Here is a 53,330-nt window from a genome sequence, read left to right on the forward strand (position 1 = left end):
TCTCGATACATCAAGTGTTACCGATGTGGTGATACAGAACTGTTACCCATGTATCGAGACATCACACCACTGCAGGGAAACTGATCCGATTAAAGTGGTGGAAATGGCGGGGGCAGAGAACCAAGCACTGCATGCGGTGTGCGACTCTTGGTGCATGGCATCAATCCAGACCCTGAGCGATACGCAACGACGCATCCTCGCCCGCTGGGCGCTGGCCTGCGCCGAACGGGTGGTACCCCTGTACGACAGCGATGAGGCCGGCCGCCGCGTCATCCAGGAGGCCGTGGCCCGGACCCGCGCCTTCGGCGAGGGAAAGGCAGACACCGCCGATCAGATCCGCAAGCGCTTCGCGGCGGGGAAAGCCGCGAAGTCCGCTGGCACCGCCGCCGGAGCCTCGGCGGCCAGATCGGTGGCCCAAGCGGCGTCGGTCGCGCATATGGGAGCGCATGCGCTGGGCGCTGCGGCGTACGCGGTGAAGGCCGTGGACTTGGCGTGCGAGGACGAGCCGAAGGCAAGCGCCGCAGAAATCCGGTGGCAGGTGCAGCAGCTGGGTGACCGGCAGCGGATGGCGTTGCGCGAGTTGCCGTTGCTGGGGACTGATTTGTCGGGACCGCTGGGACCGGGCTTGCTCTGCACCGGGATCCTGGGCGCCACCATCCGCGCCATCCAGGCCGAACTCGGCTGATCGAAGTGTGCCGGCCTGCGTTGCGCGGGTCAGTTTTCCCGCCGCATCGGAGGTGCAGATTCCAGCGTTTCCCCAAGCCCGCGCCGGCGAAGTTCCTGCCGGGCCCGTGCCAGCCCGCCATGTTCCAGCGCGGCCAGCGCGGTGCTGCCTTCCCAGACCAGCAGCCCATGGCGGCGCACGGTCACTTTCAGCTCACCGGCCAGATGTTCCAGGTCTCCGGGGACATTGCGGTGCTCGCTGGGCAGCGGCACGGGCAGCACGAACGCCGCATCGAGCGGGGCGGAGGCTTCGATATCGATGCGCCAACCGTAGCCGCGGCCGGACAACCGCCACTGCTCGTCGCCGGTGCGCGTGGCCACCGGGCTGATCAGCGGGTTGCCCAGACGGATGACCCGGGCGTCGGGCAAGCGGACAACCAGTCCGGTGACCTCGGTGCGCAGCGGCCCGGCGGTGACCAGGCCTCCGGCGAACGCGACGCAGGCCAGCGGATCCGCGAAGCCCTGGGCCTGGCCCCACCACCAGGAGTCCGGGAAGCCTTCGCGCCCCCAGTTCTTCTCCGCGTACACCTGCGCATTCTCGAACTCCCACACGGAATCTCCCAGCACCGCGGTGCCGCACGCCCTGCCGCCCAGCAGCCACGGGTGCCAGTACTGGTTCAGGCCCGGCACCATCTGGAATACGCTGGAACCGCCCAGCGCACGGTGTGGCCAGGGCAGCGGATCGCGGATCTCCATGTCGAGTCCGGCTCCGGGGCCCAGCTCGAGGTGCAGGCGCTGACCGGTGGCATCGAAGGCCCGCAGGTCAGCGCCGGCCCGGACGCCCAGCCGGTCCGGATCGGTCCAGGCCCCGTCGACGGCGGCGGTCCGCAGGAATCCGCTGGGCCAGGCCGCCAGGCCCAGGGTGGCCCACGGCCCGTCGGGCCCCTGGTTGGCTCCGCACAGTGCGATGACCACGCGCCCGGTGTCCGGGTCGGTGATGCGCCAGAAATAGCCCTCCATCGCGACGCCGTGGTGCGCCCGGAGGGGATGTCCGAACAGCGGATCGGCTCCCGTGGAGCGGTACCGGCGAAGCAGGCCCATGGCACAGTACAGCACAGCCGCATCACAGCTGTCGACGCAATGCTGTCGCGGCCATGCCGCCGGCGGTCAGCCGAACCTGACGAACGCCCTGATGGGATGTTCCAGGTCGCGGATTTCGCTGAAGCCCATGGACCGGTAGAAGGCCAGCTGGCGCGGTTCGTCGTCGGTGATCAGGACCTTCTGCCGGACCTCGTCGTAGGGAAGGAACGCCAGGCGGAACAGCTCGCTGCCAACCCCGGCGCGCTGGTACTCCGGCGCCACCAGCAGGTCCTGCAGGTAGGCGATGGTCAGTCCGTCGCCGACGATGCGCGCCAGGCCGACCAGGCGGCCCGCGGCGCGCGCAGTGGCCACCGACAGCGATGCGGCGATCGCCGCTTCGAGCCGTTGCGGGTCCTGCGTGTAGGCGGTCCATCCGACCGCGTCGTACAGGCCCAGCAGTTCATCGCGCGCCGGCAGCCGGCCGGAATCGTAGGTGATTGTCATGGTCCCATCCTCGCCGCCCGCCTCCCGTGGCGCCACCGAAGGGCATGCCGTGCGGCGGCAGACAAGGACCGGGGGCGTCGGTAGGCTGGGGGCCATGAGCATGCAGTCGTGGAGATACGCGGCGTCGCGGAATGCCGACGGCGAGGGGAACATCAGCTGGAACGTCCGCGAGCTGTACGAGTCCGACCCCGGCAAGCCTCCGGCGTACACCGCCAACGCCATGGGACCGTTCGGGGAAACCTTGCAGGAACTGCGCCACGACCTGCGGCTGATGTACGCCGACGTGCTGCGGGAGGACCTGCCGATCCTGGACCTGACCGGCGGGGAGCCGGTGCTGGTGGCCGCGGCGCCGCAGGCAGAAGCGCCCGGCGGCGGACGCGGCGGGGCCGGGCAGGATCCCGCGGGGGAGGCGCAGGCGAGCCTGCGGCGGCTGCGGGCCTCCGATGCGGGGGACGTGCTGCGTGCCTTCGCACCGGGCACGGGCATGGAACGGCAGGGGTCCGTGGGCTCGCCCCGGGAAGCTGAGCGCTATGTGGCGGCGCTGCTGGAACCGGGCTCGAACCGGCATCCGTGGGCCGTCGTTCTCCAGGACCGGCTGGTGGGCCTGGTGTGCGTGAACGCCGATGCGGCCAATCGCAGCGGCTGGTTCTGGTACTGGATGGCTTCCGAAACACGCGGCCGCGGGTGGACTAGCCGGGCCGCGGCGGCCGTCGCGAACTGGGCGTTGACCGCCCTGGAGCTTGAACGACTGGAGCTGGGCCATAGGGTGGACAACCCGGCTTCCGGCGGCGTGGCCCGGGCCGCCGGATTCATCCGCGAGGGAACCGAACGGGCCAAGTTCCCCATCGACGGGCAGCGCATCGACGTGGCCACCTACGGCCGATTGGCCACCGACCCCTGGCCGGGCGTTGCCGGACTGGCCTTCAGCGAGGAAGCATGAGCGGCGGTGGCTGGAGGGAGGTCGGCCCCGGGGTCTTCCAGCGGCGCTACGACCCGCTGGATGTCTCGGTGGGAGCGGTCATCGGGCCGCACGGGGCGACGATCATCGATACCCGCAACAACCCCGCCGAGGCGCGGGAAATCATGCACGACGTGGCGCGGCGCTTCGGGCAGCCGGTCGTGGCGGTGGTGAACACCCATGCGCACTACGACCACACCTTCGGCAACCAGGTCTTCGCCCGGGCCGGCGTCCCGATCTACGGCCACTACCTGATCCCGCGGCACTTCGAGCAGTTTGAAGGGCCCCGGCTGGACCTCGTTCGCGAGCGGCCCGACCTCGAGCCGGAGATGTCCTGGAGCCAGGTGGAACTGACCCCGCCCACCGCGCTGCTGGACTCCGCGCAGGTCGTGCGTCCCGGGGGACGAGAACTGGAGCTGCTGCCGCTGGGCCCGGGGCATACCGATACCGACCTTGCCATCCGCATTCCGGATGCCGGGGTGTGGTTCCTGGGGGACGTCATCGAGGAATCCGGGCCGCCGATGTTCGGTTCGGGATCCTATCCCTTGGGCTGGCCGCTGGTGCTGGAATCTCTGGCCGAACGCATCCAGGACACCGAGGTGCTGGTGCCCGGGCACGGGGCGCCCGTGGACCGCGCATTCCTGGTCGACCAGGCCGGAAGATTCAGCGCATTGGCGGCGGTGTTGTCGCAGGCGCACGCCGCGGGTGCGACGCTGCAGGAGATCGAGTTCGGCCAAGCCCTGCGCGGCTACTGGCCGGAGGAATTCCTGAAGGAAGCCGCCGCCGACGCGTATCGGCAGCTGTCGGGTTCCTAGCCGGGGCCGGTGGCGGCGCGGCCGTCAGCCTTCCGGCTTGGTGGCGATGCCGTCCAGCCAGAGCGTCTCGGAGTCGTCGCGGTGCACCGAATCCGAGCCGACGTGTTTGGCGCTGATCGTCGGGCCGTTCTGGATGACGTAGACCAGCGCCATCCCGTGGCCCCGTCCCAGCTGGTAATCGTCCTTGAGCCACGCCAGGATCTCGCCGGCCTTCACGCCCGGCTGGTCCAGGCCCTTGGCCGCGGCGAGCTCGACGAGCTGCCGGGGAGTGAACCCGGTCTTTTTCTCGATGGTGTCCAAATAGGCCTGGAACGACATGCGCTGATCCTTTGAACGAAGTGGCTGATGGTCACATTTTGCGCGCGGGTCGGGCCCTTCGGCAAGCGGCCGCGGCAGCTCCCTCCGGCAGCTCCCTCCAGCTGGCCCAAGGCCGGAGGCTGGACGGCGGCCGAAGAACGGCGGACGGCCGTTGTCCACGGCGGCCGGCGGGCGCACCATGGGCCAATGGATATTCCCACGCGAACCACCGTGGTGCACTACGCCGAACACGGATCCGGGGTGCCGGTGCTCGTTCTCCACGGCGGCGGCGTCGACCACCGCGAGCCGCAGGCCTGCTTCGAGCCGGCCTTCGACGGCGTGCCGGGGTATCGGCGCATCTATCCTGACCTGCCCGGGATGGGGCGAACCGCATCCGGGCCGGAAATCGGGGGCGCCGAGGATGTGCTGGAGGTCCTGCTCGACTTCGCGGACCGGGCCAGCGGCAGGGCGCCCTACTTGCTGGCCGGCCATTCCGCCGGGGCCTACTACGCGCGGGCGATGGCGTTGGCCGCGCCGCAGCGGGTCGCTGGATTGGCGCTGGTCTGCCCGTTGCTGCCGGGCGATGCCGAGGTTCCCGAGCACCGGGTCCTGGTGCCCGGGGTCCAGAGCGAAGACCGGGGTTTCACGCAGTATTTCGTCCTCCACACCCGCGGCATGCTGGAACGCTATGAGCGTTTCGTGGCGCCCGGAACGCAACTGGCCGATGCGCAGGCCATGGAACGGATCGGCCGGCATTGGGAGCTGCCCGCTGCGGCGCCTTCCACCTACGAGCCGCCGACGTTGCTGGTGGTCGGGCGGCAGGATTCGACCGTCGGGTTCGCCGGCACGATGCGCGCCGCCGCGGATTTTCCGAACTCCACGCTGGCGGTTCTCGATGGGGCCGGGCACGCCCTGCCCCATGAACAGCCGCTGCTGCTGCGGGCGCTGCTGGTTGACTGGCTTGCCAGGACACGGCGCGGCGCAGGCTGATCCGGGACCCGTGCGACGCGGCATGGCCCGCCGGCGTTCAGCCGGCCCGCCGGGCGACGTCCCGCGCCAGCAGCTGCGGCCAGTCCGCCACCTGTTGCGGTGTCGCGGCCACCTGCAGCTCGGCCTGGGGCAGGATGCCCGCCAGCGCCTGCGCGGTGGACAGCGGATGCCCGGGGTCGCCGGTCCAGGCCAGGATCGTGGTCGGGACCGCGACCCGCGCCAGCTGCGCGGCCGGTGGCAGGTCGCTCAGGGCGGCGCCGCGGTAGATCGAGGGCAGCAGCTCCTCGGCCACGTGGGGGAGCACCTGCGGGTTGTCCGCCGCGGCCGGCGGCCGCGGGGATTCCGGGCCGCGCGCAAAATACTCCTGCAGCCCCAGCGCCTCGATGCCGTCGGCCGTGCGCCGGTAGGATTCGGCCTGCGCGGGACGGGTCTGCCAGGCCGTGGGCGGGAGCATCAGCGTGAATCCGCTGAAGCGCTCCGGTTGGCGCACCGCCGCATGCAGCAGGGTGCCGGCACCCATGGAGGGGCCGACCCCGTGGACCTGTTCGCCGGGAAACCAATAGTCCAGCAGGCGCAGCAGGTCATCGGCCAGCGCCGGCCACAGGTAGTCCTCCGGCACCGGGCGCCCGGTGGAATGGCCGTGGCCGCGGGCGTCGTAGCGCAGCAGCCGCGTGCCGGACAGGGCCCGGCCCAAATCCAGGTTCAGCAGCCGGTCATGGGAGCGGCTGGAGGTCAGGCCGTGCAGCTGCACCACGGGGTGGCCGGCCTCGTCGCTGAACGCCCAGGCGATCCGCGCATTCGGCACGTGGAATTCATGCATCCGCGGCTCCGCTCTGTTCCGGTGGCTTTGCGAATATGATACGTGGTATGCGACTGACCCACATCCAGTATCTGCGCCTGCCGTTCGGCCCGCTGCTCAGCTACGACCTGGACGTGGGCGCGGTGGGGGACCGGCTGCCGGTGTCTTTCGACCAGGCCCGGCACGTGGGGGAAGGCGACCGGCCCGGCTCGTGGATGGCGCTGTCCTTCCGGCTGCCCGGACCCGTGCCGCGCGGCGGGCTCGCGGCCGCCTGGGAGCATGTCGTAGCCCGGCACGGGACGCTGCGCACGGTCTTCACCGCCGGGCCCGGCGGACACGCCGATCCCGCCGGCGCGCAGCTGCACCAGGTGCGGTTCGGGCCCGGCGCGTGGATCGAGCACCGGGTGGAGCCCGGCGAAACCATGCATGCAGCGGTGCAGCGGGTGCTGGATGCCAGCTGCGCGCCCTTCGAACGGCCCGCGCACCGGTTGTGCCTGATCGAGACCGCGGACGGACCGGCGCTGGTGATCGGATCGGACCACTCCCACGTGGACATGTGGTCCATGCTCGTGCTCGCACGGGACCTGGTCGCCGCGCTGGAAGCCTTCGGCGCGGGGGCGGAGCCCGGGGTGGAACCGGCCCCGGATTTCACCGACCACACCCGGTCCCTGGCGCGGCAGGCCCCCGCCCCGGACGGGGTGCGCCGGCGCTGGGCGCAGCTGATAGAGGCCGGCGGCGGGGCCATGCCGCGCTTCGGGCTGTCGCTGGGGGATCCGAGTCCGCAGCCCGAACGCGTGGAGGTGCGCGACGTGCTCGGCACCGCGGCCCTGGCCGACTTCTCCGCGCAGGCCAAGGCGGCCGGGGTGTCAACGCTGGCGCTCAGCGTGGCGATGATGACCGAGACCACCGCCGCGCTGGCCGGGGAACCGCTGCGCGCGGTGTTCCCGGTGCACAGCCGCACCGAGCCGCGCTGGTTCGATGCGGTGGGCTGGTTCATCACCAACTCGGTGCTTGAATCCGCGGACCCGGACCCGCGCGCCTGCGCCGCGGCGGTGAAGGAGGCCATCGCGCTGGGATCCTGGCCGCTGGCGCCGCTGATGGAACCCTTCGGCGGGATGCCGCAGGCGCCGGGCATGTTCGCGGTGTCCTGGCTGGACCTGCGCAGGCTGCCGGTGCAGCTGCCGGCCACCGTGCTGGAGCCGCAGTATGTCAGCGCCGCGATCCGCACCGACTCGGTGATGCTCTGGTTCATCCTGGACGAGGCCGGGGTGCACCTGCGCTGCCGCTACCCGGATACCGGCCAGGCCCGGAGGAACGTGGGCGCCTGGCTGGACGACCTGGTCGAGCGCATGCGCCGCCGGGCCGCAATGCCGGGCGCAGCACCGCCAATCATCAACGATTGAGGATGCGCCCGGGCGCCCGGCGGGGCAGACTGGGGGCAATGATGCCGGACCGCGGGTCCGGCGCGCCGCCTGAAAGGACCGCTCCCATGAGCCCACGCCGTGAGGAACTGCTCGCTTCCTACCTTTACGCCTTCCCGCTGGTCTTCAACCTGGAGCAGGTGGCCCGCTATGTGGCCACCGGCGTCGGCAAGAATCCCGCCGCGCCGTGGAACACCTTCAGCCACGCCCGGTCGCTGGCCGGTCCCGAGGACACCTTCGTGACCATCAACAACGACACGATCTACTCCATGGCGCAGCTGGACCTGGGCGTCGGACCGATCCTGCTTGAGGTGCCGGAGGCCGCCGGCCGCTACTACGTGCTGCAGTTCGTCAGCGCCTGGACTGACAACTTCGCGTATGTCGGGCACCGCGCCACAGGAACCGGCGCCGGGCGCTACCTGCTGGTGCCCCTGGATGGGAGGGCCAGGCCCCGGACGACGCGGTGGTGGTGCGGGTGCCCACGCGCGTCGCCAGCATCGTCGGACGCTGGGCGGTGGACAACGAGGCGGATCTTCCCGCAGCGCATGCGCTGCAGGATGCCACGACGCTTACGCCGCTGGATGCCGCCGCGGTGCCGGCCGGGCTGCCACCGGTCCCCGAGACCGGTGCGCCGGCGCTGGACTTCTGGGCGAAGTTCCGCGCGTGGAGCCGGGAGTTCGCCCCGGCGCCGCGCGATGGGCAGCTGCAGCGCGGCGCCCTGCAGCTGGCCGAGGCCGGGGAGGAGCAGCTGGAGCAGGCCTTCGCCGCCGGCCGGGCCGCCCTGGATGAGCTGCTGGCCTCCGGGGGCGGAAACGCGGTGGTCAACGGCTGGAACCTGGCCTACCATTCCTTCGACTACAACCTTGACTACTTCGAAGTCGGTTCGCTGGACGAAGACCGCTACAAGATCGCCGATCCGCAGCGCCGCATCGCCCAGCGCGCGGGAGCCGCGTTGGGCGGGCTGTGGGGCAACCAGGCCTTCGAGGCCGCCTACACGGCCACCTACGTGGACCAGGACGACCAGCCGCTCACCGGTGCGCACAGCTACCGGCTGCACCTGGACCCGACCCCGCCGGTGGGCGCCTTCTGGTCGCTGACCATGTACGACGTGCCCAACTACTTCCTGGTGGAAAACCCCATCGACCGCTACTCGCTGGGCGACCGCACCGAAGGGCTGCAATTCGAGCCGGACGGGTCGCTGGTCATCCACCTCTCCCACCGGGAGCCGGCCGATGCGAGGGATCGCGCCAACTGGCTGCCGACGCCGGCCGGCGCCTTCCGACCGGTGCTGCGCATGTACGAGCCGGATCCGCGGATCCTGGACCAGGACTACGTGTTCCCGGCGATCACCCGGATCGGCTAGGAGCGCATCCAGGATGCCCGCCGGGGGCTCGCCTCCACGGCGCCCCCGGCTTAAACTGGCACCCATGAACGAGAATGCACGCCCTGCGGGGGACGCGCAGCCCGGCAACGGCGACCGGTGCCGGGTCGCGGCCGGAACCCACAAGGGAAAAAGCGGAACCGTGGAGGACCTGAACACCAGCAAGACCGGTGCGCTCACCCTCACGGTGCGCCAGGAGGACGGCACGCGCTTCAAGACGCTGGCCCGGAATGTCGTTGTCGAAAGGCGGAACCCTGCCGACGGTTGAGGAACGCGCCGCCGGCCTCGCCCGGCAGCACGCATCCGGGCGGCTGGCGGAGCTCTCCGCCGCGCCGCTGCGGCACCGGCGCTAGCGGGCTCGAAAAGGCTCTGTTGTGCGGGGCGTGCGCGTCGTAGGCTGGGCTCATGAGCTCCGACGCAGCGGCGGAATCGACCAGGCACCGGCCCCGGACCCCGGGTGCGGGCGGCGCACTGGAGCACCTCGCCCCGGGATACTTCGCGCTGGTCATGGGCACCGGCATCGTCTCGATCGGCCTGCACGAGGTCGGGGCCCGGGTGCCGTCGCTGGTGCTGCTGGTGATCGCCGCGGCATCCTACGCGGTGCTCTGGGTGCTGTACATCTGGCGGGCGGTGGCCTGCCGCACGGCCATGCTGCACGATCTGCGCAGCCCCGAAGCGGCCTTCGCCTACTTCACCGTCGTGGCGGGCACCGACGTGCTGGCGGTGCGGCTGGCCGCCGAGGGGCTGCTGCGGGTCGCCGCTCCGCTGGTGCTCTTCGCCGCGGCGCTGTGGTTCGTGTTCGGCTACGTGCTGCCCTGGCAGGTGCTGATGACCCGCGACGGCGAGCCGATCCTGGCGCGCACCAACGGCACCTGGTTCATCTGGGCGGTGGCCAGCCAGTCGCTGGCGCTCGGCCTGAGCGTGGTCGAACCGGCCGCCGGGTTGCCCGGGGACGTCGTCGGGCTGCTGGCGGTGCTGTCCTGGTCGGTGGGCGTGGCGCTGTACGCGGGGATCGCGGTGCTGGTGCTGCTGCGCATCGTGCACTTCGGCATCACCGCCCGGCAGTTCGAGCCGCCCTACTGGGTGGCCATGGGCGCCATGGCCATCGCGGTGGTGGCCGGCACCAAGATCGTGCAGATGGACTCCACCCCGATGATCGACGCGACCCGGGTGCTCATCGCCTCCACGGTGGCGGTATTCTGGAGCTTCTGCCTATGGCTGATCCCGATGCTCATCGGCGCCGGGGTCTGGCGCCACCTGGTGCACCGGGTGCCGCTGGGCTACACCCCGGCGCTGTGGTCCATCGTGTTCCCGGTGGGCATGTTCGCGGTGGCCTCGCTGAACCTGGGCCGGGTGGACAAGCTGCCGGTGGTGGAGGCGATCGGGCACGGGGCGCTGGCGGTGGCGGTGCTCGTCTGGGCGCTGGTGTTCGGCGCGATGCTCCGCCACCTGCTGCTGGGCTGGATCCGCGGGCGCCGGCAGCCGGCCTGATGCCGGGTCCGCGCGCGGCCCGGTGCCGGCTGCCGTTCGGCCGCGGCTACTCTCCGCCCGCGGTGACCGCCCCGGCCGCGTAGGCCGCCTGCCCGACGTGGGCGATGGCGTCGTCCAGGATGGACACCATCCGCACCCCGCGGGTGACCTCCGGGGTCCAGCGGCGGTCCACGATCTCGTCGAGCTCCTCCGCTCCCAGGTGCGCCGCGTAGTCGCCCAGCGCGGTCAACGACGCATCCACGTACTCCAGCAGCAGCTGCTGGTCCTCCACCCGGATGGCCTGCGCCTGGGCCGGGGTGTGCCCGTAGCCCATCCCGTCCCCGGCCTCGCCGAGGTCGAAGCGGTCGCGGTAGCGGTGCCACAGCTGTTCGCGGCCGGACAGCGCCGCCAGCTGGATGTCGACTTCCCGCCCGGTGTGCCACAGCAGCCAGGCCACCGAGTTCGGGTGGCCGCCGGGGTGGGCGTTGAGCTGCTCGGCGGTGAGCGCCGGCAGGTTGCGGGCCGCGTCGATGGGGCGGTGGGCCATGCCGCTGAGGATTTCGTTGATGTTCATGGTCGCCATTGTGCTTGATGGACCCGCCGCCTGTCAGCCCCGGGCGGCCGGGGCAGGGGTGCGGGCCGTGCGCGGCGACTGCTAGCGTAGTGCCATGATTGCGCGCAGGTACAGTGAAGTGGACGTCTTTTCGCCGACCCCGTACCGGGGCAACCCGTTGGCGGTGGTGCACGGGGCCGAGGGGTTGAGCGAGGAGCAGATGCAGCGCTTCGCGAAATGGACCAACCTGGCCGAGACCACGTTCCTGCTCGAACCCTCGGACCCGGAGGCCGACTACCGGGTGCGGATTTTCTGCGCGACCCACGAGCTGCCGTTTGCCGGGCACCCCACCCTGGGGTCGGCCTACGCCTGGCGGCAGGCCGGCGGACAGCCCAAGAACCCGGGGCACCTGCTCCAGGAGTGCGGCGCCGGCCTGGTGAAAGTCCGCACGGACGGCGAACTGCTGGCCTTCCAGGCGCCGCCGCTGACCCGCTACGAACCGCTCGATGCGCCGCTGCGGGCGCGGGTCGCCGAGGTGCTGGGCCTGGACCCCGAACAGCTGCTGGACAGCACCTGGATCGTGAACGGGCCGCAGTGGATCGGAGTGCGGCTGGCCAGCGCGCAGCAGGTGCTCGCGCTGGACCCGGACCCGGCGGACCTGGGCCCGCTGTGCATCGGAGTGATCGGCCCGCACCCGCAGGGGCGGGAAACACAGTTCGAGGTCCGCGCCTTCGTGGGCGATGACCCGGTCTGGGAAGATCCGGTCACCGGTAGCCTGAACGCGGGGCTGGGGCGCTGGATGCTGGATACCGGCATCGTCGAGGCGGACTACGTCGCCGCGCAGGGAACCGCGATCGGCTACGAGGGCCGGGTGCACGTGGGCATCGAGGGCGGGGACATCTGGATCGGCGGACAGGTCGCGGCCTGCGTCAACGGCGAGGTCCGCCTTTAGCTGTCCTGTCCGGGGCCGCGGGCCCCTGCCCGTGGGGCCTCACCACAGGATGTCGGCCGTGGATCCCAGCGGGGAGCGCGCTCCGGCCCGGGCGAGGACCAGGTCGTCGGCTGCGTGGACCGCGGCCGGGAAATCGAGCCCCGTGCGTTCCTCCAGTTCGGCCACGCTGATCTGGTAGACGCGGAATTCGTCCAGCGCCATGAACACCTGCATCCGGTCGAGGTCCTGGGTGAGCATGAAGGCCCTGGCCTTCAGCCGCCCCTCATGTTCGAAGAGGATCAGCTTCCAGTACTCCGTGGGGATCCGGTAGCCCCGGTACACCTGGGCGTTGGCGGCGAACACGGGTCCGCCGAAGATGCTGCAGCGCAGCTGGTCGAGCTCGACGTCCTCGTAGAGGGCGTTCTCCAGCCGGCCCCAGATCCCCGCCTGTCCGGACTGGTTGAAATCGTCCATCTGCGGGGTGATGTTCGTGAAATAGAACGAGTCCTTGTTGGCCTGTTTCGCTTCGGTCTCCGAACCCCAGGTGAGATCCGCGCGGCGGGCCAGGTGCCCGCGGTCCAAGCGGTTGTTCGCATACAGGTCGTTGCCGGCCTGGTATTCCTCGGGGATGCGGGGGTCTTTGGTGAAGTTCAGTCCGGTGCGGGAGAGCAGCTTGATCTCGGTGCCGTCGATGTTCCAGGCCACCCAGCGGGCGAGTTTCTGCGTGGTGCTCAGCGTCAGCGAGAAGTGGGTGTAGTTGATCACCGGCGAGCCGTCCACCTCCACGGAATCCGCAGGCACGTCCGGTCCGGCGGTGGGAAAATCGATGCGCGTGGCCAGGAACGTGGTGCTGAAACCCGTGCGCGAGGCATCCGCGCGGGCGGTGGTCTGGGTGCTGTTCATGGGGTCCTCCTGCACGGCTCCCGGGCGTGCGATAGTTCTGCTAGCTACAGGGTAGACCCCTGTCGAAAGCTCCGCCAGAGGCCAATATCAGTGCCATCTGACCTGCCCCTTTCCATGCTTCCAAGGGCGCAGGACAGCACCTAGAATGGGAGGCGGCATCATCGGGGAGGTCTTGTCCATGGACGATAAATTCGATATCGAGGAACGCTGGCCGGAACTGTTCGGCCGGCTCGACGCGGTGGAGCGCAACGCCGTGCGGCAGTCGCTGGCCTCCGCCTGGCACGAGGGCTGGATTCCGAACCGCGAGGACGTGGAAAACCTGGCCGACGTAGCCTGCGGGGCCATCGGCATGGAAGAGTTCCTGCGTCGTGCGATGGCCATGGCCCGGCGGGGGAGCGGGGCGCAGGGCTGATCTCCGGCTGCGACAGTTGGACGTCTAGTTCCCTCCGGCCCTGACCAGGCGGGGTCGAGCAGCGAGCTGGGTGAACGCGGCCTGGCCGTGCTGGAGCGGCTGCTGTTCGCGGACGCGTACCGCTGGGCCTGGTGCATCGCCATCGCGCGCCGAGGCCCCCGGAGACGGGAAACCCCGCCGCGGCCGGTGGGCCGCAGCGGGGTTTCGGGGAGCGCTTCCGGGTCGGAGCCTACAGGGAAACGGTGGCTTCCCAGGCCGAGTGGATGGCGCCGTGGATGTAGTTCACGGCACCGGCATCGCCGACCACGTCGACGCTGAATCCCGCGGTGCGCAGCTCGTCCGCGACCGGTGCGGCGGCGGTGGTGCCGTCCGCATAGACCACCATGTCGGCCGGGGCGCTCATGGCCTCGCCGTTGACGGTGAATTCCACGGTCTTCTGGGTGATGCGGTCCACGGTGACGTTGCGGTGGATCTGCACGCCGTGCTCCAGGTTGTCCTTGACCGCGGTCCAGCGGCGCGGCATGGCCAGCGGCAGGCCCAGCTGCTGCTTCTCATGCACCAAGGTGACCTTGCGGCCGCGCTCGGCGAGGAACTCGGCGAGCTCCAGGCCCACCAGCGAACCGCCGATGACCACGACGTTCTTGCCCATCGGCAGCCAGTACTTGGTGAACTGGCGGACGAACTCCGGCGACTTGGTCAATCCGGACAGGCGGCCCATCTTGCCCATGGTGCTCAGCACCAGGCCGGCCTCCTCGGCGGTGGCGGTGCCCAGCATCATGGCGCGCAGGGTGTCGCCGGTCTGCACGTTCGGCAGGTCGCCGCCGGGCATGTCCGGCTTCGGGCGCACCGCGCCGGTGGCCACGATCACGTGGTCCGGGTTCAGCGCGCGAATGGTATCGACGGTGGCCGGGGTGTTCAGCTTGACGGCCACGCGCAGGCGCTTGAGCTCGGACTTCAGCCAGCGCAGCAGGCGCTCGTTGTCCGGGGTGGTCATGGTGGAGAACCACATGGTGCCGCCCAGGCGGTCGGCCTTGTCGATCAGGGTCACGCGGTGGCCGCGTTCGGTGAGCACACGCGCGGATTCCATGCCCGAGGGGCCCGAACCGATCACGACAATGTGCTTGGAAGCGCTGGCCGGCTTGAGCGGCAGCAGCTTCTCGTTGCCCAGCGCAGGGTTCACGGCGCAGAACGGGGTGTCGTCGAAGAAGTTCTCTCCCACGCACAGGTAGCAGTTGATGCACGGGCGGACCTGGTCGAACTTGCCTTCGCGCAGCTTGTTCGGCAGTTCCGGGTCGGCTAGCAGCTGGCGGCCCATGGCGGCGAAGTCCACCTTGTTCTCCGCGATGGCCTTCTCGGAGATCTCCGGGAGCATGCGGCCCACGGCGATGACCGGGATGGAGACGTGCTTCTTGATCTCGGCGGCGTTTTCCAGGTAGGCGCCGACCTTGTTGGGCAGCGGGCCGTCGGTGAAGTTGTCGAACGGGTTGCGGCCCCAGCCGGTGACGTGGATGGCGTCCGCGCCGGCGGCCTCGAACATCTTGGAAGCTTCGATGGACTCGGGAAGGCTCAGTGCGCCTTCCTGTCCGTATTCCTCGCCGGAGACGCGCACCAGCAACGCGAGCTTGTCGCCCACGCGCTCCTTGACCGCGGCGATGACCTCGCAGGCCAGGCGGGCGCGGTTTTCCAGCGATCCGCCGTATTCGTCGGTGCGCAGGTTGTCGCGCTGGTTCAGGAAGACACCCAGGATGTAGCCGTGGGCCACGTGGATCTCGAGGGCGTCGGCGCCGCCCTTGGCGACGCGCTCGGCGGCATCGGCCCAGGAAGTGATCAGCCAGTCGATGTCTTCCTTGGTCATCTCGTGGTAGCTGATCTTCTTGCCTGCGGTGGCCGCGCCCATCTTGGCCAGCTCTTCGGGGGTGCAGTCGGCCAGCGCACCCATGGAGTAGCTGTAGTCCGGCTGGTTCGGGGCGAAGACCGGACGGTCGTTGGCGGTGTCGACGCGGGCGACCTTGCCATGGTGGGTCGACTGGATGCACAGCTTGGAGCCTGCGGCGTGGATGGCGTCGGCCAGCGCCTTGATGCCCGGGATGAACTTGTCATCCGACAGGCCCGGTTCCTTCATCGACGCGGCGCCGTAGGGGAAGGCGATGGCGCAGGCGCCGGTGATGATCAGGCCGGCACCGCCAGCGGCGCGGGATGCGTAGTGGTCGATTTCGGACTGCTCGATCTCGCCGCCTTCGGACACGTTCATGTCCATGGCTGGCAAAACAATCCTGTTCGGGGTGGTCATCGGACCGATGCGGCCCTCCGACATCAGGTGTGGAAATGTCTTGGTGCTCATGCAAATATCGTACGACTGAATTAATCATGAAAAAGCATGTCAGAACCTGAAATTTGCTTCCGGAAACACGGAATAGATTCGTTGTCCATTGCGTGGAGCCAAGTCAGCCAACGGTTCGCGGAGTTCCCGGAAATCGAGCCCGGTGCATTTCGACCCGCAGAACTCCCGGTTTACCTTTGACTAAGTCAACGATCTTTTGGGGCTTTTATTCATTTTCCATTGACTAAGGCCACATTCTTCCGGTTTTCCGGTCTGTGGCCCAAGCAACCAAGGGCGGCGCAGGCCTCCCGCAGCAGGACCCGCCGGCCGCCTGGAAACTTCCCGCGCGGGACGCCCGCAGCACACCCAAGGCCGGTAGGGTGTACCCATGTTTTTGGAGAACATCGTTTTCGATGCGGCCGAACCGCGGGCCGCCGGCCGGTACTGGCAGGACATGCTGGGCTGCGAGCAGCTCAGCGATAGCGCTGAGGGTTTCGAGACCCGCCTGGGAATTCCCGGCGGACCGGTGCTCGACCTGTGCTTCCCGCAGGTCGAGCCGGGCAGGCGTTCGCGGCAGCGGTTGGTCCCGGGCCTTGTCGCCGGTGCTGGAGCGGAGTCCGGCCCAGCGGCGGACGTCGACCTGCGACGCGACCCGGCGGGTCACCGGTTCACCGTGGCCAGCGGGTGCGCAGGGCAGGCGCCGGAGGGACCGCTGCGGCTGGCAGCGCTCCGGCTGGAATCAAGCGGGCCGCAGCGCGATGCGCACTTCTGGGCGGAGCTGTCGGGGTGGCGGATCGACCAGACTGGCGGACCGGCGGCGCTGCGCCATCCCAGCGGCCGGGGACCGCTTCTGGAATTCGTCCCGGAAGCCGAGGCCAAGCGCGAGACGGAGAAGAACCCCGTGCACCTTGATCTTCGGCTGGACGCCGACGATGATCCGCAGACTGTCGCAGAGCGGATCGCCGCGGCCGGCGGCCGCGAACTGCACCCGGGATGGGGCCAGCTGCCATGGCGCATCTACCAAGACCCTTCGGGAAACGAGTTCTGCGTGCTCCCGGCAACGGGCACGGTCCATGGCGGCGGCCAATGAGGGGCCCTGAACGCGGCACGGACCGATGCCTTGCCCCGGTCGGCCGCACTGGCTAGGGTCGTCCCAAGGCCGGTGCCGCGCCGGGCCGGCAAGGTCATGAGGGGGAACGATGGGCAGCGAAGGGGTTCGCCTGGAACGCGTCGGGGGCACGGACAGCAGGCCGCTGGCCCGGGTGTTCCTGGCGCTTCTGCTGGTGGTCAGCCTGGTCCACTTGGCGTCGCAGCTTGTCGCTCCGGGGAGGATGCTCGGCGAGGCGACGCAGGTTCTGCTGATGCCCATGCTCGGCGGATTCATCCTTGCGTCCACCGCTGCGCCGCGGAGCCGTACCGTCACGCTGGCGCTGGCCGCGGTGTTCTTCTCCTGGCTCGGAGATTCCCTGCCGCGGGTGATCGACGGCGATCCCGGGTTTTTGACGATGGTCGGCTGTTTCATGGTGGCGCAGGTTTTCTACATCCTGCTCCTGCGCCGGTGGTGGCGCGGCTCGGTGCTCCGCCGGCCCCTGGGGCTGGTCCCGTATCTGCTCGTGCTCGCTGCCCTGGTGGTGCTGTGCGGGCCCTCGGCCGGTGCGCTGCTGGTGCCGGTGGTCCTCTACGGCCTCGCATTGGTGGCGATGGCTGTGCTGTCGACCGGAACCGGGTTGCGGGGCGGGCTGGGCGGAGCGGTGTTCTTATTCTCCGATGCGCTGATTGCACTGCGCTCGTTCACGGACATCCATATCCCGGCCCAGGACTTCTGGATCATGCTCACCTACATTCTTGGACAGTTTCTGCTGGTGAGCGCTATTTTGGACAAGGACAACGCGGCGCCAACGGTCGCGAGGCCGCAAGCCGCCGGGCCGTGATCGGTGCGGGGCCCGTGCCGATCTGACGCCCGAGCCTCGAAGGAATGACCCACTGAGCATGAACCAGCACCACATCGACGGCGTGCAAAAAGTTGCCGGCCAGGGTATCCCCCTGGTGCTGATTCACGGGCACGGGGTGGACCACAGGATCCTCCTGGCGCTGGATGAAGTGCTGGCCGCCACCGGAATTTTCCAGCGCATCTATGTGGATCTTCCCGGAATGGGCCAAACCGCTGGCCTGAAGGGCGCCGGGGGCCTTCCCGAAATCGCCGACTGGCTCGAAGCGCTGATCCGCAGGCAATGCGGACAACGTCCCTTCGCGATGGTCGGCAACTCGTTGGGCTCGCTGCTGGCACAGGAGATGGGGGACCGGTTCGGCGAGCAGGTAGCCGGCATCGCCATGCTGGCGCCGCTGGTCTTCCCGCTGCATGCCCAGCGGACCGTGCCGCCGCGGGAAATTCTGCACAGCGACCCGGGCCTGCTGGCAGGGCTTCCGCTGCAGGACGCGGATCATTACGAGAAGATGTCGGTGCTCCAGACCGTGGAGAACTGGCAACGCTTCAGCATCCATGTGCTGCCGGGGATCCGCTCGGTGAACCTGCGCTCGATGGTGAAGCTGTCCAAGCGCTATTTCCTCGATGAACTGCCTGTCGAGCGGGCCGGCACGCTGGACTGTCCGGTGCTGATGCTGTGCGGCCAGCAGGACCATGTCACCGGCTTCGCGGATCCCCGCAAGCTCGCTGCACGGTATCCCTCGGCAGAAATCACGGTCGTTCCCTCGGCCGGGCACAACGTGCACCTTGACCAACCCGATATCGTTGCAGGGGAAATGACTCGCTGGAGCAGGGCGGTTCTGGCCTACTCCGGGAAGTGAGTTGTGACAGTCCACCACCCCCGTGCGCGGTTTCAGGGCGCAGATGAGTGGCTACTTGTTACCAATCCGTGCTTCTCGGTGGCATCTCACAAGGAGAAAATTACAAGACAACATGCGGTGTATTCCGCGGCTGGAGAGGAGTTGCAATGACTGAGATGCTCGTTCTTCGCGATTGGACAAGCGTGGAGGAAGTTCCCGAACTCCTGGACGTCTGGCGCAACTCGGCGGAGGGAGGCCGCGACTTCCTCTCGGCGGCAGACGTGGATGCCGTCGCCAACGCGCTCGAAGCGGTGTATTCGCAGCGGGTCTCGGTGCGGATCGCCCAGCTGGGCAAGGACATCGTCGGCTTTGCCGCGTGGAGCGAAACGCGGATCGAACTGCTGTGGGTGCGCCATCACGACCGGCACCAGGGGGTGGGCAGCGCGCTGCTCAAGGACATCCTGACGCTGTGCCCTGCCACCACCATCCAGATCAACGGCCAGAATGCGAACACCCTCACGTTCTTCCTTGACCATGGCTTCGAGATTGAGAAGGCGGCGGAGCAGGCCGATCCGCTGGCCCGGATCCGGCTTCGCCATGTCCACATTTCCGCGTCGGACGTGTCACGATAGATCCATGAGCGAAAACACCCGTGATCTGCGTGAAGTCAAAGTCGAGCGAGTCGAGTCCAAGAAGTACCGGGCAACCAGCGGCGAAACCGGTGCCAGCCTGGAATTCGGCCAGGGCGAAGGGCTGCTGACCCCGGTGGAGCTGCTGCTGGCGGCCATCGCCGGGTGCTCGGCCATCGACGTCGACGTGGCCACCACGCGCCGCAGCGAGCCGGAGAAGTTCGAGGTGGCCGCCAGCGGCTACAAGCTGAGCGAGGAGGGCGCCGGACGCATGGAGGACATCAAGATGTCCTTCGACCTGAAGTTCCCGGACACCGACGAGGGCCGCAAGGCCGCCGGCATGGTCGAGCGCATCGTGAAGCTCTCCCACGACAAGTACTGCACGGTCTCGCGCACCGTCGAGCTGGGGGCCAAGGTCACCAGCGAGATCGCCGACTAGCGAACCTCCCGCCGCGGCGGGAAACCGGCCAGGCGCCGGAGCATAAGAACATAGTCAACACGCCACTGCCCGGTGCAGCGGCTCGTGGCACGGATCCGGGTGGACCGAACCGGACGAGCGCCGCCCGGGCAGTGGCGCGTTCGCGGCCGGGCCGCCGGAGCTCGTGCCCCGGGGCGCGGCGGAAGCCTAACGCTGGGCCAGGACCTGGAAGGTGATGGTGCCTTCGGCATCCACGTTGGCGTCGAGCACCTTGTCGTCCAGGGCGTCGGTGACCAGCTCGTCGAGGAAGACGGGGCTGCCCTCGCCCTGGATCACCTGGTCCGCCGGCTGCGGGCCGTCAACCACGCGCACGGCAAAACGCGCGGTGGGCTGGCCCTCGGCCGCGTCGGCGGGCTGGATGCGAAGCCCCGCCTCGTTCTCCTCCGTCTGGTTGGTGACCAGCGAGGTCACGATCGCATCGGCCTGATCGGTCAGTGTCAGCACTGTGTTCTCCTTCCGGTTGCGGTGCCGCCCGGTTCCGGGCGCCTTCACGTCACACTTCCGCACCCTTCGGGCCCGGGGCAAACAAACTGATGGATCTTTGAGGATTTACCCACCCGGCGCCGTGGAAAGCCCCGTGCATTGCGCGGATCAGGGACCATCGCGCGCGAAGATGACGCGCAAGGACGCGCCGGGCTGGCTTTTGCGCCGCGGGTCGTGCCTATAATCGCTTCAACTCCGCGGGAGCCTGAACCGACCAGGCTGAGAGGGCACCGAGCCGACCGCCACACCTGATGCGGGTCATGCCGCCGTAGGAAGGAAGTGCCGTCGTTGCACGTCGCCATCATCGGGGCCGGAATCATCGGCCTGTCCACCGCCTTCGAACTGCTCTCGCGCGGTTGCGAGGTCACCGTCATCGACCCGGATCCCGGGCAGGGCGCCAGCCGCGCCGCCGCCGGGATGCTCGCCCCGGCCGCCGAAACCACCTGGGGCCAGGGGATCCTGCACGAACTGCTCGGCGCCTCCAACCAGCGCTACCCGCAGTTCGTGGAACGCATCGAACAGGCCACCGGCCTGCGCCCGGACTACCTGCGGAACGCGACCCTCGTGGTGGCCTCCGAACCGGCCGACCGCGATGCCCTGCACGAGCTGGTGCAGCTGCAGACCAATCTGGGATTCAGCGCCGAAGTGCTGCTGCCCAGCGCCGCCCGCCGGTTGGAACCGGCGCTGGCCAGCAACATCGCCGGCGCGGTGCGCTGCGCCGGCGACCACCAGATCGACCCGCGCTCGGTGGTTCGGATCCTGGCCGGGCACCTGGACGCGCACCTGGACGCGCACCTGGTCCGCGAACCCGCCGTCGAGCTGCTGCAGCGCGCCGGGGCCACCCGCGCGGTGCGCACCGGTAGCGGCCGGATCATCGAGGCGGACCAGGTGGTGCTCGCCGCGGGCCTGGGCACCGTTGCCGGGGCGCCGCGGCTGCCGCTGCGCCCGGTGTACGGGGACATCTTCCGGCTGCAGGGCCCGTCCGGCCCGCCGCTGCTGCAGCACACGGTGCGCGGGATCGTGCACCGCGACCCGGTGTATCTGGTGCCGCGCGCCGACGGTTCGCTGGTGCTGGGCGCCAGCAGCCGCGAGGACGGCAACGAGGCGGTCAACATCGGGCAGATGCACCGGCTGCTGGACAACGCCCGCCGGCTGGTTCCCGGGATCGTGGACTGCTCGCTGAACGAGGTCATCGCCCGCGCCAGGCCCGGCACCCCCGACGACCGGCCGCTGGTCGGGCGGCTGGACGACGGGCTGGTGCTTTCCACCGGCTACTCCCGCCACGGGGTGCTGCTCACCCCGTTCGGGTCCGCGCTGGCCGCCGACCTGGTCCAGGGGCTGCCGCCGAACGCGGAACACGCCCGGGCCGTGGACCCCGCCCGTTTCACCGACCCCGCACGTTTCACCGACCCACGCCGTGCCGGCGGCCACGCCGCACCGACCCGAATGGAGATGCACCGATGACCATCGACATCACGCTGAATTCAACCCCCGCCACCATCGCGGACGGCTCCACGCTGCGCGAGCTGATCGCCGCGCACCTGGGCCGCGAACTGGACGAGCGCGGCCAGGCCGCGGACGGCGCCAAGCTGGGGCTGGCCGCCGCAGTGAACGGTGCCGTGGTCCCGCGCAGCGCCTGGTCGACACGCGAACTGGCCGCCGGGAACACCGTCGAACTCGTCACCGCCGCCCAGGGAGGCTGAACCATGGACCACGCCACCGCAACCAACGCCGCCGCGGGCCTCACCGAGCTCAGCGCCGCCAACGACGCCTTCGAAGTGGCCGGACGCAGCTTCGGCTCCCGGCTGATCCTGGGCACCGGCGGGGCCACCTCGCTGAGCACCCTGGAGCAGGCGCTCGCCGTCTCCGGCACGGAGCTGACCACGGTCTCCATCCGGCACTACTCCTCCGGCGGCTCGGCCAGCGTGTACGAGCTGCTGCAGCGCCACGGCATTGCCGCGCTGCCGAACACCGCGGGCTGCTTCACCGCCCGCGACGCGATCCTCACCGCCCACCTGGCCCGCGAGGCGCTGGAAACCAACTGGGTGAAGCTGGAGGTCATCGCCGACGAGCACACCCTGCTGCCGGACCCGCTGGAGCTGTTCGCCGCTGCGGAGCAGCTGGTGGCCGACGGCTTCGAGGTCTTCGCCTACACCAACGACGACCCGGCGCTGGCCTCCCGGCTGCAGGACGCCGGGGTGGCGGCGGTCATGCCGGCCGGCGCGCCCATCGGCTCCGGGCTGGGCATCCTGAACCCGCACAACATCGCCGCCATCGTCTCCCGCGCCACCGTCCCGGTGATCCTGGACGCGGGCGTGGGCACCGCCTCGGACGCGGCCAAGGCCATGGAGCTGGGCTGCGACGCGGTGCTGCTGGCCAGCGCCGTGACCCGCGCCCACAACGCCCCGCTGATGGCCGCCGCGATGCGCGACGCCGTGCGCGCCGGACGGGCCGCACGGCTGGCCGGGCGCATCCCGGTGCGCGACACCGCGCTGGCCTCCTCCCCGGGCGAGGGCATGATGCAGGCGCTGATCGGCGACTTCTCGTGAGCCGGCGCGCACCGCTGGTTGCACCGCGCACCGCGCTGGACCCGGCGCAGCTGGCGCGCTACTCCCGGCACCTGACCCTGCCCGGCATCGGCGAGGAAGGCCAGCGCCGCATCGCCGCCGCGCGCGTGCTGGTCATCGGCGCCGGGGGACTGGGCAGCCCGATCAGCAACTACCTGATCGCCGCCGGCGTGGGCACGCTGGCGGTCATGGACGACGACACGGTGGAGCTGTCCAACCTGCAGCGCCAGATCATGCACCGCCAACAGGATGTCGGGGCGCGCAAGGTCGACTCGGTGCCCCGGCTGGCGGCCCAGCTGAACGACCAGGTCGCCGTCGTGCCGCTGGCCGAACGGCTGACCGCGCACAATGCCGAACAGCTCTTCGCCGCCTACGACCTGGTGATCGACGGCAGCGACAACTTCGCCACCCGCTACCTGTCCAACGACGCCGCCGAGCTGACCGGAACCCCGCTGGTGTGGGGCACGCTGTTCCAGTTCTCCGGCCAGGTCTCGGTGTTCGACCCGCGCACCGGGCCGATGCTGCGCGACCTGTTCCCGGAGATCCCGGATGCCGACTCGGTGCCCAGCTGCGCGGAAGGCGGCGTGTTCGGCGCCCTGTGCGGGGTGGTCGGCTCGATCATGGCCGTGGAGGCGCTGAAGCTGATCACCGGGGCGGGCGAAACCCTCTCCGGCAAGCTCTGGCTCTACGACGCGCTGACCGCCGGGGTGCGCACCCTGGCCTTCGAGCGCGACCCGCAGCGCGCACCGGTGCGGGAGCTGGGGGACTATGCGCAGGAATCCTGCGCCGCCGCCCCGGCCGTCGCGCAGCTGGACCCGGCCGCGCTGGAAGCCCTGCGCCAGGCGGCGGCGCAGCGTGTGCTGGTCGTCGACGTGCGCGAAGACTGGGAACGCCAGATCGCCGCGATCACCGGCAGCGTGCACGTGCCGCTGGATCAGATCCTCTCCCTGGGCTGGGAGGCGATCGACGCGAAGGACGCCACCCACGTGGTGCTGGCCTGCAAGAGCGGGGCCCGGTCGCTGCGCGCCGCCCAGGCCCTGGGCCCGCAGCCGGCCGGGGCGCGGCCAACGGAAGCGCAGGTGCTGAACCTGGCCGGCGGCACCCTGGACTGGTACAGGCAAGTGCGCGGGGAGGTGCTGGCCTACTGACCTGCGGCCCGCGGCCACGAGGGATACTGGAGCCATGGACGAATTGGGCAAACTGTTGTTTCGCGAACTCACCGACGCCGACGAGCAGCAGGCCGTCGACGCGCACCAGACGCTGCTGGCAGAGGACTTCGAGTTCCTCCCTGCCTGGACGGGCGGGGAAAACTGGGCCGACTACGTCTACCGGATGAACGCCGGACGGCGCGGTGAGCACATCCCCGAGGGGTGGGTCCGCTCGGCCCTGTTCATCGCGGTGGACCGGGACGGCTGGCTGCTGGGGCGGGTGTCGGTACGCTACGAACTGAACGCCTCGCTGGAGCACCTGGGCGGCCATATCGGCTACGGCGTGCTGCCCGAGGCCCGTCGGCAGGGAGTCGCCGCGGCGCTGTGCAGATTCGGGCTGGACGAGCTGCGCGCCGCCGGGGTCGACCGGGCGCTGGTCACCTGCGCTGCCGGCAATTCCGGATCCCGCGCCACCATCCTGGGCTGCGGGGCAGTTCCCGACACGACGCACCCGGAAGTCGTGGACGGGGATGGAACCACCCACCTGCGTTTCTGGGTGCCGACCGCCTGAATTCGCCGGTTCATCCGGATGTTGCGTGCTTTTTTCTGTATGTTTTGACACAGATCCCCGGTTGGCTTGCCATGAGAGCGTAGAATGAATAGCTGGGTCGACCTTGGCCCCGACTCCATTGACCCTTAACTCGAGCAGAAGTGAGCCTTCACGCATGTCAGATAACATCACGAGCCGCGAAGAACTGCGCAACGTAGCAATCGTTGCGCACGTTGACCACGGCAAGACCACCATGGTCAACGCAATGCTTCAGCAGACCGGCGCTTTCGACAGCCACGGTGAAACCGAAGACCGCGTGATGGACTCGGGCGAGCTGGAACGCGAGAAGGGCATCACCATCCTCGCCAAGAACACCACCGTGTTCTACAGCGGCCCGGCCGCCCAGGGCAAGCAGATGACCATGAACATCATCGACACCCCCGGCCACGCCGACTTCGGCGGAGAGGTCGAGCGCGGCCTGTCCATGGTCGACGGCGTGGTGCTGTTGGTGGACGCTTCCGAGGGCCCGCTGCCGCAGACCCGCTTCGTGCTGCGCAAGGCGCTGGCCGCGAACCTGCCGGTGATCATCGTGGTCAACAAGACCGACCGCCCGGATGCCCGCATCGACGGCGTCATCTCCGACTCCATGGACCTGCTGCTGGGCCTGGCCTCCGACCTGGCCGACGAAGCACCGGACCTGGACCTGGACGCCATCTTGAACGTCCCAGTCGTCTTCGCCTCGGGCAAGGCCGGCTACGCCTCGATGAACCAGCCAGCCGATGGCTCGCTGCCGGACAACGAGGACCTCGAGCCGCTGTTCGAGACCATCATCAAGCACGTCCCCGCCCCGACCTACACCGAGGGCGAAGTCCTGCAGGCCCACGTGACCAACCTGGACGCGTCGCCGTTCCTCGGCCGCCTGGCACTGCTGCGCATCTTCAACGGCACCCTGCGCAAGGGCCAGCAGGTTGCCTGGGCCCGCCAGGACGGCACCCAGAAGCAGGTCAAGATCACCGAGCTGCTGGCCACCAAGGGCCTGACCCGCGTTCCAGCCGAAGAAGCCGGCCCGGGCGAGATCGTCGCCGTCGCCGGCATCGAGGACATCATGATCGGCGAGACCCTCACCGACCTGGAAAACCCGAAGCCGCTGCCGCTGATCACCGTTGACCCGCCGGCAATCTCCATGACCATCGGCATCAACACCTCGCCGCTGGCCGGCAAGGTCAAGGGCGCCAAGGTCACCGCGCGCCAGGTCAAGGACCGCCTGGACAAGGAACTGATCGGCAACGTTTCGCTGAACATCCTCCCGACCGAGCGTCCGGACGCCTGGGAAGTCCAGGGCCGTGGCGAACTCGCCCTGGCCATCCTGGTGGAGCAGATGCGCCGCGAAGGCTTCGAGCTGACCGTGGGCAAGCCGCAGGTTGTCACCAAGATGATCGACGGCAAGGTCCACGAGCCGATGGAGCACATGACCATCGACGTGCCTGAGGAGTACCTGGGCGCCATCACCCAGCTCATGGCTTCGCGCAAGGGCCGCATGACCAACATGGCCAACCACGGCACCGGCTGGGTCCGCATGGAATTCATGGTTCCGGCCCGCGGCCTGATCGGCTTCCGCACCCGCTTCATGACCGAAACCCGCGGTTCGGGCATCGCCGCCTCGCTGGCCGAAGGCTACGAGCCATGGGCCGGCCCGATCGAGTACCGCATCAATGGCTCGATCATCGCCGACCGTGCCGGCGTGGTGACTCCGTTCGCCATGATCAACCTGCAGGAGCGCATGAGCTTCTTCGTGAAGCCGACCGAAGAGGTCTACGAGGGCATGATCGTTGGTGAGAACTCGCGCGCCGATGACATGGACGTGAACATCACCAAGGAAAAGAAGCTCACCAACATGCGTGCCGCTTCCTCGGACACCTTCGAGAACCTGACCCCGCCGCAGACCCTGACCCTGGAGGAATCGCTCGAATTCGCCCGCGAAGACGAGTGCGTCGAGGTGACCCCCGAGGCCATCCGCATCCGCAAGGTGCTGCTGAACGCGAACGATCGCGCCAAGGCAACCCGTGCCCGCGCCCGCGTCTAATAAACGCCCTGCCAGCGGCGGCAACCTCGGCGCCCTGTGGCGCGCGGTGGTTGCCGCCCTCGCGGCCGGCCTGTTCGGCACCGGCATCCACGCGTCGCTGTTCTACGCGGGCGACACTCCGATCATCTGGGGTGTCGCCGTGGCCTGGCTGCTGCTGGGGCTCCTGGTCTATTGGGCCACGGTGGCCTCCGGCAAGCTATGGTCCGGCGCTGTGGCCTTCATCGGCTGCTACGTGACCGTGGGCGTGTTCTCCTACGTCGGCAACGACCAGCTGTTGCTCAGCGCGGGATACTTCAAGTTCCTGCCGGGCCCGACGCTCGCGTCGCTGCTGTGGATGTACGGCATGGTCATCCCGGCGGTCATCGCCCTGATGAGCGCGCTGCGGGTGCTGCGCAAGACCAACCGCACGGCCAACAGCACGGCATAAAAAAAGGTGTTCCTCCTTCGGGGGGAACACCTTTTTCTTTGGGCGGCAATGCCTGCCTAGTCTTCTGAGCGGCTGTTGCCTGTCAGGTCGAGGTGGTGGGCCAGAAACAGCGAGGTCGGCACGCCGTCTTCTTCCGGCTCGCGCATCGCGTAGTCCTCGATGACCGCGCGCAGCCGGGCCATCATTTCCTTCTGGGAGTCTTCGCCGAGCTTCAGTCCCACACGGACGACCTGCATCTCCTGGGGCGAGAGCCCATTGATTTCCTGCAGAAACGTGTCCACCAGCAAAGGTGCGGCATCCGGGATCCGGGTGCCCCAGGACAGCTTGGTGCTGCGGTAGGGGACTTCCTTGGCCCCGCGGTTGCCTTTGCGCGGCTCTTCGGCTTCCAGGAAGCCGTTGCTGACCAGCGTGCGCACATGGTGCAGCGAGGTTGCGGGGTTCAGTTCGAGGATGTCCGCGATTTCCTTGTTGGTCCGCGACTCATGCAGGCACAAGCGCAGGATTCGCAGCCTCAGCGGGGAGCTGAGGGCACGGGCACGGGCCTGGACAAGTTCATCGGTTGGCATGATGCCAGCATACGCGAAAATCGTTCAGTGATTGGCAGTTTCAAATCACATGTCGCGCATCGTGTGCTGCCGGCGCGCCGCGCCGCGAGGGCGGTGGTTATTCGTCGCCCCGCCGTCTGGAAAGGGGGCCGCTCAGCCGTGCAGCATGCGCCTTGCCGCTGCGCGGGGCGCCCGCGGCAGCACTGAGCGTAGGAATCAGGCCTCCGGATTCCGGGGTGCGCGGCCGCGGCGAACGGGGGCCGGCGGGACGCGTTTGGCATGGGTAATGGCGGACCGCTGCACCGTCACCGGCCCGGTGCGGGTCTGCAGCACGACCGCGGAATCAGTGACCTGCTGCACGGTGCCCAAGACGTCGGTCAGGAACTGTCCGGCGCCGGTCTGGGCATCGAGCCGGTAGCGCAGCACAATACGGTCTTCGGTGGTCAACTCGGCGAAATTCAGCATTTTGAGGTCACTGTCCGTAAAAATAATTCATCTACCGCGATGCTAGCCGAAATGTGAATCGTCGGTTACGTCACAGGTGAACGAGGGGGTCTTGGTTGTCTTGGCAACAGGACTAGAATGTAGTTTGAGCTTGTCTGGGAATCAATCAGCATTTTGTGATCCAGAAGGCTCATGTTGAAACCACTTTGCGCAAGGAAAGGTCGCAGCTCCCGTGACTTACATCATCGCTCAGCCGTGCGTCGACGTTAAAGACAAGGCGTGCGTCGAAGAATGCCCGGTTGATTGCATTTACGAAGGCGACCGTTCGCTTTACATCCACCCGGACGAGTGCGTCGACTGCGGTGCTTGCGAACCGGTGTGCCCGGTGGAAGCCATCTACTACGAAGACGACGTGCCGGACGAGTGGGCCGACTATTACAAGGCCAATGTCGAATTTTTCGACGAGCTTGGCTCGCCGGGCGGCGCCGCTAAGATTGGAAATACGGGCACCGACCACCCGCTGATCGGCGCACTGCCACCACAGAACCAAGGCTAGGTTTTTCTTCATGCTTCAGCTCCCCGATTACCCCTGGAACCAGCTCGCACCGTACCGCGAACTGGCGGCACAACACCCAGGCGGGGTCGTGGACCTGTCCATCGGTACGCCGATTGACGACACTCCGCAGAACATCCAGGACGCGCTGGCTGCCGCCTCGAATTCCCACGGCTATCCGACGACCCACGGAACCACCGAGGTCCGCCAGGCCATCGTCGATTGGTTCGCCCGTCGCCGCAATGTGACTGGGCTCGGCGTGGACGACGTCATGCCGACCGTGGGTTCCAAGGAAATGGTGGCCTGGCTGCCGTTGTTCCTCGGCCTCGGCGCCGGTGACATCGTGGTGCGCCCGCAGATCGCCTACCCGACCTATGACATCGGAGCTCAGCTGGTGGGCGCCACGCCTATCGCGGCCGACGAGCTGTCGCAGCTCACCGATGAGCAGCGAGCCAAGGTCAAGCTCATTTGGGTGAACTCCCCGGGCAATCCGACCGGCAAGGTCCGAGACGTGCAGTTCCTGGCGGAAATCGTCCGGCAGGCCCGCGAGCTGGGCGCCGTGGTCGCCTCGGACGAGTGCTACGCCGAACTGGGGTGGGGCGAGGTCAGGGACCAGGTGCCGAGCATCCTGGACCCGCGCGTTAACGGCGGCAACCTCGACGATTTGTTCGCCCTGTATTCGCTGTCCAAACAGTCGAATCTCGCCGGCTACCGCGCTGCCTTCATCGCCGGTGCGCCGAACCTCATGCCTGCGCTGGTCAATGGCCGCAAGCATGCCGGGATGATCGTCCCGGGACCGATCCAGCACGCCATGGTCGTGGCCCTAAACGATGAAGAGCATGTCAGGGTGCAATACGACGTCTATCGGGCGCGCCGCGAAGCACTGGCCCCGGCACTGCGGAACTTCGGGCTGCAGATCGAGGATTCGGTGGCAGGTTTGTACCTGTGGTGCACCGAGGGCCGCCCGAGCTTCGAGACCATTAATCGCCTTGCAGAGCTGGGAATTGTCGCCGGCCCCGGGGTTTTCTACGGCACGGCCGGCGAGAAGCACGTGCGCGTTGCCTTGACGGCCAGCGACGAGAGGATCGCCGCAGCCGTTGAGCGCTTGAATTCTTCCGTCAACCGCTGAAGATGACACTCTGATTAGCGCCATGGGGACATATCACGGTATGTTCTAGGATGACGACTGACCTTTCGGAACTACACGCTTTCCGGTTAGGAGATGCAATGACAGACACGACGTCTGCACAGCTACAATTCAACGGATCCAACCTCGAACTGCCGGTTATCCCGGCATCCGAGGGAAACAACGGTTTCAACGTAGCACCACTTTTGAAGACCACTGGTAACGTCACTTACGATCCTGGCTTCATGAACACCGCGGCTACCAAGTCGGCAATTACTTACATCGACGGCGATGCCGGCATCCTGCGCTACCGCGGATACCCGATCGAGCAGCTGGCCGAGCACTCAAGCTTCACCGAGGTCTCCTACCTGCTGATCAACGGCGAACTGCCGACCCCTGAGCAGCTGGCCAAGTTCGACGGCAGCCTGCGCCGCCACACCTTGCTGCACGAGGAGCTCAAGGGCTTCTTCGGCGGCTTCCCGCGCGATGCACACCCGATGCCGGTGCTGTCCTCCGCCGTTTCGGCCCTGTCGACCTGGTACCAGGACTCGCTGGATCCGTCGGACAACGAGCAGGTTGAGCGTTCGACCCTGCGCCTGCTGGCCAAGCTGCCGGTGCTGGCGGCTTACGCCCACAAGAAGTCCATCGGACAGGCACTGCTGTACCCGGACAACTCGATGAACATGGTCGAGAACTTCCTGCGCCTGTGCTTCGGCACCGCCGCCGAGCCCTACGAGCTGGATCCGGAAATGGTCAAGGCACTTGACCTGCTGCTGATCCTGCACGCAGACCACGAGCAGAACTGCTCGACCTCCACCGTTCGCCTGGTCGGCTCCTCGGACGCCAACCTGTTCGCTTCGGTCTCCGCAGGCATCCACGCCCTGTCCGGCCCTGCCCACGGCGGCGCCAACGAGGCAGTGCTGCGCATGCTGCGCGACATCAAGGCCCAGGGCATCGCTCCTGAGACCTTCATGGAGAAGGTCAAGAACAAGGAAGACGGCGTCCGCCTGATGGGCTTTGGCCACCGCGTATACAAGAACTACGATCCGCGCGCCAAGATCATCAAGAAGACCGCTCACGACCTGCTGGCCAAGCAGGGCAACAACGAGCTGCTGGACATCGCGATGAGCCTTGAAGAGAAGGCGTTGAACGACGACTACTTCATCTCGCGCAAGCTCTACCCGAACGTGGACTTCTACACGGGTCTGATCTACACCGCGATGGGCTTCCCTGAGAAGATGTTCACCGTGCTGTTCGCCATCGGCCGCCTGCCGGGCTGGATTGCCCAGTGGCGCGAAATGATCAACGATCCAGAAACCAAGATCGGGCGCCCGCGCCAGCTGTACATGGGCGAGACCGCCCGCAACTACCCGGGCGTCTAAGATCGCCAGGTAGCTTGTACCCAGCCCTTGGGCCGGGACTCCGCAGATTGCGGAGTCCCGGCCCAACGCTGTTTTAACCCCGAGTTCAGGCGTATTGTGGGGTGAAGGGGATGCTTTCAACACGTCGGCATGTCAGGTGGTTTGGATGTATTTTCGTCGCGGAAACAATTGGTCGCTGACCATATATACGGATCCCCATCTGCTGATGGCGCTGTATCTGCGGGAGCTGGCAGGCGTGAATCCCGCGGAAGTCGGCCCGAATTGCCGGCTCGAACCGGATGTCAAGGAACGCACCGGCCCGCATTCAGTGCACGGGCAGATCAAGCAGGAATGGGGTTCGTGGTGGGACTCGCTGACCACCCATGACACGGCGCCGGAAGTTGCGGTCCCGGTTCCCGCAAACCTTTTGGAGTGGCTTGAGGACAACGGATATCCCGAATTAGCCCGGCTGGCTCGGCCGCATTACGGACAGGCAACGCTTTTCGCCCACCAGCATACCGAGGACTTCGAACGGAGAAGCCGGGATTACATCCCGGACCGCATGGACGAGATTGAGCAGCTGCTGATCGAACGCGGAATAGAGCACGCGGCGGATGCGATGGAAAAACAGATCAGCGTGATCGAGGTGCCATTGAAGGAACCGCGGGCCTGGCTGACCGGCGGATCCACGATCCTGGCAAGTTCGGTGCTCCTGCGCGACTCCAAGGCCTTCCGGGGGTTCATCCAGCCCATGCTCACCATCATCTTTCCGATCTAGCGGAGTGCGCTGCAGGGGAAAAGAGGCCGGAGAACCCATAGGGGTTCTCCGGCCTCGACATTTGGTGCCGCTTCGGCCTAGTTGGCGTGCAGCGCGTCGTTCAGTTCCACCGTCTGGCCTGCGCGCGGCAATGCCTCGACGGCGCCGGAAATCGAGTTGCGGCGGAAGAGCAGGTTCGGCACACCGGACAGTTCCAAGGCCTTGACGGTCTTTTCGCCCAGTGCGACACGGGTGCCTGCGGTGACGTACAGGCCGGCTTCCACCACCGAGTCGTCGCCGATCGAAATGCCCACGCCCGCGTTGGCGCCCAGCAGGACCCGTTCGCCGATCACGATGCGTTCCTTGCCTCCGCCGGAGAGGGTGCCCATGATCGAAGCGCCGCCGCCCACGTCCGAGCCGTCGCCGACCACCACTGACGCGGAAATGCGGCCCTCGACCATGGAAGCGCCCAGGGTGCCGGCGTTGAAGTTCACGAAGCCCTCGTGCATCACGGTGGTGCCGGCGGCCAGATGGGCGCCGAGGCGGACGCGGTCAGCGTCGGCGATGCGCACCCCGGAAGGCATGACGTAGTCGACCATGCGCGGGAACTTGTCCACGCCGTAGACATCGACGTTGCTGCGGCTGCGCAGCTTCAGCCGGGTCATCTCGAAGTTCTCGACCTGGCACGGGCCGAAGTTGGTCCACACGACGTTGGCCAGATGGCCGAAGATGCCGTCCAGGTTGATGGTGTTCGGCTGTACCAGACGGTGCGAAAGCAGGTGCAGGCGCAGCCACACATCGGCGGTGTCCGCCGGGGCGACGTCGAGGTTGATGGTCAGGGACACGACTTCCTGGGTGGTGCCGCGGGCGGAGTCGTCGGCCGCGGCGGCGGCCAGTTCGCCGGCCAGCTGTTCTGCTGCTGCGAGTTCACCGAGCGTAGGCGCCGGGTACCACACGTCCAGGACGGTGCCGTCGGCGGCGATGGTGGCAAGGCCGTGGCCGGATGCCAATCGTACGGAAGATTCGCTGGATGAGGTCACAGGTTCTGAAGTCATACACTGATCGTAACGCTGATGCTAAAGGTAACGTTGTTAGATGACAAGCTAGTGAAGCGATGATTGTAGGACCATGAATACCGTGAACGACCTAGACCTGCGGCAGGACGTCGCAGTGCTGACCGAAGAGCTCATGAACATCAATTCGGTCTCAGGCAACGAGCAAGAACTGGCCGACAAGGTGCACGCCGCCCTGCTGGAACTCGACCACCTCCAGGTGCATCGCGACGGGGACTCAATCGTCGCCCGTACCGCCCTGGGCCGCGACCGCCGGGTCGTGCTGGCCGGGCACCTGGACACCGTTCCGTTGCCCCGCACCGCGGGTGCCAAGGGCACCGTCCCCGCCCAGGTCATCGACGGGGTGCTCTACGGTCGCGGCGCCACCGACATGAAGGGCGGAGTCGCCGTGCAGCTCGCCCTGGCCGCCGAGCTCACCGATCCGAAGCACGATGTCACCTACATCTTCTACGACCACGAGGAAGTCGCCGCATCCAAGTCCGGTCTGGGACGGTTGGCCCGCAACAGCCCTGAGCTGCTGGCCGCCGACTTCGCGATCCTGCTCGAACCCACCAACGGCACCGTGGAGGGCGGCTGCAACGGCACCAGCCGCTTCGTGATCCGCACCCACGGCACCGCCGCGCATTCGGCCCGCGCCTGGATGGGCCACAACGCGATCCACGACGCCTCCGAAGTGCTGCGCCGCTTGGCCGAGTACCAGCCGCAGACCATTAACGTGGAAGGCCTGGAATTCCGCGAAGGCATGAATGCGGTGCGCATCAGCGGGGGAGTGGCAGGCAATGTCATCCCTGATTACTGCGAGGTCGAGGTGAACTACCGCTTCGCCCCGGACAAGACCCTGGAGCAGGCCGAAGCCGTGGTGCTCGAGCTGTTCGAGGGCTTCGACATCGAACGCACCGACGGTTCCAACGGAGCCCGCCCGGGGCTTGACCAGGAGATCGCCGCCGAGCTGATTTCGATCCTGGGACAGGAGCCCAAGCCGAAGTACGGATGGACCGATGTGGCCCGCTTCTCGGCGCTCGGCATCCCGGCCGTGAACTTCGGCCCCGGCGATGCACTGCTGGCGCACTCGGATGACGAGCACGTCCCGCAGCAGGCGATCCGCGACTGCCTGGCTTCGCTGCGCTCCTGGCTCAGCTAGTCCCTGCACAGCGCCAAAAGACCTCGGGTCCCGTTCCACGATGGAACGGGACCCGAGGTCTTTTGGTTGCTGCCTGCTAGATCTGGCCGCGCGAGCTGAGCCGCGAGGAGACCACCGAGGCGAGCTTGGACAGGGCGAAGTTCAGGATGATGAAGATCGCCGCAACGATGACCAGCGACTGGAACATGTTCGAGTTGCCGGTACCCACCAGCTTGCCGTTGAACAGCAGCTCGTTGAAGTTGATGATGTAGCCCAGTGCGGAGTCCTTCAGGATCACGATGAACTGGCTGATCAAGGCCGGCAGCATCGCGGTCAACGCCTGCGGGATCTCGATCAGCCGCAGGCTCTGGCCGCGGGTCAGGCCGATGGCGATGCCGGCCTCGCGCTGGCCGCGGGGCAGGCCGTGCACACCCGAGCGGATCAGCTCGGCGATGACCGAGCCGTTGTACAGGGTCAGGCCGATGACCACCGCGTAGAACGGTGAATCCTGCGGTTGCACCCAGCCGGAGCGGGCGAGCATGATCCACAGGAACAGCATCATGAGTAGCACCGGAACCGCACGGAAGAACTCGACGATGATCGTGCTGACCCAGTCGATCACCTTGTTATGGGACAGTCGCCCCATGCCGAAGATGAAGCCGAAGAGCAACGAGGTCACGATGGAGATCGCGGCCGCCTGCAGGGTCTTGAGCAGACCCGGCAGGATGAAGTTGCTCCAGACGCCGCCCTTGAGGAAGACATTCCACTTCTCCGGTGCCAGCTGGCCTGCGGAGTTCAGGCCAATGGCCAAGTAAGCGAGCAGGCCCAGGAGGGCGAGCACACCGAGGATGTTGAGCAGCAGGATGCGGCGCTTGGCCTTGGGCCCCGGGGCGTCGAAGAGGACTGACTGCTTTGGCGCGCTCATCGTGCCACCGCCAGCTTCTTGGACAGCCAGGTGACCAGCATGCCGATCGGCACCACGATGACCACGAACATGAGGGCGACGGTCAGGAAGATCAGCACTCCCAGATCGGCCCGGTACTCGATCATGGTCTTCATGAGGCCCGAGATCTCGGCTACGGAGCCGGCCAAGGCCACCGTGGTGTTCTTGATCAGCGCGATAAGCACGTTGCCCATGGGGACGATGGCCCCGCGGAATGCCTGCGGGAGGATGACCAGCCGCGCTGCCGGCAGGAAGCCCAAGCCGATGGCTCGGGCGGCTTCGGCCTGGCCCAGCGGGACGGTGTTCACTCCGGAGCGGATAGCTTCGCAGAAGAACGCAGCGTGGTAGATGGTCAGGCCGATGATGGCGATCTGGAAGAAGTTGAAATTGAAATCACTGGACAGCTGGAGCTGGAAAACGCCGAACAGAACCAGGACGCCGAAGGTCATGATGATGGTCAGCGGGGTATTTCGGAAGATGTTTACGTAGGCGGTGCCGAATGCTCTCAGGCTGGGGATTGGCGAAATTCGCATGATCGCGAGAATCGTGCCCAGGATTGCGCAGGCTATAAACGCCCAGAAGGTGAGCTGCAGGTTGGTCCAGAAGGACTCCATGATGCGCGCACCGTATTCATCCCAAAGACTTAAATAGCCTTGCACGGCTTGTTCTCCTTGGTAGATGGATGAGCTGGTAACTGGCGGTGCCGCACGCGAACGTCTAGGTCCAGGTGCAGCACCGCCAGTCGTGGAACGAGCTAGGTGCTAGCTGCAGGCTTCGAACTTGGTCGGAGGATTCAGCGCCGATGGCTTGTAGCCGGTGCCTTCGGTGTTCTTATCCAGGGCCTTCTGCCATTCACCGGAATCGATCATCTTCTTGATTGCGGTGTTGATCTTTTCGCACTTGTCGTTGGTCTTGTTCAGACCCACGCCGTAGGGCTCTTCTGAGAATGGCTTGCCAACAACCTTGAACTTGCCCTTGTTGGCCGAGGTCGCGGCCAAGCCGGCGAGGATGATGTCATCGGTGGTGATGGCGTCGATGCTGCCGGTCTCCAGCAGGCCCAGGCAGTCGGCATAGCCCTGCTGTTCAACCAAGCTCACCCCGGGAACGTCCTTCTTGACGTTTTCGGCCGAGGTCGAGCCGGTGACCGAGCACAGCTTCTTGCCGTCCAGGGAGTCCTTGCCGGTGATCGAGCTGTCGTCGGCGCGGACCAGCAGGTCCTGTCCGGCGATGAAGTACGGGCCGGCGAACCCGACGCGTTCCTTGCGCTTGTCGTTGATGGTGTAGGTCGCGAAGATCATGTCGACCTGGTTGGTCTCAAGCAGGGTTTCGCGGTTGGCCGACGGAGCCGAGACGAATTCGATCTTGTCCTCGGTGTAGCCCAGTTCGTTGGCCACGTACTTGGCGACATCGACGTCGAAGCCGGTGTAGGTGCTGCCGTCCTGGAAGCCGAGGCCCGGCTGGTCGAACTTGATGCCGATGCGAACCTTGTCGCCTTCTCCGTCGCCGGCGTTGTCAGAGCCGCCGCAGGCGGTCAGGGTCAGAGCCGCGACAGCCGCCATTGCAGCAATTGCGCCAAAACGATTTTTCCGCATTGTTCCTCCTGGTGAGTGGGTGATGAGAGCTAGTGATTCGTGATGAGCTTGCCGAGGAAATCCTTGGCCCGCGCACTCTTGGGATTGGTGAAGAATTCCTCCGGGGGGGCCTGCTCGACAATCTGCCCGTCGGCCATGAAGATCACGCGGTCCGCGGCCTTGCGGGCGAAGCCCATCTCGTGGGTCACCACGAGCATGGTCATTCCTTCGCGGGCCAGCGAGATCATGGTGTCCAGGACCTCGTTGATCATTTCCGGGTCCAGTGCACTGGTCGGTTCGTCGAACAGCATCACCTTGGGCCGCATGGCCAAGGCGCGCGCGATGGCTACACGCTGCTGCTGGCCGCCGGAGAGCTGCGCGGGCAGCTTGGCTGCCTGGTTGGCGACGCCGACGCGCTCGAGCAGCTGCATGGCCAGCTTGTCCGCTTCGGACTTCTTCATGCCCTTGACCTTGATGGGCCCGAGGGTCACGTTCTCAAGAATGGTCTTATGCGCGAAGAGGTTGAAGGACTGGAACACCATGCCGACATCGGCCCGGAGTCGGGCCAGCGCCTTGCCTTCTTCGGGGAGTTTCTTCCCGTCGATGGCGATGGTGCCGTCGTCGATCGTCTCCAGACGATTGATGGCGCGGCACAGGGTCGACTTGCCGGAGCCCGAGGGACCCAGGATCACAACGACCTCGCCCTTGACGACATCCAAATTGATGTCATTCAAGACGTGCAGTGCACCGTAGTGCTTGTTGACCCCAGCCAGACGGACAATGGGGCCATCAGAAGAAGCTTGAGCCTGATGATCGCTTTTCATGATCTTGACATTACTCGATGTGACGCGCGCTACGCGACTCTTCGGTCAGGTCACACCAAGTTGTTATCAAACTGTTCTTAAAGACCGTCCCCAAGGTTGACGCGGAGCGCGACGTGCAGCGGATAGAGTGAAGGCATGGTCCATAAGCGTAAGAGTGAAGAAAGTGCTCGTGCTGGCGGACGGATGCATGTCGAGGCGAGCTGGCCCGGAAAGAAGTCCGAGGAGCAGCTTGACCGCTACCTGCTGGAGAGTCCGCAGCCGGATGTAACGCATACCGACGTTTGGCGTGTGCTGCGCATCCAATCCGAGTTCGTCAGCGGTTTCGGCACCCTGTCCAGCACCGGCCCCGCCGTGGCAGTGTTCGGTTCGGCGCGCACCGATCCAGACAGCCCGTACTACAAACAGGCCTATCGTGTTGGGGAACTGCTCGCCAAGGCCGGCGTTACCACCATTACCGGCGGCGGGCCCGGAACCATGGAAGCCGCGAATATGGGCTCGGCCCACGCTGAAGGCATTTCGGTCGGACTGGGAATCGAGCTTCCATTCGAGACCGGGCTGAACGCCTGGGTCAACAAGGGCATCAACTTCCGTTACTTCTTCGTACGCAAAACCATGTTCGTCAAGTACTCGCAGGGTTTCATCGTCCTGCCCGGAGGGTTCGGCACCCTGGACGAATTGTTCGAGGCGCTCACGCTGGTCCAGACCCAGAAAATCACCAGTTTCCCGATCGTCCTTCTGGGCACGGAGTACTGGGGCGGGCTGGTGCAGTGGCTGAAGGACACGGTGGCCAAGGAGCGCTGCATCGCGGAGAGCGACCTTGATTTGTTCACCGTGACCGATGACCCGGACGAGGCGGTGCAAATCGTGTTGAACGCACGGCGCTCCGCCTCCGGCCGCGCACCGATGGGCAGGAGCTAGCTGATGCCGTTTGCCTTGGTTTTCCTGGCGCTGCTGGTTATCGGCGGGACCGCGTTGCTGCTGTCCGGGCGCCGCCGCGCGGCCGATGCGGGGCGGCATTTCGAGTCGGTTCCCGAGCCCATCGTCGGTTTGGCGGAGCCTCTTGCCTCGTTGCCTCCGGTACTGCTCCCGGAGCATCCGCGAGCCGGCGACATTGACAAAGTGCGTTTCTCTCTGGGTTTTCGCGGCTACCGATGCGACCAGGTCGACGACACCCTGGATGTCCTCGCGGCGGAAATCACTCGGCTAGAAAATGTGATTCGTGACTTCGAGTCTCGGCGTGTGATTAGCGACACGGCAGAAAATTCGCAATAATAAGAGATAAGTGGCCCCTAATCAGCGATGAATTACACCTGAGGATGGGCCAGGTATGCGGTTGCGCGGGCGGCGAAGGAACTCGCCGCGCCGTACCAGCCACGGACGAAGGGAATTGCTTACATGGCTGCGATGAAGCCACGCACCGGTGACGGTCCGATGGAAGTCACCAAGGAGGGGCGAAGCCTGATCCTGCGGTTGCCTATCGACGGCGGTGGACGCCTCGTTGTCGAGCTGAATAAGGATGAAGCAACCGAGCTGCGCAACTGCCTGGTTGAAGTCACCGAATAGCTAGGCAGCCGGCTCGCGGGCCGGCCGCAACAAGTAAGGACCGACATCATGTCGGTCCTTTTTGTGGTTGCAGAAGATTCCTAGCGCATCCGTGTCGCCGGGAGCACCGAGGCGACGAACAGCCCCTGCTCGCTGGGCATCAGGTGGGTCTGCATCTTCGGATCCTCGCGCAGCAGACGCAGCGCATCGCGGGTGGCCACCGTGGACGTGCGGCGCACCGCCGGCTTGGACAGGCGGTGCTCGTCGAAGGCATTGTTGATGATGATGACCCCGCGCGGGCCGACCAGGCGTTTGGCCTCGGCCACGTATTCCAGCAGCAGTTCCGCGCCGGCATCAATCAGCACCAGGTCATAGGCGTGGTCCGCCAAGCGGGAGAGCACGTTCTCGGCCCGTTCGTTGATAATGCGGGCGTGGGCCGAAGGCACCCCCGCCTCGCGCAGCGACTGGCGCATCGCATTGGCGTGCTCAAGATTGGACTCGATCGCCGTCAGGGTACTCTCCGGTCCGAGGACCCCGAGCATCGCCAGCGACGCCACGCCGACACCGGGGCCGATTTCCACGAGGTTGCGCGGCTGGCGCAGGGAACAGATCACCTGCAGCATGGATCGGCCTGCGGGATCGATGCAGCGTACCCCCAGATCGGCGGAGCGCTCGCGAACCTGCGCCACGTGCTCCTTCTCGTGGACCTGGGTCTGGGCATAGCTCCAGCTCGCAAGAAGTTCTGGATTCATGGAAGGCATCGGAGACAAGTCCTAGGGATCGAGCGAATCGGGACATCACCAATGTTACCCACACAACCGGCACCGCTTCGGTGAACTTGATACCCTCCGCGCAGGCGATTCTTAGCTGTAGCTCAGCTTCGGCGCACATACTTTAAGTGTGAATGATGCACAAAATGACTCAACAGCCACCCTGGCAGTCCCCGAGACTGTGGTTCCGTCGTGGGATCAGATGGTTCACGAGCATGGTGAGCGCGTCTTCCGGCTGGCCTACCGGCTCACCGGAAACCGCCAGGATGCCGAGGACCTTTCGCAGGAGGCATTCGTCCGTGCGTTCAAGGCCCTGGACAAGTACACCCCGGGCACCATGGGCGGCTGGCTTCACCGCATTACCACCAACCTGTTCCTCGACCAGGCGCGCCGGAAGAGCAAGATTCGCTTTGACCGGTTTGCCGAAGGGTCCGAGGATCGGCTTCCAGGAGAGGTGATCTCCCCGGAGCGCTACTTTGAATTCCACAATCTCGATGTGGATGTTCAAGCGGCGCTGAAGGCCTTGAGCCCGGAATTCAGGGCAGCAATCGTCCTGTGTGACATGGAAGGGTTCTCGTACGAAGAGGTATCCCAGGTCCTGGACGTGAAACTGGGAACCGTGCGTTCGCGCATCCACCGTGGACGAGCAATGCTGCGTGATGCCCTGGCGCACCGCAACCCGTCCAACAAACCGGCAAAGACCATGTCGCTGCCGTTGATCCCGCTGGGCCGCCGCACCGCGGTCCAGGGATAGGGCGCAAGCTGGCCGCAACGCCGGTGGCTTAGTTAGTTCGAGTCGGACAGGGTAATCTTGGTGTTGTGGATTTTCTAGGTATCAATGGCGGCGAGTTCATTATTCTTGCCATTATCGCGGTCGTCGTGCTCGGCCCCGAGAAGCTTCCTGATTATGCCAAAAAACTGGCAAACCTCGTCAAGGAAATTCGCCGCATGGCCAACGGGGCCAAGGAGCAGCTGCGCGAAGAGGTTGGCGACGAGGTCGCCGACATGGATTGGCGCAAGCTGGATCCGCGCCAATACGACCCGCGGCGCATCATCAAGGAAGCGCTCATCGACGAATTCGACGACGCGGTCAATGTGGCCAAGGGCAAACCGTCCTCAGCCGAGGCGGCTCCGGTTCGCACCTCCGTGGCCACCCACACCGCCACCCAGGCTCCGCTGGGCCTGAACGAGGGCGCCCCGTTCGACGACGAAGCCACCTAGGCAGCAAAGCCACCGAAGACAGCAGTAGATCCCCGGCCCGCAGTTCCAGAGAACTGCAGGGCCGGGGATCTTTTTTGCGCCAGCCGGGGCCGCGGAGTGGCCGGGCCGGACGGTGCGGGGACGGCGCCCCGCTGCTATTGGAGGGACATGGGCAGGTTGCGTCCGGCCAAACCGCGGGGGCGCTGGCCCAGCGAATCGGCCAGTGCGCTCAACTCGATGGCAGCCCGGGAGCCCGGGGCGGAGAGCACCACCGGGATTCCCCTGTCCGAGCCCTCACGTAGTGCTTCCTCCAGCGGCAACTGCGCCATCAGCGGTACCGGGTAGCCCAGCTGCGTGCCCAGCGAGTGGCTGAGCTTGGCGCCGCCGCCGGAGCCGAAGATCTCCATCTTGCTGCCGTCGGGCATCTGCAGGTGGCTCATGTTCTCCACCACGCCGATGACCTTCTGCTTGGTCTGCAGCGCAATCGTTCCGGCGCGCTCGGCCACCTCGGTGGCGGTGGACTGCGGGGTGGTGATGACCAGCAGTTCGCTGTTGGGCAGCAGCTGGGACACGGAGATCGCGATGTCCCCGGTGCCGGGCGGCAAATCCAGGAACAGGAAGTCCAAGTCCCCGAAGTACACGTCGGACAGGAACTGCTCCAACGCGCGGTGCAGCATGGGCCCGCGCCAGATCACCGGCTGGTTGGAATCCAGGAACATGCCGATGGAGATGACCTTCACGCCGTGCGCCACCGGCGGCAGGATCATGTCGTCCACGCGCGTGGGGTTCTGCTTGATTCCCATCAGCGAGGGGATGGAAAAGCCGTGCACGTCCGCGTCGATCAACCCCACCTTGAAGCCGCGGGCGGCCAGCGCGACGGACAGGTTGGCGGTGATGGAGGACTTGCCCACCCCGCCCTTGCCGCTGGCCACCGCGATGACGCGGGTCAGCGAGGCCGGGTCGGAGAACGGGGTGCGTCGGCTGGCCAGCTGTTCGCGCAGGGCCGCACGCTGCTGCGGATCCATCACGTCCAGGGCCACCTCGACCTGTTCCACCCCGTGCAGCGTCAGCAAAGCCGCGCGCACGTCCGCTTCGATGGTGGAGCGCAGCGGGCACCCGTCGATGGTCAGCAGGATAGTGACCTCGGCACGGGTGCCGTCGAGCCTGGCGTCGCCGACCATGCCCAGCTCGGTGATGGGACGGCGCAGCTCCGGGTCGATGACCGAGTCCAGCGCCCTAAGCAGTGCTTCGTTCGAACTCACGACTAGTTGTTCTTTCGGTTGGAATTCTGGCCCGGCTGCACCGTCTCGATGAGCCCGGTTTGCGGGTTACCGCCCTTGGACTTGCGCTTGGCGCGCAGGTTCAGCTCTTCGCCGTCGGTGGTCTCCAGCAACTCCTCCAGCACGTTGCGCAGCTCCGAGCGCACATAGTCGCGCGTGGCGACGTCGCGCAGCGCCAGGCGCAGGCTGGCCAGCTCGCGGGTGAGGTATTCGGTGTCGTAGAGGTTGCGTTCGGCGCGGGCGCGGTCCTCGGACAGCGACACGCGGTCGCGGTCGTCCTGGCGGTTCTGCGCCAGCAGCAGCAGCGGCGCGGCGTAGGAGGCCTGCAGCGAGAGCATCAGGGTCAGCGCGGTGAAGCCGATGGAGGCGTCGTCGAAGCGCCAGGCCACCGGGGCGATGGAATTCCAGATCAGCCAGAACGCGCAGAAGATCGTCATGTAGACCAGGAACTGCGGGGTGCCCATGAAACGGGCGAACTTCTCGGTGGTGGAACCGAACGCGTCCGGGTCGGGGGAGAACTTAGGCCAGAAGCGTTGGCGTGCTGCAAGGGGAGTATCCAGGCCACTGGTCTTGCGCTGTTCAGCCATGGTGGCGAACTCCTTTGCTACTGATCGATGCGGTGCGGCCCGGGCTGCGCCGGGGCCGGGCGAACCGGCGGACCGGTTCCAAAGTTCTTAGTCCTGCGAACGCCAATCGTCGGGGAGGATGTGGTCGAGCACGTCGTCCACGGTGATGGCCCCGACCAGGCGGCCTTCCTTGTTGGTCACCCCGACGCTGGTCAGGTTGTAGGTGGCCAGGTGGCGCACGACCTCGGAAATGTTCGCAAGGTCGGACATGGGCTCCAGCTCGGTGTCCAGGATGTCGCCCAGCGGCTCGGGCGGCGCGGCGCGCAGCAGCGCCTGGATATGCACCTGGCCCAGGTAGCGCCCGGTGGGGGTCTCCAGCGGCGGGCGCACCACGTAGACGGTGGAGGCCAGGGCGGGGGAGAGCTCCTCCATGCGCACCGAGGCCAGCGCCTCCGCGACGGTGGATTCGGGGGTGAGGATCACCGGGACCGGGGTCATCACCGAGCCGGCGGTGCCCTCCGGGTAGGCCAGCAGGCGGCGCACGTCCTTGGCCTCCTCTTCGTTCATGAGCTCCAGCAGCTGGTGCTTGGTTTCCTCGGAGACCTCGGAAAGCAGGTCGGCGGCGTCGTCCGGGTCCATTTCCTCCAGCACGTCGGCGGCGCGCTCCAGGCCCAGGGCGGAGAGGATCTCCACCTGTTCGCGGTCCGGCAGCTCCTGCAGCACGTCGGCCAGGCGCTCGTCCTGCAGATGCGCTGCGATTTCCAGGCGGCGCTTCTCATTCATCTCGTGCAACGCGTCGGCGAAGTCGGCGGCCTTCATGTCGTCGTGCGTAGCCACGAAGTTGTCCGCGGACTGCGGTTCGCTCTGGTTGCCGTGGCTGACGTCCTCCCAGGAAACCAGCACCTTGTCGCGCTTGCGGCTGCGCAACCCGAGCAACCCCGGGGTGGCGACCCCGCGCTGCACGTAGTACTGGTTGATCTCCCAGTCGCCACGGCGGGTCTGGGCCAGGCCGACATCCTCGATGACGCCGCGGCCGGAGCCGTCGGTGAAGGTGATGGTGCGGTCGAAGAGCTCGGCCACGACCAGCAGCTCCTGGCCGCGCTGCTGGAAGCGGCGCATGTTGACCAGACCCGAGCAGATGATCTGCGTGGATTCCATGGACTGGATGCGGGTCATGGGCACGAAGACGCGGCGCTTTCCGGGGACCTCGACCACGACGCCGACGCAGGCCGGCGGCTTCTTGGGCCCGCGGGAGACCACGACGACGTCTCGCAAGCGTCCCAGACGGTCGCCCAAGGGGTCGAAGACGTCCAGCCCGAGCAGCCGGGCGACGAAGATTTTAGACACTTGTGAGTTCACCCTTCTAGGTTATCGTGCCCGGTGCGTTCGCGCGGTGCGCGGTGACACATCCGGGGATGGATTCTTTCGCCCTCAGTGATCCGGGCTTCACAACTGGGTACAAACACAGCATGACCGTGCACAATATAGATATGACCTCGCCACAAGGAGTAAATTCGATCAGCACCAACGGCTTGCCGCGCGGCGAGCTGCTGGGGCGCTACACCAGCTACCTCGACGCCCAGAAGCTCGTGGACTACCTGGCCGACAACAACTTCCCGGTGGCCTCCGTGACCATCGTGGGCAACGACGTGCGCACCGTGGAACGCGTGACCGCCAAGCTGTCCTACCCGAAGGTCGCATTGGCCGGGGCCGCGCAGGGCGCCATGATGGGCCTGTTCGTCGGTTTGCTGCTCTCGCTGTTCGGCGGCGGCAACGGCGTCTACCAGATCCTCTCCGCCATCGGCCTGGGCATGGCCATCTGGATGATCGCCGGCGTGATTAGCTACTCGACCCGTCGCGGAAAGCGCGACTTCGCTTCCTCCAGCCAGTTCGTGGCCACCAGCTTCGACGTGGTGGTTGACTTCGAGAATGCGCAGGCCGCCCGCCAGCTCGCGTCCAAGCTGCCGATGCGTCCGCACGCCTCGGCACCGAATGTCCCGATGCAGCAGCCTCCGGCCTCCGTCCCGACCCAGCCTGCGGCCCCGGCACAGGCTCCGGGGGCCCCGCAGCAGCCAGCCCCGGCGTCGACCGAGGCCCCGAGCAGCCAGTTCACGGACCTTCCGGACGGACGCCCGCGCTACGGCGTGCGCGTGCAGGCCGCCCCGGCGGCGGCCGAACAGCCAGCCGCCCCGGCCCAGAACCTGTCCGAGGTCGAGCCGACGGTTGAGATCGGCCGCGGCGAGAACCCGGACCAGGCTTCCGAGCAGGGCGCCGCGGATGAGCCGGCGCAGCAGCCTGTTGCGGACGCGCCGGAGGAAACCCGCCAGGACAAGAACTCCTAGCCGCAAGCAGCAACACTAAAAACCGCTGGCCTTCATCCGCCCCCTCGGGGCGGATGAAGGCCAGCGGTTTTTAAGCGGTCCCAGCAACAGCTAAGGAGCATAGCAAAAAGAAGGTGGTTGCCTGAGCAAGCAGGCAACCACCATCTTTGTAGAGTGAGCGCCTCAAGAACGGTTAAACCGCGATGAGCGTAATAACTCACCACTTGATCGGCAAACGACTACCGATGCTCACAAAGAACTTCTAAATATGTCCATCGCCAAGGGGAAAAAGAAGAGTGCTAATCCAAGCCACACGCACCCCTCAATGAACCAATAGATGAACTTGCCATCAACTGTTTTCTTTAGCCACGTTCCTTCGAGAGGCTCTTCACCTGAGAATAGCCCCATCGGGTCGAACCGAGAAAACACAATTAGTGCAAAGTTCAGCGCAAATGGCATATCGAAAAATGGGTCATATGAATCACCCATTCGCAACGTCCATCCCAACGAACCAACGGGGCCAAGCAAGACAAAACCTACTAGGAGCCACAACCCTGGAATAAACTTCTTGAATTCACTTCGACGCTGAAACAACGTCTTAAGTGATAGAAGAACAATTACAGCGACAGTAACCAACCAGGGATACAAAGTAATATTCATTTAGTTCTTAACTATCTAATCTGATTCCGATAAGCCCTACGTCTCAGCGGTCTCCTTTGTTGCGGGTAATTCGGTTGGCTCGCGTAGCGCGACACGACATTTACTTTTGCATGGAACAAATAGTTTATCGGACGGACGCTTCTATTAACCCGTAGGAAGTTGGGGCGTAGCTTGCGAAGCGATATCGGCTTTCGGTATTTGAACGACTTCTTTATGCCCATCGACACTCCGCGTCCGAAAGCCAACCCAATTGCAGTTGATCGTACTTGTCCCCAGCCTTTTGCACTTTAGGCGGTGTAGAAATACGAGGCCGCTGTCAAAAAACACCTCGGCTATGGGGTTCAGGGACCTCGCGAATTACATCGCGAGGTCCCTGATGGAGTCTGGTGGGTGTAGACGGGCATTACACCCCTAATTGCGAAGAGCCCTTTGAACCGGTGCGGCTAGCTGCGCAGCTTGGCCATCCAGGCTTCGACGTCGTCGGCGGTGCGCGGCAGCGCCGCGCTCAGCGACTCGCCGCCGGTGGCGGTGACCAGGATGTCGTCCTCGATGCGCACGCCGATGCCGCGGTATTCCTGGGGGATCGCCAGGTCCTCGTTCTTGAAGTACAGGCCCGGCTCGATGGTGAAGACCATGCCCTCTTCCAGCTCGGCGTCCAGATACAGCTCGGCGCGGGCCTGGGCGCAGTCGTGCACGTCCAAGCCCAGATGGTGGCTGGTGCCGTGCGGCATCCAGCGCCGGTGCTGCTGTCCCTCGGGGCTCATGGCCTCCTCGACGGAGACCGGCAGGATGCCCCACTCGGACAGGCGTTCGGCCAGCACGCGGGTGGCGATCTGGTGCAGGTCGCGGAACTTCAGGCCCGGCTTGACCGCGGCGAAGGCGGCGTCGGCGGCGTCCAGCACGGCCTCGTAGACGCGGCGCTGCACCTCGGTGTACTTCCCGGACACCGGCAGGGAGCGGGTGATGTCCGCGGTGTACAGCGAGTCGGCTTCCACGCCGGCGTCCAGCAGCAGCACTTCGCCCTCGTTCACGGCCCCGTTGTTGCGGATCCAGTGCAGGATGGTGGCGTTGTTGCCGCAGGCCGCGATGGTGTCGTAGCCCAGATCGTTGCCTTCCAGGCGGGCGCGGGCGAAGAACGAGCCTTCGACGATGCGTTCGCCGCGGTCGTGGGCGATGGCCGCATCCAGGCTGCGCACCACGTCTTCGAAGCCGTTGATGGTGGCGGCCACGGACTTGCGCAGCTCGGCGATCTCGTACTCGTCCTTGACCAGGCGCAGCTCGGAGAGGAACTCGGCCAGCTCGTTGTCCAGCGCGTCGGAGGCCTCCAGATCCTGGGAGGTGTTGATGCGGCTGGTGTCCACCAGCGCCTCGACGTTCAGGTCCACCTGGCGCACCAGACGGATGCGGATGCCGCCCATGGCCTGCGGGCCGGAGTTCTTGGTGATCGCCAGTTCCAGCTGCTCCAGCGAGTCGGTGGGCATGCCGGTGCGGGCGGACATGGTGCTCAGCGTCGGGCGCGGGCCCACCCAGAACTCGCCGGAGCGCGAATCCAGATAGAAGTCCGAGGAATCGCGGCCGGCCATCGGGGCGAAGTACAAGGTGGCCGCGTGGTTGCTGCCGTTGTCTCCGGCGCCGTCGTCGGTCGGCTCCATGATCAGCACGGCATCCGGCTCATGGTCGACGCCCAGGCCGGTGAGGTGGGCGAAGGCCGAGTGCGGGCGGAAGCGGTAGTCGGTGTCATTCGAGCGGACCTTCAGCGGGCCCGCGGGGATGACCAGCCGCTCGCCCGGGTAGGCTGCGGAGAGCTTGGCGCGGCGGGCGGCGGCGTAGCCGGCGGACGGATCGGCGTCCGGCAGCTGCGAGGTGTCGGCGGCCCAGTTCGCGGCCATGAACTGCTTGAATGATTCGGAAGTCGGACGCTGCGAACGGTTGTTCACGCGGTCTTCCAATGGCTGGTCGCTGCCCGAAGGCGATGAAACTTGATTGGTCATACATTCCAGTGTGTCACCATCAGCTCTGCGCCGCCAAAGAACGTGCGCACTTCGATATTCTAGAGAGTATGCGAATCGACCTGCACACCCATTCCAACGTTTCCGACGGCACGGAAACTCCGGCCGAGCTCATCGCCGCGGCGGCCGCAGCGCGGCTGGATGTGGTGGCGCTGACCGACCACGACCAGACCACCGGCTGGGCCGCGGCGTGCGCCAAGGCCGCGGAACTGGGGATCGGCTTCGTTCCCGGCATGGAGATCACCTGCCAGGATTCGCACGGCATCAGCGTGCACCTGCTGTCCTATCTGCACGACCCGGCCTATCAGCCGCTGCTCGACGAGCTGGCGGTGGCGCTGAATTCGCGGATCGTGCGCGCCCAGCGCATCGTGGAGCGGCTGGCGGAGGACTACCCGATCAGCTGGGAGCTGGTCGCCGAGCACTGCCAGCCGGGTTCCACGGTGGGCCGCCCGCATATCGCGGACGCGCTGGTGGCAGCCGGGGTGGTGGCGCACCGCAACGAGGCGTTCGCCAACATCCTGTCCTCGCGCTCGCGCTACTACGTGTCACATCCTGCCATCAACCCCGCCGCGGCGGTGCGCCTGGTGCGCGAGGCCGGCGGCGTGCCGGTGTTCGCCCACCCGAAGGCCTCGCTGCGCGGCCGGGTGGTGCCCGATTCCACGATCCACGAGATGATCGAGGCAGGGCTGGCCGGGGTGGAGGTCTACCACCGCGACAACTCCGCGCAGGGCAAGGAGCAGCTGCTGGCGCTGGCCAAGGAGCACGACCTGATCGTCACCGGGTCCTCGGACTACCACGGCACCGGAAAACTGAACCGGCTCGGCGAGAATCTCACCGAGCCGGACATGTTGGAGCGCATCCTGGCGCAGGGCACCGGGATCAGCGCCCAGCTGCTGCGCTAGCCGCCGGTCCGCGGCTCCGGGGCGGGCGAGCCGTCCAGTGTGGCGAACGCCGTGCCCTCGGGCAGCCTGGCGTGCATGACCTCGATGGCCTGCGTGTTCTGGTCGATCAGCACGAAGCGCCGCTCCATCTTGGCGGCCACCGCGCCGGTGGTGCCGGAGCCCGCGAAGAAATCCAGCACCCAGTCGCCGGGGCGCGAGGAGGCCGCGACGATGCGCCGCAGGATGCCCTCGGGCTTCTGCGTGGGGTAGCCGGTTTTCTCCTTGCCGGTGGGGGAGACGATGGTATGCCACCACACGTCGGTGGGCAGCTTGCCCTTCTCCCGCTTTTCCGGGGTCACCAGGCCGGGGGCCATATAGGGCTCGCGGTCGACTTCCGTCGAATCGAAGTGGTACTTCTTCGGGTTCTTCACGTAGACCAGGATGGTGTCGTGCTTGGCCGGCCAGCGGCTCTTGGCCCGCGCCCCGTAGTCGTAGGCCCAGATCAGTTCGTTCAGGAAGCACTCGCGGCCGAAGATCGAATCCAGCAGCACCTTGACGTAGTGCACTTCCCGGTAGTCCAGGTGGACGTAGAGGGTGCCGTCCTCAGCCAGCAGCCGGTAGGCCTGCAGCAGGCGCGGCTCGATGAAGCTCAGGTAGTCGTCGAAGCTGTCGTGGTAGGAGCGCGACTGGCCGATCTCCGCCGTATAGCTGCGGCCCTTGAACCCCACGTGGGTGCCTTCGCCCTCTTCGGCGCGGACCATGGTGCGTTCGGCACGGGTCTGCTTGCGTCCGGTGTTGAACGGCGGATCCACGTAGATCAGGGTGAAGCTTTCGTCGGGCAGGGTTGCAAGCACCGTCATGTTGTCGCCGTGGAACACGGTGTTGCCCGCGGCCGGGGCGCTCACCGGGGAACCGGAGGGCGCCGCGGCCGCGGACAGGGTTGAATCTTCAGGTTGTGCGAGCACCTGGGTACTGAATCCTTTCGGAGTGCTGAGGGCTGCGGATCACGGGACTAGTCCTGCGAGTCGGCCTCGCCGCTTCCACCGGTGCGGCGGCGCGGACGGCGCCGGCGCGGCTTGGAGGTGTCCTGCGCTGCACCGTCCTCGCCGGAGACACGGGATTCGCGGTGGCGCTCGGCCTCGCGGGACGGCCGGTCCTGGCGGCCCTTGGAATGCCCGTGGCGCGCCCCGGCCTGCTCCTCGGCTCCGGAGTCCTGCTGCCCGCCGCGCTCCTGGCTCTGGCCGTTCACGGTGCGGGTGCGGGTGCGCGACCCGCTGCGGCGGCGTGGGGTGCGTTCTCGGTTCTCACGCGGTTCCCGGGAGGAGGACTCGCGCGGCGAGCCGTCGCCCTCGGCGGCCGCGGACTTCTTGGCGCGCGGCAGGCGGCCCTTGGTGCCCTTGGGGATGTCCAGATCGGTGAAGAAGTGCGGCGAGGAAGAGTAGGTTTCCACCGGTTCCGGCACGCTCAGGCCCAGGGCCTTGTTGATCAGCGACCAGCGCGGCACCGAATCCCAGTCCACGAAGGTCACCGCGGTGCCGTTGTTGCCGGCGCGGCCGGTGCGGCCCACGCGGTGCAGGTAGGTGTTCTCGTCGTCCGGGCACTGCAGGTTCACCACGTGGGTGACGTCGTCCACGTCGATGCCGCGGGCGGCCACGTCGGTGGCGACCAGGATTTCCACCTTGCCGGAGCGGAACGCCTTCAGCGCCTGTTCGCGGGCGCCCTGGCCCAGGTCGCCGTGCAGCGAGCCGGCGTTGAAGCCGCGGTCGATCAGTTCGTCGGCCATCTTGGCCGCCGAGCGCTTGGTCTGGGTGAAGATGATGGTCTTGCCGCGGCCTTCGGCCTGCAGCAGGCGGGCCACCATCTCATCCTTGTCCAGGTTGTGCGCGCGGTAGACCAGCTGGCGGATGTTGCGCTTGGTCAGCGAGCCGTCGTCGTCCGGATCCTGGGCGCGGATGTGGGTCGGGCGGGACATGTAGCGGCGCGCCATGGTGATCACGGCGCCGGGCATGGTGGCGGAGAAGAGCATGGCCTGGCGGACCGGGGGCAGGGCCGCGAGGATGCGCTCCACGTCGGGCAGGAAGCCCAGGTCCAGCATTTCGTCGGCCTCGTCCAGCACCACGGTCTTGATCTGCTTGAGGTTCAGCACGCGCTGGCGGTTCAGGTCGATCAGGCGGCCCGGGGTGCCGACGATGACGTCGGTGCCGGCCTTCAGCGCGGCGATCTGCTCCTCGTAGGGGCGGCCGCCGTAGATGGTGGTGATCGAGATGTTCGAATGCTTGGAGGCCTGCGCCAGGTCGGCGCCGACCTGGATGGCCAGTTCGCGGGTCGGGGCCACGATCAGCGCCTGCGGGGCGCCGGGGAATTCGAGGTCCTCGTAGCCGGCGTCGCCCTCGCGGATGACGCGCTGCAGTGCCGGGATGCCGAAGCCAAGGGTCTTGCCGGTGCCGGTCTTGGCCTGGCCGATGATGTCATTGCCGCCCAGGGCCACCGGAAGGGTCAGCGCCTGGATGGGGAAGGGGAATTCGATGCCCGCCTCGAGCAGCGAGGCGACGATGTCCTCGCGTACCTTCAGTTCCGCGAAGCTCTGTTTCGGGGCTTCGACGGGGGTGTTCTCTTCCGGGGTGTCGGCAGCTGGTGCCGTTAGCGTCGTGTCGCTCACGATGTCTCTTGTCTCATTTCATGTTGGCTTCCCGGCGGGGTCGACCTGCCCTGCAAATCCAGGGGGTGCGCCCGAAGGGAGGCGGGTCCAGCGGAGCCGATCGCTCGATGCACGCGGGAAGCCCACGGCGGGGTCCTGCGGAATGATGACCGCTGGGAAGTCATCAGGTAACTGGTCGTACTTTCAGCGCTGTGCGATCGGGCATCCTCAGTAGTAATACTGACCAGCATAACTTGTTTGGCCGGAATCCAGCGGTTCGTCAGCCGCGGGAGACTATTTCGAAGTGGATTCGGCGGGTGCGCGGGTCGGCTTCCACGAGCTCGGCGGTCACCAGCGTGCCGGCGTCGGCACGGCCGGTGAAGCTGCCGGTGACCGGCTCGTCGACCAATTGCAGCAGCCCGGGCCGCGGCCGGCCGCTGCCGTTCTCCGCCACGGCCCCGCCCTGCGCGGCGGTGAGCACGATGGCCTGGAACCGCTCGCCGAGCCGGTGCTGCAGGGTGTAGGCCTCCAGCAGGTCCACCGCGGCCCGGGCCACCTTGTTGGCCGCCGCGGAGCTGGCGCGCATGAGTTCCGGAAGCCCGGGCAGTGCCTGTTCCAGCTCTCCGGGCATCGGCTGTCCGGTGGAGAGCAGGTGGCAGGTCAGCAGCACGAAGCGGTCCACCAGACGGCGCAGCGGGGCAGTGGTGTGCGCGTAGGGCGCGGCCAGAGCGGCCTGGACCAGCTCGGATTCGGGCTGGCCGGCGATGACCTGGTAGTCGGCGCCGCGGAAGAGCGAGGCGGCGCGGTGCATGATGACCAGCTGGCGCGGGTCGCCCAGGTCCAGGGCATGCAGGTATTCGCCGTAGCTGGTGTCCTCGGGCCATGGACGGCCCAGCAGCCGGGTCTGCTGCCTGAAGGCCTTCAGGTCCCGCGGGTCAGGCGGCGGCATGGTGCGCAGGATCCCGGTGCCCGCCGTGAGCATCAGGCGGGCCGCGGCGATGCCGGTGAGCAGCGAGATCTGCGCGTTGAATTCCTCCAGCGGCAGCGGGGTGCGGCTGACCAGCTTGTACCCGTCGGACTCCGGCACGATTTCCTGGTCGGGCAGGTTCAGCGAGGCGCCTCCGCGCAGCCGTTCCTGCACCAGCCGGGCCCGGCCGATCTCCGCCAGCAGTGCCAGCTGCTCGTCGTCCTCGCCGGCGTCGATGCGCTGCTGGGCGGTGTCGTAGTCCAGCTGCCTGCGGGAACGGATCTGCGAGCGGGTCAGCCGCACCTGGCCCAGGGCCCCATCGGCATCCAGCGCGATGCGCCAATGGAAGGCCGGCCGGGTGACGTCGGGCAGCAGCGAGCCGCGGTCCTCAGAAATCAGCGGCGGGTACAGGGTGATCTTTCGCTGCGGCAGGTAGAAGGTCTGCCCGCGCTCGCGGGAGACCGCGTCCAGCACGCCGCCGAGCTGGACGAACGCGGGGACGTCGGCGATGGCGTAGTGCACCAGGTAGCCGGCACCGGCGCGTTCCAGGTACATGGCCTGGTCGAGGTCGGTCGCGCCCGGGGGATCGATGGTGAAGAACGGCAGGTCGGTGTCGTCCGCGTCGGGCTCCGGCAGGGCCTCGACTGCCTGCTGGGCGGCCTGCAGCGTTGCCGCATCGAACTCGCCGGGGACCTCGAACTCTGTTTCCAGCGCAAGAAGCAGTTCGCCGAGGTCGCTTGCGGCCACCTGCCGCGGTGCGTGGATACGTTGTTCGGTCACGGTACGCCGCCTGCCTGTTTGAAGTTGAACCCTCTGCCGGGGTGGTAGTACCTCAACCTACACGCCGCAGCCGCGTGCAAACTAGGATCCCGCAGCAACCCGCATTAAAACGCTCCGGCCGGCTCCGCGGGAAGCGGGAGCCGGCCGGAGCACGGGCAACGCGGCACGTTGCCGAAAGCCAATTAGTGGGCGAAGCCGACGCGGCGGATTTCCTCCGGGCCGACCTCGATGTAGGCGATGCCCGCGGCCGGCACGAGAACTTCGCGGCCCTTGGGGTCGGTCAGGGACAGCACCGAACCGTCGGCCATTGCCGCAGCAAGCTTCTCGTTGACTTCTGCGTTGCTCAGTTCCGACTCGAGTACGACTTCGCGGGCTACGTTCTGAATGCCAATCCGGATTTCCATGATTGTCGTTGATCCTCTCGAAAAATGTGTGCCCTAAAAGAAGGGACCCTCAGCCACTAATCTAGCTACTTTTCCTTGGGGAACTGGGAAATTCCGCGCCAAGCTAAACGCGAGACCAGGTCAACCGCGGTCTGCTGATCCACCGAGTCGTCGCCGGTGGCCCAGTAGCGGGCCGAAACCTGGGACAGGCCGGCCAGCGCGCGTCCGGCCAGCAGGCCTTCGGCCTCGCTCAGTTCGGTGTCCTTGACCACGACCTTGGAAATGGACGTGGCCAGGTTGTTGTTGAATTCCTCGATGCGCGCGGCGATCAGCGGATCGGAGAGCACATCGGATTCGAAAATCAGGCGGT

At 66.8% G+C, this 53,330-nt stretch carries 60 protein-coding genes, 1 pseudogene and 1 riboswitch (1 of these 62 running past the window's edge); of the genes and pseudogenes, 35 read left to right on the top strand and 26 right to left on the bottom strand.

Annotation, left to right across the window (positions count from 1 at the left end; all coding sequences use genetic code 11):
• Positions 1-154: 154 nt before the first annotated feature.
• On the top strand, positions 155-685 hold the full coding sequence (locus IEY43_RS00005) for a putative immunity protein (RefSeq protein WP_188946547.1): 531 nt from the start codon (positions 155-157) through the stop codon (positions 683-685).
• Between the two features lie 29 nt (positions 686-714).
• Here IEY43_RS00005 and IEY43_RS00010 read toward each other — a convergent pair whose 3' ends face one another.
• Both IEY43_RS00010 and IEY43_RS00015 read right to left on the bottom strand, forming a co-directional pair.
• Positions 715-1,764: a tocopherol cyclase family protein gene (locus IEY43_RS00010; protein ID WP_188946548.1), complete on the bottom strand. Its 1,050-nt coding sequence runs from the start codon at positions 1,762-1,764 to the stop codon at positions 715-717.
• A 66-nt stretch (positions 1,765-1,830) separates the two neighbouring features.
• Positions 1,831-2,247 (bottom strand): GNAT family N-acetyltransferase, encoded by a 417-nt coding sequence (locus IEY43_RS00015; protein ID WP_188946549.1) that lies wholly within the window; start codon positions 2,245-2,247, stop codon positions 1,831-1,833.
• Between the two features lie 94 nt (positions 2,248-2,341).
• Here IEY43_RS00015 and IEY43_RS00020 point away from each other — a divergent pair, with 94 nt between their 5' ends.
• Entirely contained in the window at positions 2,342-3,187 is an 846-nt protein-coding gene (locus IEY43_RS00020) for a GNAT family N-acetyltransferase (RefSeq protein WP_229777199.1), read from the top strand.
• Positions 3,184-4,020 (top strand): MBL fold metallo-hydrolase, encoded by an 837-nt coding sequence (locus IEY43_RS00025; RefSeq protein WP_188946550.1) that lies wholly within the window; start codon positions 3,184-3,186, stop codon positions 4,018-4,020. Before IEY43_RS00020 ends, IEY43_RS00025 begins: the two co-directional genes overlap by 4 nt.
• Before the next feature lie 24 nt (positions 4,021-4,044).
• Here the strand turns inward: IEY43_RS00025 and IEY43_RS00030 are convergent, their stop codons facing one another.
• The gene (locus IEY43_RS00030; protein WP_188946551.1) at positions 4,045-4,338 is read right to left on the bottom strand and encodes a DUF4287 domain-containing protein; all 294 of its coding nucleotides are present in this window, start codon (positions 4,336-4,338) and stop codon (positions 4,045-4,047) included.
• A 186-nt stretch (positions 4,339-4,524) separates the two neighbouring features.
• Here IEY43_RS00030 and IEY43_RS00035 point away from each other — a divergent pair, with 186 nt between their 5' ends.
• Positions 4,525-5,307: an alpha/beta fold hydrolase gene (locus IEY43_RS00035; protein WP_188946552.1), complete on the top strand. Its 783-nt coding sequence runs from the start codon at positions 4,525-4,527 to the stop codon at positions 5,305-5,307.
• Between the two features lie 37 nt (positions 5,308-5,344).
• Here IEY43_RS00035 and IEY43_RS00040 read toward each other — a convergent pair whose 3' ends face one another.
• The gene (locus tag IEY43_RS00040) at positions 5,345-6,127 is read right to left on the bottom strand and encodes an alpha/beta fold hydrolase (RefSeq protein WP_188946553.1); all 783 of its coding nucleotides are present in this window, start codon (positions 6,125-6,127) and stop codon (positions 5,345-5,347) included.
• A 47-nt stretch (positions 6,128-6,174) separates the two neighbouring features.
• Between IEY43_RS00040 and IEY43_RS00045 the strand changes: the two genes are divergently transcribed.
• The 5 genes and pseudogenes from IEY43_RS00045 to IEY43_RS00060 all read left to right on the top strand — a co-directional run bounded on the left by IEY43_RS00045 (position 6,175) and on the right by IEY43_RS00060 (position 10,399).
• Positions 6,175-7,509 (top strand): condensation domain-containing protein, encoded by a 1,335-nt coding sequence (locus tag IEY43_RS00045; RefSeq protein ID WP_188946554.1) that lies wholly within the window; start codon positions 6,175-6,177, stop codon positions 7,507-7,509.
• A gap of 257 nt (positions 7,510-7,766) precedes the next feature.
• Positions 7,767-8,044: pseudogene (locus IEY43_RS18030) on the top strand (DUF1254 domain-containing protein); the annotation flags it as partial.
• 489 nt (positions 8,045-8,533) lie between these two features.
• A complete protein-coding gene (locus IEY43_RS18035; RefSeq protein WP_229777225.1) occupies positions 8,534-8,890 on the top strand; it encodes a DUF1214 domain-containing protein in 357 nt (118 codons plus the stop codon).
• A gap of 64 nt (positions 8,891-8,954) precedes the next feature.
• Positions 8,955-9,176, top strand: coding sequence for a KOW motif-containing protein (locus IEY43_RS00055; protein ID WP_188946555.1), 222 nt, complete (start codon positions 8,955-8,957; stop codon positions 9,174-9,176).
• A gap of 137 nt (positions 9,177-9,313) precedes the next feature.
• Positions 9,314-10,399, top strand: a complete 1,086-nt coding sequence (locus IEY43_RS00060; protein ID WP_188946556.1) for a tellurite resistance/C4-dicarboxylate transporter family protein — start codon at positions 9,314-9,316, stop codon at positions 10,397-10,399.
• 46 nt (positions 10,400-10,445) lie between these two features.
• Here IEY43_RS00060 and IEY43_RS00065 read toward each other — a convergent pair whose 3' ends face one another.
• Positions 10,446-10,952: a mycothiol transferase gene (locus tag IEY43_RS00065; protein ID WP_188946557.1), complete on the bottom strand. Its 507-nt coding sequence runs from the start codon at positions 10,950-10,952 to the stop codon at positions 10,446-10,448.
• Positions 10,953-11,046: 94 nt separating this feature from the next.
• Between IEY43_RS00065 and IEY43_RS00070 the strand changes: the two genes are divergently transcribed.
• Positions 11,047-11,883 (top strand): PhzF family phenazine biosynthesis protein, encoded by an 837-nt coding sequence (locus IEY43_RS00070; protein WP_188946558.1) that lies wholly within the window; start codon positions 11,047-11,049, stop codon positions 11,881-11,883.
• Positions 11,884-11,922: 39 nt separating this feature from the next.
• On the opposite strand, the gene IEY43_RS00075 is transcribed toward IEY43_RS00070, so the two are convergent.
• Positions 11,923-12,765, bottom strand: a complete 843-nt coding sequence (locus tag IEY43_RS00075) for a DNA/RNA non-specific endonuclease (RefSeq protein WP_188946559.1) — start codon at positions 12,763-12,765, stop codon at positions 11,923-11,925.
• Positions 12,766-12,943: 178 nt separating this feature from the next.
• Here IEY43_RS00075 and IEY43_RS00080 point away from each other — a divergent pair, with 178 nt between their 5' ends.
• Entirely contained in the window at positions 12,944-13,177 is a 234-nt protein-coding gene (locus tag IEY43_RS00080; protein WP_188946560.1) for an antitoxin VbhA family protein, read from the top strand.
• Positions 13,178-13,406: 229 nt separating this feature from the next.
• Here the strand turns inward: IEY43_RS00080 and IEY43_RS00085 are convergent, their stop codons facing one another.
• Positions 13,407-15,518, bottom strand: coding sequence for an oxidoreductase (locus tag IEY43_RS00085; protein WP_188946561.1), 2,112 nt, complete (start codon positions 15,516-15,518; stop codon positions 13,407-13,409).
• Between the two features lie 367 nt (positions 15,519-15,885).
• Here IEY43_RS00085 and IEY43_RS00090 point away from each other — a divergent pair, with 367 nt between their 5' ends.
• The 5 genes from IEY43_RS00090 to IEY43_RS00110 all read left to right on the top strand — a co-directional run bounded on the left by IEY43_RS00090 (position 15,886) and on the right by IEY43_RS00110 (position 19,349).
• Entirely contained in the window at positions 15,886-16,587 is a 702-nt protein-coding gene (locus IEY43_RS00090; protein WP_188946562.1) for a VOC family protein, read from the top strand.
• A gap of 109 nt (positions 16,588-16,696) precedes the next feature.
• The gene (locus tag IEY43_RS00095) at positions 16,697-17,428 is read left to right on the top strand and encodes a lysoplasmalogenase family protein (protein ID WP_188946563.1); all 732 of its coding nucleotides are present in this window, start codon (positions 16,697-16,699) and stop codon (positions 17,426-17,428) included.
• 58 nt (positions 17,429-17,486) lie between these two features.
• Entirely contained in the window at positions 17,487-18,302 is an 816-nt protein-coding gene (locus IEY43_RS00100; RefSeq protein WP_188946564.1) for an alpha/beta fold hydrolase, read from the top strand.
• Between the two features lie 146 nt (positions 18,303-18,448).
• A complete protein-coding gene (locus IEY43_RS00105; RefSeq protein ID WP_188946565.1) occupies positions 18,449-18,913 on the top strand; it encodes a GNAT family N-acetyltransferase in 465 nt (154 codons plus the stop codon).
• A gap of 4 nt (positions 18,914-18,917) precedes the next feature.
• Positions 18,918-19,349, top strand: a complete 432-nt coding sequence (locus IEY43_RS00110; RefSeq protein WP_188946566.1) for an OsmC family protein — start codon at positions 18,918-18,920, stop codon at positions 19,347-19,349.
• Between the two features lie 186 nt (positions 19,350-19,535).
• Here the strand turns inward: IEY43_RS00110 and IEY43_RS00115 are convergent, their stop codons facing one another.
• Positions 19,536-19,832, bottom strand: coding sequence for a Fe-S cluster assembly protein HesB (locus tag IEY43_RS00115; RefSeq protein WP_188946567.1), 297 nt, complete (start codon positions 19,830-19,832; stop codon positions 19,536-19,538).
• A gap of 226 nt (positions 19,833-20,058) precedes the next feature.
• Positions 20,059-20,163: riboswitch (TPP riboswitch) on the top strand.
• Between IEY43_RS00115 and thiO the strand changes: the two genes are divergently transcribed.
• From thiO to IEY43_RS00150, 7 genes are all read left to right on the top strand, one after another.
• Positions 20,151-21,335: a glycine oxidase ThiO gene (gene thiO / locus IEY43_RS00120; RefSeq protein WP_229777200.1), complete on the top strand. Its 1,185-nt coding sequence runs from the start codon at positions 20,151-20,153 to the stop codon at positions 21,333-21,335. It overlaps the preceding riboswitch by 13 nt.
• Entirely contained in the window at positions 21,332-21,574 is a 243-nt protein-coding gene (gene thiS / locus IEY43_RS00125; protein ID WP_245353577.1) for a sulfur carrier protein ThiS, read from the top strand. The genes thiO and thiS overlap by 4 nt, the downstream gene beginning before the upstream one ends.
• A 3-nt stretch (positions 21,575-21,577) precedes the next feature.
• The gene (locus IEY43_RS00130; RefSeq protein WP_188946568.1) at positions 21,578-22,420 is read left to right on the top strand and encodes a thiazole synthase; all 843 of its coding nucleotides are present in this window, start codon (positions 21,578-21,580) and stop codon (positions 22,418-22,420) included.
• Entirely contained in the window at positions 22,417-23,586 is a 1,170-nt protein-coding gene (gene moeB, locus IEY43_RS00135; RefSeq protein WP_188946569.1) for a molybdopterin-synthase adenylyltransferase MoeB, read from the top strand. The genes IEY43_RS00130 and moeB overlap by 4 nt, the downstream gene beginning before the upstream one ends.
• 34 nt (positions 23,587-23,620) lie before the next feature.
• Positions 23,621-24,157, top strand: coding sequence for a GNAT family N-acetyltransferase (locus tag IEY43_RS00140; RefSeq protein ID WP_188946570.1), 537 nt, complete (start codon positions 23,621-23,623; stop codon positions 24,155-24,157).
• A 154-nt stretch (positions 24,158-24,311) separates the two neighbouring features.
• Positions 24,312-26,219 carry a translational GTPase TypA gene (typA, locus tag IEY43_RS00145; protein ID WP_188946571.1) on the top strand — a complete coding sequence of 636 codons (1,908 nt, stop codon included), beginning with the start codon at positions 24,312-24,314 and terminating at the stop codon, positions 26,217-26,219.
• Positions 26,200-26,646 (top strand): hypothetical protein, encoded by a 447-nt coding sequence (locus IEY43_RS00150; RefSeq protein ID WP_188946572.1) that lies wholly within the window; start codon positions 26,200-26,202, stop codon positions 26,644-26,646. Before typA ends, IEY43_RS00150 begins: the two co-directional genes overlap by 20 nt.
• A gap of 56 nt (positions 26,647-26,702) precedes the next feature.
• On the opposite strand, the gene IEY43_RS00155 is transcribed toward IEY43_RS00150, so the two are convergent.
• A complete protein-coding gene (locus IEY43_RS00155) occupies positions 26,703-27,212 on the bottom strand; it encodes a helix-turn-helix domain-containing protein (RefSeq protein WP_188946573.1) in 510 nt (169 codons plus the stop codon).
• A gap of 195 nt (positions 27,213-27,407) precedes the next feature.
• Entirely contained in the window at positions 27,408-27,656 is a 249-nt protein-coding gene (locus tag IEY43_RS00160; RefSeq protein ID WP_188946574.1) for a putative acetyltransferase, read from the bottom strand.
• Positions 27,657-27,867: 211 nt separating this feature from the next.
• Here IEY43_RS00160 and fdxA point away from each other — a divergent pair, with 211 nt between their 5' ends.
• From fdxA to IEY43_RS00180, 4 genes are all read left to right on the top strand, one after another.
• On the top strand, positions 27,868-28,191 hold the full coding sequence (gene fdxA, locus IEY43_RS00165) for a ferredoxin (protein WP_047119573.1): 324 nt from the start codon (positions 27,868-27,870) through the stop codon (positions 28,189-28,191).
• A gap of 10 nt (positions 28,192-28,201) precedes the next feature.
• Entirely contained in the window at positions 28,202-29,317 is a 1,116-nt protein-coding gene (gene dapC, locus IEY43_RS00170) for a succinyldiaminopimelate transaminase (RefSeq protein WP_188946575.1), read from the top strand.
• Between the two features lie 98 nt (positions 29,318-29,415).
• Positions 29,416-30,696 (top strand): citrate synthase, encoded by a 1,281-nt coding sequence (locus tag IEY43_RS00175; RefSeq protein ID WP_188946576.1) that lies wholly within the window; start codon positions 29,416-29,418, stop codon positions 30,694-30,696.
• A 145-nt stretch (positions 30,697-30,841) separates the two neighbouring features.
• Complete coding sequence (locus IEY43_RS00180) at positions 30,842-31,453, top strand: hypothetical protein (protein ID WP_188946577.1); 612 nt, start codon at positions 30,842-30,844, stop codon at positions 31,451-31,453.
• Between the two features lie 77 nt (positions 31,454-31,530).
• Here the strand turns inward: IEY43_RS00180 and dapD are convergent, their stop codons facing one another.
• Positions 31,531-32,487: a 2,3,4,5-tetrahydropyridine-2,6-dicarboxylate N-succinyltransferase gene (gene dapD, locus IEY43_RS00185; protein ID WP_188946578.1), complete on the bottom strand. Its 957-nt coding sequence runs from the start codon at positions 32,485-32,487 to the stop codon at positions 31,531-31,533.
• Positions 32,488-32,560: 73 nt separating this feature from the next.
• Here dapD and dapE point away from each other — a divergent pair, with 73 nt between their 5' ends.
• Positions 32,561-33,646 (top strand): succinyl-diaminopimelate desuccinylase, encoded by a 1,086-nt coding sequence (gene dapE / locus IEY43_RS00190; protein ID WP_188946579.1) that lies wholly within the window; start codon positions 32,561-32,563, stop codon positions 33,644-33,646.
• 76 nt (positions 33,647-33,722) lie between these two features.
• Here the strand turns inward: dapE and IEY43_RS00195 are convergent, their stop codons facing one another.
• From IEY43_RS00195 to IEY43_RS00210, 4 genes are all read right to left on the bottom strand, one after another.
• Positions 33,723-34,550 (bottom strand): amino acid ABC transporter permease, encoded by an 828-nt coding sequence (locus IEY43_RS00195; RefSeq protein WP_188946580.1) that lies wholly within the window; start codon positions 34,548-34,550, stop codon positions 33,723-33,725.
• A complete protein-coding gene (locus IEY43_RS00200; protein WP_188946581.1) occupies positions 34,547-35,227 on the bottom strand; it encodes an amino acid ABC transporter permease in 681 nt (226 codons plus the stop codon). Before IEY43_RS00200 ends, IEY43_RS00195 begins: the two co-directional genes overlap by 4 nt.
• Before the next feature lie 102 nt (positions 35,228-35,329).
• Positions 35,330-36,160: a glutamate ABC transporter substrate-binding protein gene (locus IEY43_RS00205; RefSeq protein WP_188946582.1), complete on the bottom strand. Its 831-nt coding sequence runs from the start codon at positions 36,158-36,160 to the stop codon at positions 35,330-35,332.
• 29 nt (positions 36,161-36,189) lie between these two features.
• On the bottom strand, positions 36,190-36,963 hold the full coding sequence (locus tag IEY43_RS00210; protein WP_245353576.1) for an amino acid ABC transporter ATP-binding protein: 774 nt from the start codon (positions 36,961-36,963) through the stop codon (positions 36,190-36,192).
• A 183-nt stretch (positions 36,964-37,146) separates the two neighbouring features.
• Here IEY43_RS00210 and IEY43_RS00215 point away from each other — a divergent pair, with 183 nt between their 5' ends.
• The 3 genes from IEY43_RS00215 to IEY43_RS00225 all read left to right on the top strand — a co-directional run bounded on the left by IEY43_RS00215 (position 37,147) and on the right by IEY43_RS00225 (position 38,526).
• Positions 37,147-37,881, top strand: coding sequence for an LOG family protein (locus IEY43_RS00215; protein ID WP_229777226.1), 735 nt, complete (start codon positions 37,147-37,149; stop codon positions 37,879-37,881).
• A 3-nt stretch (positions 37,882-37,884) separates the two neighbouring features.
• The gene (locus tag IEY43_RS00220; RefSeq protein WP_188946584.1) at positions 37,885-38,235 is read left to right on the top strand and encodes a DivIVA domain-containing protein; all 351 of its coding nucleotides are present in this window, start codon (positions 37,885-37,887) and stop codon (positions 38,233-38,235) included.
• Between the two features lie 123 nt (positions 38,236-38,358).
• Complete coding sequence (locus tag IEY43_RS00225; protein WP_188946585.1) at positions 38,359-38,526, top strand: DUF3117 domain-containing protein; 168 nt, start codon at positions 38,359-38,361, stop codon at positions 38,524-38,526.
• 80 nt (positions 38,527-38,606) lie between these two features.
• Here IEY43_RS00225 and IEY43_RS00230 read toward each other — a convergent pair whose 3' ends face one another.
• Positions 38,607-39,257, bottom strand: a complete 651-nt coding sequence (locus IEY43_RS00230) for an O-methyltransferase (RefSeq protein ID WP_188946586.1) — start codon at positions 39,255-39,257, stop codon at positions 38,607-38,609.
• 148 nt (positions 39,258-39,405) lie between these two features.
• Here IEY43_RS00230 and sigE point away from each other — a divergent pair, with 148 nt between their 5' ends.
• The gene (gene sigE / locus IEY43_RS00235) at positions 39,406-40,029 is read left to right on the top strand and encodes an RNA polymerase sigma factor SigE (protein ID WP_188946587.1); all 624 of its coding nucleotides are present in this window, start codon (positions 39,406-39,408) and stop codon (positions 40,027-40,029) included.
• A gap of 65 nt (positions 40,030-40,094) precedes the next feature.
• Complete coding sequence (locus tag IEY43_RS00240) at positions 40,095-40,496, top strand: sec-independent translocase (protein WP_188946588.1); 402 nt, start codon at positions 40,095-40,097, stop codon at positions 40,494-40,496.
• 134 nt (positions 40,497-40,630) lie between these two features.
• Here IEY43_RS00240 and IEY43_RS00245 read toward each other — a convergent pair whose 3' ends face one another.
• From IEY43_RS00245 to IEY43_RS00255, 3 genes are all read right to left on the bottom strand, one after another.
• A complete protein-coding gene (locus IEY43_RS00245) occupies positions 40,631-41,737 on the bottom strand; it encodes an Mrp/NBP35 family ATP-binding protein (protein WP_188946589.1) in 1,107 nt (368 codons plus the stop codon).
• Between the two features lie 2 nt (positions 41,738-41,739).
• Complete coding sequence (locus tag IEY43_RS00250; RefSeq protein ID WP_188946590.1) at positions 41,740-42,342, bottom strand: DUF1003 domain-containing protein; 603 nt, start codon at positions 42,340-42,342, stop codon at positions 41,740-41,742.
• 87 nt (positions 42,343-42,429) lie between these two features.
• Entirely contained in the window at positions 42,430-43,680 is a 1,251-nt protein-coding gene (locus tag IEY43_RS00255) for a magnesium transporter MgtE N-terminal domain-containing protein (RefSeq protein WP_188946591.1), read from the bottom strand.
• 131 nt (positions 43,681-43,811) lie between these two features.
• On the opposite strand from IEY43_RS00255, the gene IEY43_RS00260 reads away from it, so the two are divergent.
• The gene (locus tag IEY43_RS00260) at positions 43,812-44,663 is read left to right on the top strand and encodes a YflT domain-containing protein (RefSeq protein WP_188946592.1); all 852 of its coding nucleotides are present in this window, start codon (positions 43,812-43,814) and stop codon (positions 44,661-44,663) included.
• A gap of 228 nt (positions 44,664-44,891) precedes the next feature.
• Here the strand turns inward: IEY43_RS00260 and IEY43_RS00265 are convergent, their stop codons facing one another.
• A complete protein-coding gene (locus tag IEY43_RS00265) occupies positions 44,892-45,302 on the bottom strand; it encodes a hypothetical protein (RefSeq protein WP_188946593.1) in 411 nt (136 codons plus the stop codon).
• A gap of 443 nt (positions 45,303-45,745) precedes the next feature.
• Positions 45,746-47,293, bottom strand: coding sequence for an aminopeptidase P family protein (locus IEY43_RS00270; RefSeq protein ID WP_188946594.1), 1,548 nt, complete (start codon positions 47,291-47,293; stop codon positions 45,746-45,748).
• A 68-nt stretch (positions 47,294-47,361) separates the two neighbouring features.
• Between IEY43_RS00270 and IEY43_RS00275 the strand changes: the two genes are divergently transcribed.
• Positions 47,362-48,213 (top strand): PHP domain-containing protein, encoded by an 852-nt coding sequence (locus tag IEY43_RS00275; RefSeq protein ID WP_188946595.1) that lies wholly within the window; start codon positions 47,362-47,364, stop codon positions 48,211-48,213.
• Here IEY43_RS00275 and IEY43_RS00280 read toward each other — a convergent pair.
• The 5 genes from IEY43_RS00280 to IEY43_RS00300 all read right to left on the bottom strand — a co-directional run.
• Positions 48,210-49,052, bottom strand: coding sequence for a DNA-methyltransferase (locus tag IEY43_RS00280; RefSeq protein WP_188946959.1), 843 nt, complete (start codon positions 49,050-49,052; stop codon positions 48,210-48,212). The two genes, IEY43_RS00275 and IEY43_RS00280, sit on opposite strands and share 4 nt — an antisense overlap.
• 152 nt (positions 49,053-49,204) lie before the next feature.
• Positions 49,205-50,851 carry a DEAD/DEAH box helicase gene (locus tag IEY43_RS00285; protein ID WP_188946596.1) on the bottom strand — a complete coding sequence of 549 codons (1,647 nt, stop codon included), beginning with the start codon at positions 50,849-50,851 and terminating at the stop codon, positions 49,205-49,207.
• A 259-nt stretch (positions 50,852-51,110) separates the two neighbouring features.
• On the bottom strand, positions 51,111-52,577 hold the full coding sequence (locus tag IEY43_RS00290) for an RNB domain-containing ribonuclease (protein WP_188946597.1): 1,467 nt from the start codon (positions 52,575-52,577) through the stop codon (positions 51,111-51,113).
• Between the two features lie 182 nt (positions 52,578-52,759).
• Positions 52,760-52,981 (bottom strand): DUF3107 domain-containing protein, encoded by a 222-nt coding sequence (locus IEY43_RS00295; RefSeq protein ID WP_188946598.1) that lies wholly within the window; start codon positions 52,979-52,981, stop codon positions 52,760-52,762.
• A gap of 65 nt (positions 52,982-53,046) precedes the next feature.
• Positions 53,047-53,330, bottom strand: partial view of a TetR/AcrR family transcriptional regulator gene (locus IEY43_RS00300; RefSeq protein ID WP_188946599.1) — the final stretch only. 340 nt of this gene lie beyond the right edge of the window; only the last 284 of its 624 coding nucleotides appear in the window; the start codon falls outside the window, past its right edge; its stop codon occupies positions 53,047-53,049.

This window comes from Glutamicibacter protophormiae, from assembly GCF_014647495.1.
GTDB classification, from domain to species: Bacteria; Actinomycetota; Actinomycetes; order Actinomycetales; family Micrococcaceae; genus Glutamicibacter; species Glutamicibacter protophormiae.

What these genes read in the sequence shown, in the direction of transcription:
- IEY43_RS00160 (WP_188946574.1), bottom strand. Translation starts at nt 27,656, where the DNA reads ATGCTGAATTTCGCCGAGTTGACCACCGAAGACCGTATTGTGCTGCGC.
- IEY43_RS00060 (WP_188946556.1), top strand. Translation starts at nt 9,314, where the DNA reads ATGAGCTCCGACGCAGCGGCGGAATCGACCAGGCACCGGCCCCGGACC.
- IEY43_RS00055 (WP_188946555.1), top strand. Translation starts at nt 8,955, where the DNA reads ATGAACGAGAATGCACGCCCTGCGGGGGACGCGCAGCCCGGCAACGGC.
- IEY43_RS00035 (WP_188946552.1), top strand. Translation starts at nt 4,525, where the DNA reads ATGGATATTCCCACGCGAACCACCGTGGTGCACTACGCCGAACACGGA.
- IEY43_RS00250 (WP_188946590.1), bottom strand. Translation starts at nt 42,342, where the DNA reads ATGGCTGAACAGCGCAAGACCAGTGGCCTGGATACTCCCCTTGCAGCA.
- IEY43_RS00090 (WP_188946562.1), top strand. Translation starts at nt 15,886, where the DNA reads ATGTTTTTGGAGAACATCGTTTTCGATGCGGCCGAACCGCGGGCCGCC.
- IEY43_RS00040 (WP_188946553.1), bottom strand. Translation starts at nt 6,127, where the DNA reads ATGCATGAATTCCACGTGCCGAATGCGCGGATCGCCTGGGCGTTCAGC.
- IEY43_RS00080 (WP_188946560.1), top strand. Translation starts at nt 12,944, where the DNA reads ATGGACGATAAATTCGATATCGAGGAACGCTGGCCGGAACTGTTCGGC.
- IEY43_RS00015 (WP_188946549.1), bottom strand. Translation starts at nt 2,247, where the DNA reads ATGACAATCACCTACGATTCCGGCCGGCTGCCGGCGCGCGATGAACTG.
- IEY43_RS00270 (WP_188946594.1), bottom strand. Translation starts at nt 47,293, where the DNA reads ATGACCAATCAAGTTTCATCGCCTTCGGGCAGCGACCAGCCATTGGAA.
- IEY43_RS00105 (WP_188946565.1), top strand. Translation starts at nt 18,449, where the DNA reads ATGACTGAGATGCTCGTTCTTCGCGATTGGACAAGCGTGGAGGAAGTT.
- IEY43_RS00140 (WP_188946570.1), top strand. Translation starts at nt 23,621, where the DNA reads ATGGACGAATTGGGCAAACTGTTGTTTCGCGAACTCACCGACGCCGAC.
- thiS (WP_245353577.1), top strand. Translation starts at nt 21,332, where the DNA reads ATGACCATCGACATCACGCTGAATTCAACCCCCGCCACCATCGCGGAC.
- IEY43_RS00045 (WP_188946554.1), top strand. Translation starts at nt 6,175, where the DNA reads ATGCGACTGACCCACATCCAGTATCTGCGCCTGCCGTTCGGCCCGCTG.
- IEY43_RS00065 (WP_188946557.1), bottom strand. Translation starts at nt 10,952, where the DNA reads ATGAACATCAACGAAATCCTCAGCGGCATGGCCCACCGCCCCATCGAC.
- IEY43_RS00070 (WP_188946558.1), top strand. Translation starts at nt 11,047, where the DNA reads ATGATTGCGCGCAGGTACAGTGAAGTGGACGTCTTTTCGCCGACCCCG.
- dapD (WP_188946578.1), bottom strand. Translation starts at nt 32,487, where the DNA reads ATGACTTCAGAACCTGTGACCTCATCCAGCGAATCTTCCGTACGATTG.
- IEY43_RS00275 (WP_188946595.1), top strand. Translation starts at nt 47,362, where the DNA reads ATGCGAATCGACCTGCACACCCATTCCAACGTTTCCGACGGCACGGAA.
- IEY43_RS00110 (WP_188946566.1), top strand. Translation starts at nt 18,918, where the DNA reads ATGAGCGAAAACACCCGTGATCTGCGTGAAGTCAAAGTCGAGCGAGTC.
- IEY43_RS00220 (WP_188946584.1), top strand. Translation starts at nt 37,885, where the DNA reads ATGCCGTTTGCCTTGGTTTTCCTGGCGCTGCTGGTTATCGGCGGGACC.
- IEY43_RS00095 (WP_188946563.1), top strand. Translation starts at nt 16,697, where the DNA reads ATGGGCAGCGAAGGGGTTCGCCTGGAACGCGTCGGGGGCACGGACAGC.
- IEY43_RS00155 (WP_188946573.1), bottom strand. Translation starts at nt 27,212, where the DNA reads ATGCCAACCGATGAACTTGTCCAGGCCCGTGCCCGTGCCCTCAGCTCC.
- IEY43_RS00295 (WP_188946598.1), bottom strand. Translation starts at nt 52,981, where the DNA reads ATGGAAATCCGGATTGGCATTCAGAACGTAGCCCGCGAAGTCGTACTC.
- IEY43_RS00025 (WP_188946550.1), top strand. Translation starts at nt 3,184, where the DNA reads ATGAGCGGCGGTGGCTGGAGGGAGGTCGGCCCCGGGGTCTTCCAGCGG.
- IEY43_RS00130 (WP_188946568.1), top strand. Translation starts at nt 21,578, where the DNA reads ATGGACCACGCCACCGCAACCAACGCCGCCGCGGGCCTCACCGAGCTC.
- IEY43_RS00100 (WP_188946564.1), top strand. Translation starts at nt 17,487, where the DNA reads ATGAACCAGCACCACATCGACGGCGTGCAAAAAGTTGCCGGCCAGGGT.
- IEY43_RS00075 (WP_188946559.1), bottom strand. Translation starts at nt 12,765, where the DNA reads ATGAACAGCACCCAGACCACCGCCCGCGCGGATGCCTCGCGCACGGGT.
- IEY43_RS00215 (WP_229777226.1), top strand. Translation starts at nt 37,147, where the DNA reads ATGCATGTCGAGGCGAGCTGGCCCGGAAAGAAGTCCGAGGAGCAGCTT.
- IEY43_RS00030 (WP_188946551.1), bottom strand. Translation starts at nt 4,338, where the DNA reads ATGTCGTTCCAGGCCTATTTGGACACCATCGAGAAAAAGACCGGGTTC.
- IEY43_RS00225 (WP_188946585.1), top strand. Translation starts at nt 38,359, where the DNA reads ATGGCTGCGATGAAGCCACGCACCGGTGACGGTCCGATGGAAGTCACC.
- dapE (WP_188946579.1), top strand. Translation starts at nt 32,561, where the DNA reads ATGAATACCGTGAACGACCTAGACCTGCGGCAGGACGTCGCAGTGCTG.
- IEY43_RS00205 (WP_188946582.1), bottom strand. Translation starts at nt 36,160, where the DNA reads ATGCGGAAAAATCGTTTTGGCGCAATTGCTGCAATGGCGGCTGTCGCG.
- IEY43_RS00010 (WP_188946548.1), bottom strand. Translation starts at nt 1,764, where the DNA reads ATGGGCCTGCTTCGCCGGTACCGCTCCACGGGAGCCGATCCGCTGTTC.
- IEY43_RS00175 (WP_188946576.1), top strand. Translation starts at nt 29,416, where the DNA reads ATGACAGACACGACGTCTGCACAGCTACAATTCAACGGATCCAACCTC.
- typA (WP_188946571.1), top strand. Translation starts at nt 24,312, where the DNA reads ATGTCAGATAACATCACGAGCCGCGAAGAACTGCGCAACGTAGCAATC.
- IEY43_RS00005 (WP_188946547.1), top strand. Translation starts at nt 155, where the DNA reads ATGGCATCAATCCAGACCCTGAGCGATACGCAACGACGCATCCTCGCC.
- IEY43_RS00180 (WP_188946577.1), top strand. Translation starts at nt 30,842, where the DNA reads ATGTATTTTCGTCGCGGAAACAATTGGTCGCTGACCATATATACGGAT.
- IEY43_RS00210 (WP_245353576.1), bottom strand. Translation starts at nt 36,963, where the DNA reads ATGAAAAGCGATCATCAGGCTCAAGCTTCTTCTGATGGCCCCATTGTC.
- IEY43_RS00280 (WP_188946959.1), bottom strand. Translation starts at nt 49,052, where the DNA reads ATGACGGTGCTTGCAACCCTGCCCGACGAAAGCTTCACCCTGATCTAC.
- IEY43_RS00195 (WP_188946580.1), bottom strand. Translation starts at nt 34,550, where the DNA reads ATGAGCGCGCCAAAGCAGTCAGTCCTCTTCGACGCCCCGGGGCCCAAG.
- IEY43_RS00020 (WP_229777199.1), top strand. Translation starts at nt 2,342, where the DNA reads ATGAGCATGCAGTCGTGGAGATACGCGGCGTCGCGGAATGCCGACGGC.
- dapC (WP_188946575.1), top strand. Translation starts at nt 28,202, where the DNA reads ATGCTTCAGCTCCCCGATTACCCCTGGAACCAGCTCGCACCGTACCGC.
- IEY43_RS00265 (WP_188946593.1), bottom strand. Translation starts at nt 45,302, where the DNA reads ATGAATATTACTTTGTATCCCTGGTTGGTTACTGTCGCTGTAATTGTT.
- IEY43_RS00230 (WP_188946586.1), bottom strand. Translation starts at nt 39,257, where the DNA reads ATGAATCCAGAACTTCTTGCGAGCTGGAGCTATGCCCAGACCCAGGTC.
- IEY43_RS00260 (WP_188946592.1), top strand. Translation starts at nt 43,812, where the DNA reads ATGACCTCGCCACAAGGAGTAAATTCGATCAGCACCAACGGCTTGCCG.
- IEY43_RS00085 (WP_188946561.1), bottom strand. Translation starts at nt 15,518, where the DNA reads ATGAGCACCAAGACATTTCCACACCTGATGTCGGAGGGCCGCATCGGT.